Consider the following 57,671-nt stretch of genomic DNA (forward strand, 5'->3'; position numbering starts at 1 on the left):
AGACTTTAGCAGCTTTTTGGGAGAAAACCCACTTAGAGATGCTTACGTATTAAAAATTGCTTCTGAATTTCAAAAAACACAAAAGCTAGACTCTATTAAACAAGATATAGAAGGTGTAAGTGGAGTATTTGAGGTAGAGTACGAGAAAAATATGGTAGAATCCATTAATGAAAACCTGGCTACAATAAGCCTGTTGCTTATAGGGTTCTCTCTTATCTTACTAATAGCAGTAGTCATTTTAATTAATAACACCATTAAATTGGCTCTTTTCTCTCAGAGATTCCTGATAAGAAGCATGCAATTAGTAGGCGCTAAGGCCTCGTTTATCCAAAAACCATTTCTTTGGAGAGCTACACTTCATGGCATTATCAGCGGGATATTTGCCAGTGCCTTATTGTACCTCTTATTAAATTTCGCATATAGCAAGATTAATAATCTGGAAAAACTTTATGAGCCAGATAAGCTCTTGATATTATTTTTAGCTCTGTTTATATTAGGCGCTTTCATAGGTTTTATGAGTACCTATAGAGCTATTAAAAAGTATCTTAAAATGTCATTAGACGAATTATATTAAACCATGGAGAATAAAAGCAAACTTCCCTTTGGGAAAAAAAAATTATACCTTAATGCTAATAGGGTTGGCCGTTCTAGTTGTAGGATTTATCATTATGAGCATCGACTCTGAGCCTTTTGGCTTTGGTTTTTTAGGCCTTACATTAGGACCTTTAGTAGTGATGGCCGGCTTTCTTATTGAAATTGTAGCAATTCTTCATAACCCTAAAGAGAACAATGAGCCTAATTGAAGCCATTATTCTTGGCATTATTCAAGGATTAACAGAATTTTTACCTGTCAGCAGTAGTGGTCATATAGAGCTTGGAGCCTATTTACTTGACATACATACAAGCGACAACCTTCTTTTTACTATCATAGTGCATGCGGCCACTGCCTTAAGCACCATAGTTATTTTCAGAAAAGATATACTGGAAATAATAAAAGACTTATTTAAATTCCAATGGAATGAATCTACTCAATTTGTGGCTAAAATAGCTTTGAGTATGATTCCCGTCGGGATTATTGGCGTTCTTTTCGAAGATAAAATTGAAGCTCTGTTTGCCGGAAATGTAACATTTGTTGCTTTCATGCTTTTGATAACAGGCTTTTTGCTCACAGTTACTTATTACACCAACGATGGCACTAAGAAAGTAACGTTTGGCAGAGCCATCATAATCGGGCTAGCTCAGTCAATAGCTATTTTACCCGGAATTTCAAGATCAGGAACCACTATAGCCACCTCTCTATATTTAGGTGTAGAAAAATCAAGAGCTACTCGCTTTTCATTCTTAATGGTGCTCCCCCCCTATTTTAGGAGCTGCCTTATTAAAGACTATAGACTTTGTTAAAGCCCCTGAAGTAGCAGCAGACAGCATTTCAGGTGTTACCTTATTCGCTGGCTTTTTAGCTGCTTTTATCTCAGGCTTACTAGCTTGCCAGTGGATGATTAAAATAGTAAGACAAGGAAAACTAATTTATTTCGCCGTTTACTGTATTATAGTAGCGCTAGTTGTATTATCCGTAGTATATTTCTAATGAATAACACACCTCAGGAAGGCTCAGTACTACTTGTAGATAAGCCCTATGAATGGACTTCTTTTGATGTAGTAAAAAAACTGCGCTACGCTCTTAAAGTAAAAAAAATTGGTCATGCAGGCACGTTAGACCCACTTGCTACGGGTCTATTGATTTTGTGTACAGGTAAAATGACCAAGCAAATTGAAAAATTTCAAGCTCAGGAAAAAGAGTATACTGGCAAGTTCTATTTAGGCAAAACTACCCCCTCTTACGACTTAGAAACAGAAGTGGATAGCGAAACCCCGATTGACCATTTGCAGGAACAGCAGATACATGAGGCTACTGTTCCTTTTACCGGTCTAATAGAACAAACTCCTCCTATTTTTTCTGCTATTAAGGTTAATGGCAAAAGAGCTTATGAAGGAGCCAGAAAAGGCGAAGATGTTAAATTAAAATCAAGGCAAGTAGAAATAAAGGCATTTGAAATTACTTCAATTAATTTACCTGAAGTGAGTTTCAGAATTGTCTGTTCTAAAGGCACCTATATAAGAAGTATGGCTCATGATTTTGGCCAGGCACTTGGAGTAGGTGCATATTTATCAGAGCTACGTCGAACCCGAATAGGCGATTTTTCCGTTGATGATGCTAAAACAATAGAAGAAGCTATCAGTCAATGAAAATCTACCATGGCATAGATGATTTTAAAAAGCTCGGTTTTGCGGTAGTAACCAGCGGCACTTTTGACGGTGTACATATTGGGCATCAAAAAATCTTAGAGAGACTTAATGAAATAGCCAAAAAATGCGGTGGAGAAACCGTTTTGATCACCTTTTGGCCTCACCCCAGACTGGTCTTGTATCCTGATGACAGCAATTTAAAATTGCTCAATACTTTTGAAGAAAAGGCCGAATTACTTAAAAACCAGGGCATTGATCACCTGATAAGAATACCTTTTACCAAAGAATTTTCTAACCTTACTTCAGAAGAATTTATTAGACAAATTCTGATTGATACCATCGGCACTAAAAAATTGGTAATTGGCTACGACCATCGATTTGGAAAAAATAGAGAGGGCAGTTTTGAATACCTTAAAGCCAACTCTGCTGAATATGGTTTTGAAGTAGAAGAAATATCCAGGCAAGATATTGATAATGTAGGCGTTAGCTCTACAAAGGTCAGAAAAGCCCTATTAGAAGGCGATGCTACCACGGCTACTGAGCTTTTAGGCAGGCCGTATAGCATTAATGGCCGAGTAGTTAAAGGAGAAAAACTAGGTAGAATAATTGGTTTCCCTACAGCCAATATAGATGTTGACTTCCGCCACAAACTTATTCCGGCAGATGGTTCTTATGCAGTTAAAATTACTTGTAGTCACAATATTTATAACGGAATGTTGAACATTGGGTATCGCCCTACGGTTTCAGGTACTAGGCGAACCATAGAAGTAAATATTTTTGATTTTAATCAAGATATTTATGGAGAAAACATTTTAATTGACTTTATTGGTCGCATAAGAGATGAAATAAAGTTTGAGGATATTGAAGCACTTACTGCTCAACTCAAAAAAGATAAAATAACAGCCCAAAAGATATTATACACGTGATATAAATTGAGTTATTATGAATCCGCAGGACACTCCTAAACAGTTATGGTCACCCACAAAAGATTTTATTAACCATACTAACCTGTCGGACTATCTCAAATGGCTCAAATCCTATAAAAACCTCTCATTCAGCAATTATCATGAACTGTGGAACTGGTCTACAGAAAACATAGAACCGTTCTGGGAAAGTGCATGGCAATACTTCAATATCCAAGGGGGAGAATACTCTTCAGTGTTATCAGGAAGTAAAATGCCATTTTATAAATGGTTTGAAGGCGCCCAAGTCAATTATGCTGAACATATTTTTCTTTCCTATTCAGATGATATTCCTGCTATTATATCTAAGAAAGAAGGGCAGCCGACCATAGAAACCTCATGGAGCGAGTTAAAAACCCAAGTAATACAGGTACAACTATTGCTCAAGCAGTGGGGCGTTCAAGCTGGGGACAGAGTGGTCGCTTATTTACCCAATTGCTTAGAAGCTACAGTAGCATTTCTGGCTGTAAATAGTCTGGGAGCCATTTGGTCTAGCTGCTCTCCTGATTTTGGCCTTAGCTCTATTATTGATCGCTTTGAACAAGTAAAGCCTAAAGTGCTTATAGGTGTTGATGGTTATAATTATGGAGGTAAAAGCTTCGATAAAACATCGATCATATCATCTCTCCAAGAAGCCCTCCCTTCACTCGAGCATACCTTGCTTATACCTTATATTAATGCCGATATCTCTTCATTATCAAATTATCATTTGTGGAACGAACTGCCTCCTGCCCATGATAAAACACTAGACTTCAACAGAGTACCCTTTAATGATCCTATCTGGATACTATATTCTTCAGGCACCACAGGAGCTCCCAAAGCCATCACCCACAGCCAGGGAGGCATTTTATTGGAGCATTATAAATACATGAGCTTTCATCAGAATGTAAAGCCTGGTGACCGGTGTTTTTGGTACACCACCACCGGCTGGATGATGTGGAACTACATTCAGAGTGCCCTATTATGCCGCGGCACAGTAGTACTATATGATGGCAGCCCGGCCTGGCCAACAGTAGATGCCTTATGGAAAATGGCCGATGAACTAAAAGTAAATCATTTTGGCACCAGCGCCGGCTATATCGTTGCCAATATGAAAGCCGAAAAAAAACCGGGAAAAGAACACAACTTATCATCATTAATATCCATAGGCTCAACAGGATCACCATTACCTCCTGAGGGCTTTGATTATGTGTATAAAGACATAAAAAGTGATGTCTGGCTCACTTCTATGAGTGGCGGCACAGATGTATGCAGTGCTTTTGTAGGGGGAGTTCCTACCTTACCCGTCTATGAGGGCGAAATACAAGCAAGGGCTCTTGGCTGCCATTTATTAGCTTATAATGAAAATGGAGAGCCTGTAAATAATGAAGAAGGGGAAATGGTTATAACCAAGCCTATGCCCTCCATGCCTATATTTTTCTGGGATGATGAGCACTATGAAAGATACAAAACCAGCTACTTCGAAATGTACCCGGACATGTGGAGACATGGGGATTGGATAAAGATGACATCGCGCCAAGGCATAATTATATATGGCCGCTCTGATGCCACACTCAATAGAGGTGGTGTAAGAATTGGCACTAGTGAAATTTACAGGGCTGTAGATCAAATTACTGAAATACAGGATAGTCTTGTAGTTTGTATTGAAACACAAGCAGGTGACTTTTACATGCCATTATTCGTTGTAATGCAACCAGGTCAGCCACTGACTCCTGACCTCATTTCCAAAGTCAAAAAGGTAATTAGAGAAAGCTACTCCCCTCGTCACGTGCCTGATGACGTGATAGCTATTGAACAAGTTCCGTATACTATAAGTGGGAAAAAGACTGAAACACCTGTAAAAAAGGTACTTATGGGTAAAGATATTCAACAGGCTATGAATAAAGATGCCTTGAAAAATCCTGAGTCTATGAACTTTTTTATTAATCTGGCTAAAGAATTAGAGGCTGGTTAAGCAAAATCAACATACCTTTGCTGGTTTAAATAAAGAATGAGATAATGAGGAAATCAGAAATTAACTTCACCGTAGAATTAGATCAGGATAACATTCCTGAAAAAATCAGTTGGGATGCCACGGAAAAGCCAGAGGGTGAACTTTCAGAGACAAAAAGCATCAGTGTATCTCTTTGGGATGATATTCAAAAGAATACCATGCGTATAGACCTATGGACGAAAGACATGCCTGTAGATGAAATGAAAAGGTTCTATGTAGACTGCCTCGGAGGTATCGCACAAACCCTTCTTAACAGCACTGGAGATGAATTTATGGCATCGGAAATCAATAATATGTGCGAAAAACTAGCAGAACACTTAAGAAAAGAGACAGAAGGCTAATCTTAGGTTCTAAAAAAATCTTCGTAAACGATTCCGAAAAACTGACTAATTCTCTTAATTTTTAGAAGAATTTCTTGTACATTGAGTTAAAGACTGCCTTGCGCTTGCCTGGCAACATTCTCATGATAACTTATTCGTTAACTCAATGACTATGAAAAGAACCTTTTATCAGGGAGTACTTCTCATTTTCTTTTTCGTTGGAAGTATTCACTTAAGTCTTGCCCAAACTACTCTATCTGGTACTGTTACAGATGCAGACACAGGAGATCCTTTGGCAGGCGTAAACATAATTGTTAAAGGAAAAGTAATAGGTACCATCTCCGCACCAGATGGTACCTATTCCTTAACAGTACATGAAGACCCTCCTTTTACCTTAGTATTTTCCTTCATTGGTTATGCTCCACAAGAAAAGGAAGTGACAGGTGGCCTTTCTAAAATTGATATCGCCCTGCCGGCAGAGACCATGCTGGGTCAGGAAGTAGTGGTATCAGCATCGCGCGTAGAAGAAAACATACTCCAATCGCCTGTATCCATAGAAAAAATGGACATCAGAGCCATACAAGAGACTGCCTCACCCAGTTTTTATGACGCTATTGCCAATCTTAAAGGCATAGACGTCAGTACACAAAGTATGACCTTCAAATCTATTAACCCCAGAGGGTTCGGAGCTAACGGTAACAACCGAATAGTACAGCTCATTGATGGTATAGACAATCAGGCTCCAGGGCTCAACTTCCCGGTAGGAAATATTGTAGGTATCAGCGACCTGGACTTGGAAAGTGTAGAAATATTGCCTGGAGCAGCATCAGCATTATACGGACCTAATGCCATTCAAGGTATAATTCTTATGAATAGTAAAAGTCCATTCGAATACCAAGGACTCAGTGCCTCTGTAAAGGTCGGGGTTAACCATGTAGATGAAGAAGATGATGACATGTCAGCCTACACTGATTATTCAATACGATATGCAAAAGCTTTTAACAACAAATTTGCTTTTAAAGTAACCGCTTCATACCTCAAGGCTAATGACTTTAGAGGAGTTGATTACAGAGATCAGAGCAATTTGATTGAAACCAGCCCTGATTATGATCCCTCACAAGCTGGCTACAGAGATGGTAACCGTACCTATGATGGCGTAAATGTTTACGGAGAACCATTAGTAAACCTAGGACAAATTGCCGATGGTGTTATTGCTGGCGGCGGAGCCACAGGAGCTCAGATAGCAGCCATCAGACCTCTTATCCCTAATGGTGAGGCTGGCAACTTCACTCCTCTAGGTTTCACCGAAAGGGAGTTTGTAGATAACACTACGGAAAGCTTGAAAATGGGAGCCGCTTTGCATTATAGACTTAATGACGCCTTAGAGCTTATCGGTCAGTATAATATTGGTTTTGGTAGTACTGTATACACTGCTAATGACAGGTTTGTGCTAGATGATTTTTCTATCTGGACAGGAAAGTTAGAGCTTAAAGGGTCTGACTTTTTTTTAAGAGCCTACACTACACAGGAAGATGCCGGCGATAGCTATGCTGCTAATACGCTGGCCTCTCTCATGAATGCCAATTCATATATTCCTGCCTATTTTCAGAACTGGGTTGGAGCCAGAACCACAGGCCAGTCCGTAGAGGCTTCACACCAATTTGCAAGAGCTAACACTTCTCGATTACAAGTAGGCTCCGATGAATACAACACATCATTTGATCAGTTAAGGAGTACCCCCATTTCAGAAGGAGGTGCTAAGTTTTTAGATGAAACCAGCCTTTATCATATCGAAGGAATGTATAATCTTACGAAGCATATCAACTTTGCTGAGGTAATAGTAGGCGCTAATTTCAGAAGGTATAACTTAAGTTCAGGGGGAACTCTATTCGCTCTGGAAAACATAGATACAGGAGATGAATTTGATATTGATGAATTTGGAGGCTATCTGGAAATAAAAAAATCAGTGGCTGATGAAAGGCTGGATTTAACAGGCTCTATCCGTTATGATAAAAATGAGTATTTCAAAGGCCAGTTTTCCCCTCGCTTATCAGCTGTTTATTCCATGGGAGAAAACAAGATGCATAACATCCGGGCTTCTTACCAAAGAGGGTTCAGAATACCTACCACGCAGGATCAGTTTATCAATTTAGATGTGGTAAGCAGAAGATTAGTAGGTAGCAATGAAGCTTTAGTAGATCAGTTCAACTTCAGAACCAATGCCGTATACAATCTGGAAGACCTGCAAGCAGTAAGAAATGGAGAGATGTCAATTAATGACCTTACGCCTTGGACTGATTTTGATTTCGAAACAGAAAAAGTAAGTACTTATGAAATTGGTTATAAAAGCGTAATCAGTAATAAACTAATGATAGATGCCTATTATTATTACAGCAGCTATACTGACTTCATCTCGGAAGTAGATCTGATCCAAACTGCAGCTGGCAATAATAATTCCGGCCCCACACCTCTTTATGATGGGCCCGCTGCCTCTAGAGAAGAATTGGTTAACGGTACTGTACCTGTAGCCAGATATGGATTTGACATTAACTCAGATGAAACTGTTAACGCCCATGGATTTGCTGTAGGTGTTGATTACACACTCCCTAAAGGCTTTCAAGTTGGCGGCAATGTGGCTTACAATGAGTTGATCAATGAGGACGATCTTAAAGAAAAAGGTTTCAATTCATTCTTCAACACGCCAAAATGGAGATATAATCTCAAGTTTTCTAACCGTAAATTAACAGACCATCTCGGATTCTCTATCAATTACAGATGGCAGGATGCATTCTTCTGGGAATCATCATTTGGAGAAGGAGTAATCCCCGCGTTCGGCACTGTAGATGCCCAGGTCAGTTACAAACTGCCTAGCTTAAAGTCTACGCTCAAATTAGGTGGATCCAATATTTTGAACGAAAGGTATACCACCTCATTCGGTAACCCAAGAATAGGAGCCATTTATTATTTAAGCCTCACGTTTGATCAATTTTTCAACTAATAATATTTCAATGAAAAACTTTAAAAATATTACTTTTCTGATGATCATCTCGGGAGCTATTTTTAGTTGTGACACAGAAGATGAACTCATAGAAGATCGTATTGCAGATAATACAATCGAAATTTCTTATAATCAGGGAGAAGCCGATTTCAGTAATTATGTAGCTATTGGAAACTCTCTCACTGCAGGCTTAATGGACGCCGCTCTTTATAATGATGGGCAAGCCAGTGCTTTTCCTAATCTTATAGGCATGCAAATGGTAGAAGCAGGTTTTACCGCCTCTTTTAACCAACCAGACATCAATGCTACAAATGGTTACAATATAAGCCTCAACAGTAATCCTGCTGAAGCTACTTTTGGCAGGTATATTCTGGACACATCCATACCAGGACCAGTACCCACTACCCCCGGTGATGTGATCACCCCTTATAGCGGTGATAAATCTGCATTGAATAATTTTGGAGTACCCGGACTGAGAATAGCAGAACTTAACACTCCTGCTTTGGCTAATAATGGCTTTTATGCTCGTTTTGCCTCCAACCCAGGTACCTCTACCCTACTTGGTGACATACTAAATGCAGATCCTACTTTCTTTACCCTGTGGTTAGGTAACAATGAAATACTAAACTATGCCACCGCCGGCGGAGCTGGAGACACCCCACTTACCACTTATAGCCAGGCTCAATTTATGACTGACTACTCTACTATAATTGGTCAGCTGGTAAATGAAGGAGCCAATGGCGTTGTATTAAATATACCTCCGGTACTTTTAGTACCCTACTTCAGAGCCGTACCTTATAATCCCGTACCATTAGATGAAGCCACTGCCGCTCAGCTTAATGCCGGTTATGCAGATTATAATAATGGAATTCAATTTGCCTTAATGAATGATCTGATAGATGAAGAAGAAGCAGCCCGCAGAACTATACACTTTGCTGAGGGGCAGAATGCTTTTGTGATGGAAGATGAATATCTTACTGACTTGAATGAATTTGATATCCCTAATTACAGACAGACAGAAGCTACCGATCTGATACCGCTCCCTACCTCTACTGCATTAAGTACAGGAATAGGAACCTCCACTCCTGCAGCAGACCAATATGTACTCTCTTTAGAAGAGCAAACAGCTATAATCACCGCTCAGGCCACCTATAATACAGTGATCAGCGGTATTGCTGAGGCCACACCAGGAGTCGATATGTTTGATGTACAGCCTCTGTTCGCTGACCTGGCAGGGCTTACTCCAACACAGGCTGCTATGCTGGCACTCACTCCGGATGCTCAAGCTGCAGCTGACGGGGAGCAGGGTTTGGAATATGAAAGTGTAACCATAGCACCTGATTTTAGCCCTGCAGGTTTATTCTCAACTGATGGCATACACCCTAATCCTAGAGGACATGCTATCATAGCCAATGAGCTTATTTATTTTATTAATGATAAATATATGGCTAACATACCTAATTTGAATACTACCACTTACAGAACTGTTATATTCCAATAAACAGATCTTTTATAAGTCCAAAAGGCTCTCTTCATTAAAAAGAGAGCCTTTTTCATGGCCGTTCCATAACATTGCCATTAAGTGAGCGTTTATTTTTTTTAAAAGGAGGTTGAATAAATTTATTTAAGGTTAAATATTACATACCTCGCCATCTCTACCTTCAATTCTATATATTACCATAATGGCTGAGCGAATAAAAATATCCTCTTCCCCATCAAACTTTGAAGAAATTGTAGAATCGCTAGATGATATGATTTATGAGCTGGATAATAATGGCTGTTTTAAATATGCCAATGCCAGCTTAGTAAAATATTCTGGTTATTCTAAAGAGGAACTTCAGCATATACCTTATTATAAAATAGTAAAGCAAGAACAGCGAGATGAGCTGGTTCACTTCTATAAAGACCAACGCGACAAGAAACAGGCAGACTCCTACTTTGAATTTATAATGATTTCAAAAAATGGAGATGAGATATGGGTAGGGCAAAATGTGCATATGAGTTTCCATGAGGAAATTGTAACATCCATTAGGGCTGTAGCCAGGAATGTTAATCACTTTAAAAACACCAAAAAAAACCTCCTTAACAATGAGTCTCGGCTCGATGAGTTAATTGCTCATATCGATTTGTTTAACCAAATGACTCTTTCACTGCATTTAAGTGAACAGGAGCAAATACACCAGGCCATTGAAATATTATCGACTTACTTCGAACTGCCCTTGGGTATAGTGTGTAAGATTGAAAATGATCATTTTCAAATTATCGATTATTATAGTGGCAACACAGAAGTAACAATAAACTCAGAAGTCGCCCTCAAAAACACTTATTGCGTTCTTCCTTACGAAGAAAAGAAAATTATATCCATTGAAGACACGGCTAAATCAAGCTATAAAGAGCGTGATGGCTTTGCTAACTTCAAAATAAGAACCTTTATAGGTGTACCTATCTGGGTTAATGGAAACTGCTATGGTTCCTTTAACCTACTATCACCAACTCCGAAAAACACTCCTTTCAGTAAAAGAGAGATTGAGTTTATATGGCTAGTTTGTAACTGGCTGAGTAATGTTATAGAAAAGAGAGACTATGAATTACAGCTCAAACGTCAGTCTCAGCTGCTGAAGGATACCCAAAACATGGCTAATATTGGTCATTGGGAGGTAGACCTTCAGCAACAAAGCATCTTTTGGTCAGACATCACAAAAAAAATACATGAAGTAGAGCCCGATTTCTGCCCTAGCATGGAAGCGGCCTTTGAATTTTATAATGAAGATTCGAAGCCGGTAATAAGTGAATTGATAAATCATGCTATCAACACCGGTGAAGGATGGGAGTGCAAGCTGGGCATTATATCAGCAAAAGGAAACCATAAATGGGTAAGAACCATTGGTAGTGTAGAGTGGCAAAATGATAAAGTAAGTAAGCTGATTGGTGTTTTTCAGGATTTTACCCATGAAAAAAAACAGGAAGAAGAACTTATTCGCGCCAAGGAAGAAGCTGAAAATGCCTCACAGGCCAAAGCCGACTTTCTCTCTGTAATGAGCCATGAAATACGCACGCCACTCAACGCGGTAATTGGTCTTGCTCATATACTTTTAGAGGAATCACCTCAAGATCATCAGCTGGAAAATCTTAATACACTGAAATTCTCAGCCGAAAATTTACTTTCTCTCATAAATGACATACTAGATTTTAATAAGCTGGAAGCAGGTAGAGTAGATATGGAAGCCATTGACTTCAACCTGCTAGACACGCTGAAAGGAATAAAGCAATCTTTAGTATTGCGAGCAAAAAAACAGCCCATTGATATTCAGACCAGAATAGACATTAAGGTGCCGGAATATGTAAAGGGAGACTCCACCCGGCTAAGTCAGATACTGAATAATTTAACTGGGAATGCGCTGAAATTCACTAGTGAAGGCCACATCATTATCTCTGCCCATGTAGCAGAAGAGACAGAACATAATATATCTATCCAATTCTCCATAAAAGATAGTGGCATAGGCATAGCCAATGATAAGCATGAGCAAATTTTCAATAAGTTTAGTCAGGCAGAAAAAGAGACTACCAGAAAATTTGGAGGCACCGGTCTTGGCCTGGCTATTACTAAAAAGCTAATCAATCTCATGGGAGGCGAAATTCGGGTAGAGAGTATCTTGGGCAAAGGCTCCAACTTTTACTTTACCATCGCTTTCGAAAAAAGTAATAAAAAGGCCGCTGATGAGAACAAAACTAATCTCTCAGACATTGGCAATGAAAGCCTGAAAGGAATAACCATTCTCTTGGTAGAAGACAATGTGGTCAATCAGATGGTAGCCACTAAATTTCTGGATATGTGGGGAATAGAAGTAGAAAAAGCCGAAAATGGTGTAGAGGCCTTAACAAAAGTGACTAACAAAACCTATGATCTTATTTTGATGGATTTACAAATGCCTGAAATGGATGGGTATACTGCCAGCAGAGAAATAAGAGCTATGGGTGGTGATTTTGACAAAGTGCCAATTATAGCACTTACCGCCTCAGCCCTTTCTGATATAAGGTCTAATGTAATGGCGGCGGGCATGAATGATTTTGTATCCAAACCATTTAATCCTAAAGATTTATATGAAAAAATAAGCGCTAACCTCAATAAAGAAATTACTGCGCTGAAGGCTACTGAGCCAAAAGCAAAGCCCAAACCTCAGTTCATTAACCTTTCTAAGCTGGAAGCCCTTGCTGATAAGAATATTCCTCTTATGATTAAGCTGTTACAGACCTTTACCTTAGAAATGGGCAAGTTTAGAGATAGATATATTGAAGCCATAAAGCAAAAGGACATAGAATCTCTCAAGGCAGCTCACCACAAAATATTGCCCACTTTAAAAATGCTTGAAATAAGGCTTTTAGAAACTCAAATAGCCAAAGGAGAAGAGCTACTTAGCTCGGATGATCATGACAAAAGGGCAATGACCAATAATGTAATGAACGTAAAACAGCTCACTAATACCATCATTGACCTTTGTCATAAAAAGCTAAATACGCTCTAGCTCAAAATTTTCTTCAAAATGGCGGAAGTGATCAGATAAGTAGGCTTCACTCCTTCTAAACCTAAGCTTCCTGATGCCAGCGTGCTGCCTGTAACCAAAGGATTATCTGAAGCATAGTAAGCATATCTCACTTTGATATCCTCTTTTATGCTCTTTCTTATTCTCGCTGCGGATTGAATAGCTTTTTGGTAATGAGCTCCTTCCATTTCAAGACCTACCGCATTCCAGGTAGAAGTAAGAAAGTGATTGAGCACATCTCTGTTTTGCAATGAAGTACCCATAACAGTAATCATAGTACCTTCATAAGTAGATATTTTACCTTTAAACTCAGCAGGATCAAGATCATTATCAATTGGGTAATTATCAGCCGTACCTTCAAATACATGGGCAGTAGGTAACATTATATCACTTTTGTTACCTGTAAGAATTCCGGCCTTACCCATAATAGAAACAGATTGAATATTCATATCAAAAACATTCTTACTCTCTTCATAGGGCTTCAGCAGCTCATCCATACACTCAAAAGCTTGCTCACCAAAGGCATAGTCCATCACTATCAGTACCGGAGGCTCCAAATCATTGGTTGGCTTAAAATCTTCAGGCAAGCTATTGAAATCAACATGTGATAGATCAAAAATCTGCACTGATAAGTTAGTACCTGACTGATCCTGAATTTCATGCATTCCATGCTCCAGCGCATAGTCTTTTATTTGCTGACGCATTTCACTGTTTTCTTCTTTATTAGTTAAAGAAGCCAGCTCTTCTAAAGAAGAAAATTTCTCTCCTTTCAAGGCTCCTGGTCCGTATATAGCGTTAAGGAAACTGTGCAAATTAGCACTAATGATATGAATAGGCCGCTGGTGCAGCTCCTTACCATAAATGTATGATTTGATCTTTCTGGCCCATTTCTCACCATAAATATGATGACCTATTATCTCTCTCAGCTTAGAAGAAAAAGTAATCTCTCTCCCAGTTCCATCTATCGCTTCATTAATAGCCGTTTGACCAAGCCAGTACACTAAATGATAAAGGCTATTACTATTCTTACCTATACGGAATTTCTCTATTGCTACCTGAGTTTCTTTTATAGTTCTGCCTAAGAAGTTACTTAAATAAACAGCTGCTTTCTTTTCATCAAAGCTTTCGCCTTTTTCCTCCAGCTTTACTATTTCTTCCAGTCTATACCAGTCATCTATAATCCTGCCCTTTTGATCCAGGCAGTGATTTTTAATCTTTTCGCCTTCTATAAAAAGAAAAGTAAGGTGAGTAAGAATATCATAAATATCACTTCGCCCGCGAGTCATTTCTATGTACATGCGGTCTTCGTCTATTCGGTAGCAGTTTCGCCTTCTCTTTACAGGCACCATAGCCACGTGGCCTGCTTCTTCATACCCTTCTCTGGCTACTAACTTTATAAACCGGCACTCTTCTATACCCAAAGGCAAGCGCTCAATTACATAAAGAAGACCATCTAGCTCCACTTTACCAGGATCTGCCACAGTACCATAAATTTCAGGCTTTAGGGTAAGTAATGCCTCAATCAATGATTTACCAGAAACACCTAAAGGCTTATAGCTACCTCTTATGAATAAATGCCTCATGGTAATATACAAGCGCTCAATAGCAGCCCTTGATTCTCTCGTTCTCTCTTTCGATCCTGTCATGTTTATTTATAATATTCTGTAACTAAACTACTTAAATTTTTGCCTTTAAAAGAATAAAAATTCCCGTATAGCCTACAAAACTAATAAGGTCAGTGATTTTTGGCATTATTTTTCTAATTATTAATAATATGGAAACAATAATATCATACCCAACAGGCACCAAAAATGAGTTTGAGCATATTGAGAAAATTTCAAACCTACTAGATAGTAAATTCACCATTCCAGGAACTAATATTCGTTTTGGTTTAGATCCTATCTTCAGCCTCATCCCCGTACTGGGAGATGCCGCTACCTTCGTTATTAGTAGCCTATTAGTTTGGCATATGTCTAACCACGGAGCAAGTCAAAAAGTAGTGGTAAAAATGATGGGTAACGTGGCCATTGATACATTAATTGGCTCCATACCTTTAATAGGGACAGTTTTTGATGTTTTTTTCAGGTGTAACAATCGTAATGTGAAACTATTAAAAGAGCACTATCAGGAAGGAAAGCACCACGGGTCAGGCAAAGGAATAATTATTACCTGGATGATCATTGGTGGCGCTATAATTTTACTTTTATGCTATGCCGTAGTAAAATTATTGGTGGAGTTTTTTCAGTGGCTATTTTAAAATTGAATCTACACCCCAATTCTTATTTTTCAGGTGCTTTATCGCCTCTTTTGAATGATTCATCACTAAAAAATCAGCTGATATTTGCTGCCCCAGAGCATTAATTTCATCTAAACGGGCTTGGTCGCCCACATGCCTGATATATATAGCTTTGATCTGATTAGGGTATTTTTCACACAGACTTGTGTAAATTTCGGGATCTTTCTGCCCACTATCTCCTATTAAGATAAAGCTCAAGTCAGGATACATCTGCAAAATTTCTTCGATATAGGCCTTTTTATATTTGTCTGTGTTGAGCTTAAACCATTTTTCATTATCTAAACCCAGGTTTCTTAGTAAGAAAGGAGCCTTGGGTATATTATGATGCTGGCAAAACTTAGTGAGTAAATCATAAAGGTTAAAAGAGCTACCCGAAACAAAAAACAACGGATTTTTATTCTCATTTACTAACAAATGATATAACTCTTCTACCCCTTCAAATGGGGTTCGGCTTCTCCGAATTTTTGGTGAGCAGAGTATACATCTTTTTAATTGGGTTAGTAGCAAAACTCTGAATAATAGTATCGTCAACATCAGATATAACTCCAAAATCTGCCGACTGATCACATACCAGAATCTCGCCCTGAGCATATGATATATAATCTACATCATAAGGAATAGACTCAATTTCAATAGCCACTTTATGCCATCCGTTACTCAACTCTCCTGGCTGATGGTAAAATTCAAACTCAAAATACCCTTCTTCATTGGCATAAGTATTTACCTTTCGCCCTGCCAGAGAGGCACTGAGCTGAACGAAAGGAATTTCATCACTTTCATACCTTTTAAAAACCTTCCTAATATTATTCCAGACACTCCGGCCTTTATTGCCAGAAGTATGTATATCTGCTTCTTGCTCTAATACTCTGCCCGAGATTACACTTCTATGACTGTTACTATACCCTAAAAAAGGATAAACAATCACGGTATCAAAAAGGTGTAACTTCTCTTTGATCCTTAATTTGAGATGATCTAAAGATGACTCTATCCGACGTGCTTTTTCCTTTTGACTCATATTAGAAAAACACCATACCACATAAGATGTTTTTTAATTTATTCGTGTAGCAAAAAAGAGATAATGCAATAAAAATGAGGACGAGAAAAGGAATTTCAGGCATTCTGCTGCCTATAATCGAAGGAATATAAACTAAAATAAATAAAAATATTTTGAAATAAACACACGCACGCACACAATAATAAGTAAACAGCTGATAAACAGAGTTTTAAATAAAATTGATTCACTTGAGCTTAGGTAAAAATACCCATTGAATTAGGGGATTTTTACTATAAAACCGCCAACACGGGATATTAAAATATTAACTAATTTAAAGTGAGTAAAGTGAGGAAGTGCACTATGTATGGTCCATATAAATCAATTAAATTTCCTGAAGACGACGCAGAGTCTCCAAGATCCAACTCTATGCAATCAAACATTGTCAAGGACAAGATTATTTACATTTTAGAGAATACGCTTCAGCGTGAAGCCTATAAAAAGCTAAAGACTCAGGAGGAAAGGGTTCTGTTTTTTAAAGACCACTTTATCATGCGAGACCATGAATCCAGAAACCTCTTAAGTTACCTAAACTGTGAAAGCCCAGAAGATTTTGAAGAAAGAATAAATATACTCATCACTAAGATTGAACAGCAAATTGCTTAATTAGCATAGGGAAACAGAGGTTTCAAGACATAAAAAAACCACTTTAATGTAAGGGCTAAGGCCCAGCACTAAAGTGGTTTACTGATTTACAGAAATTATTTTTATTTTATGGTATGTGTACCCTCACTGATGTTCACATCATAAAAATCAAGATCGATATCAAATTTAGCTTTATATTGAGATGCTAATTCTTCTTTAAATGTAGGGATGTATTCATTTTTCACCAGGTTAATAGTGCAACCACCAAAGCCTCCGCCCATCATTCTAGAGCCTTTTACATCCTCTTTTGAGTTAGCAAAATCAGCCATAAAATCTATTTCAGGACAAGTGATTTCATACTCATTCTTCATTGCTTCCTGAGCACTAGCCAAGATTGAAGAAACCTCATCAAGATCATGTCTCTTTAAGGCATCACAGAAACGCTCTACCCTTTCATTTTCCTCTACCACGTACTTACATCTCAAATATACTACAGGATCAAGCTCAGCTTTGTAAGTTTGTAACATATCTTTAGTTACATCTCTCAAAGACTCTACTTGCGGGTGGTGAGATTTCAATACTGCTACACCTTCTTCACACTGCTTTCTTCTCACATTATATTCTGAGCTAGCCAAATTATGACTTACATGACTGTTGCATAACAAAAGGCTGTATTCTTTAAGCTCTAATGGAAAGTAATCATACTCTAATGATCTACAATCAAGTAAAATCACCTGATCTTCTTTACCCATTACACTGGCAAACTGATCCATAATACCGCACATTACACCTACATAATTGTGCTCCGCTTTTTGAGATGCTTTTATTATCTGCTCTTTTTCAAGACCTAAGCCAAACAGCTCATTAAGACCAAGGGCAGTACCACACTCTAATGCAGCAGATGATGACATACCCGCTCCCTGCGGCACATCTCCACTAAACACTACATTAAATCCTTCCAGCTCCTTACCTAAGCTTAATAGCTCACATGCGGCACCTAAGATATAGTTATACCATTTTTGCTCTACCTTGAAAGTAGGCTGGCTAATATCAAAAGTGAAATCCTCATTCTGATCTACAGATACTAAGCGGGATGTTTTGCTTCCGCTTTTACCAAGTGCCATATATATGCTCTTGTCTACTGCGGCGGGCAATACAAAGCCTAAATTGTAATCAGTATGCTCCCCAATCAAATTTATCCTTCCCGGAGATCTTACAATAATTTCTGGAGCAACACCAAACTCCTTAGAATAAGTCGATTTTATCTTTTCTAATATGGTTGTATTCATGAGTTTTACTTTAGAATGCAAATATATTCAATATTAACATTTTTAGAGTTAAATACAATTATTTTAAGCGTAAATCATACGTTTATTTCTATAAATCCGTTTACAGTTGTAGTTTAAAGAATAATCAAATTTAATTAGTATGTATATAGCTGACCAGATGTGGGTAGCAATCGACTGCCTTGTGTTTGGATATGATGTTCAGGAGGAAAAACTGAAGGTTCTTCTCTTTAAAAGGAAGGTAGAGCCCTTTTCAGGCCAATGGTCTCTGATTGGAGGCTTGGTAAATTATGATGAAGATTTATATGCCTCTGCAGAGCGTGTTTTAAAAGAATTCACCGGACTGAAAGGTGTATTTTTAGAACAATTACAAACTTATGGCAAGGCGGATCGAGATCCTGGAGGTAGGGTTATTTCTATTCTATTCTGGAGCCTTATAAAATTAGATCAGTTATTTAAGGACATAGCTAAAGCACATGGAGCTAAATGGTTTGACATAGACCAGCTGCCGGAAATGGTATTAGACCACTGCCAAATGGTAGAAAATGGAAAAGAAAAACTTCGATTCCAGGCTAAAAATGCTCCTTTAGGGTTTGAGCTATTGCCAGAAAATTTCACCATGCCGCAATTGCTACAGCTTTACCAGGCCATTTATGGACAACAGCTCGATGACCGGAACTTCAGAAAAAAAATACTATCTACCAAGCTGTTGATAAAGCAAGACTTTAAAGACAAGTCTACTTCTAAGAAAGGAGCCTATTTTTATCAATTTGACAAAGAGAAGTATCAGGAATTAAGAAAGAAGGGCTACCACATAGAGTTTACCCTAAAATAAAGCTGCTTATTTCTGCAACTCCTTATATGTTTCCATTTTACTTAAAGCAATGGCATATGCTCCTAAGGCTATGGCCTGGCTGGTCCCCAGTCTGGATACGCCCATAGGCAAACGCTTGTCTGCTATATACGAGACCTTTCTATCAGAAAATGGCACCACTACTTCCTTCACATCATGATTAAGGAAATGCTGCATACCGGCTTCATCATCTATATTATATACTTTAGAAGCTAAGCGAGGCATTTTCACCCCCTCAAAATTCTCTATAGTACCATTTAAATGATCTATAATTTTTGAAGCAATTAACTTATAAGCTCCCGCTATTCCCCCTCCTATTACAATAACACCATCAAGCAAAGTAGCGGCATTAGCCAGTGATTCTGCTACGGCTACGGCCATTTCATCAAAGGCAAATAAAGCAGCTTCCTTATTTCCTGCCATTCTACCTATAGCTATATCATAAATATCTTTCGGAGTTAACAACTCATCAATGCCCGCCTTTTGAGAATAGCTGCGCTGTACCGCCCTAATGCTCACTCCCTCTTCAGCAGTAAGCCTGGTATCCGTAAAATTACGCATGGCCCATATTTCCCCTCCAGCAGAGTTATCTCCTTCGCATAGTTGATTATTGATCACTATTCCTCCACCAAATCCTGTACCCAGGGTTATGCCTAAGAGATTTTTATACCTTTTATTTATGCCTGCTTCTGCCAAACAGTTATTCACTTCAGGCAGGAGACCCATCATCGCTTCGCCATAAGCAAAAAGATCTCCATCATTACCTATATATACCGGAATATGAAAATGATCTTCCAACATAGGGCCCAGTGCTACTCCTCCCCTAAAAGCAGGCAGGTTAGCTAAATCTCCTATAATTCCTGAACTATAATCTGATGGACCGGGAAAAGCAAAACTAATGGCTGAAGGCGCTACAGGCAACTGAGCTTTCACAGCCTCAAATCCTTCTAATATTGTGTTTAAACATAGCCTAAGGTCATGAGCTCCAGAAGGTAATGTTATATCACTTATAATCTGACTGCTGTGTTGTATGGCCGAAAAAACAAAATTAGTCCCTCCCGCATCCAGCGTCATCACAATTCTGTCATCGTCAGATATATTCATAAGTTTATATTAAATTCTAATCTATTGAGTAACGTTATGACTCAAATTTAATTAAAAAATCGATTTAGCAATATAAAAATCTGATAATATAGCGCCAATAGCAATCAATCGGGCAAATTGATTTTAATAATAGTATATTTGAATTACATTAAGACTAATATGAAAAAGCAGAAATTCTCAATTAAGGACATTGCTACCAGCCTCAATATTTCGAAAACTACTGTTTCCTTTATATTAAATGGTAAGGCCAAAGAAAAACGTATCAGTCAGCCATTAGTAGACAAGGTACTTAAATTTGTAGAAGAAGTAGGCTATACGCCAAATCAATTTGCCCAAAGTCTTCGCACAGGAAAGACCAAGATATTAGGCTTAATGGTAGAAGACATTAGCAACCCTTTTTTCGCTCAAATAGCTAGAAACATAGAAGATAGAGCGTATGAAGCAGGTTATAAAATCATTTACTGTAGCACAGAAAACGATAAAGAAAAGTCTAAAGAATTTCTGCAAATGTTCCAAAGACTTGGTGTAGACGGCTACATCATAACCCCTACTGTAGAACTAGAAGAGGATATAAAGCCCCTGGTGGAAAGCAATGAAAACATCATATTGCTAGATAGAAACTTAACCAGCCTTAACACCGATTATGTGATGGTTAATAATTCCGAAAGCGCATATGAAGGCACCAAGCACCTGATAATGAATGGGTTTAGAAAAATCTCATTTATCACTATTTCGTCGAACCAAAATCAAATGACTGAAAGAAAAAGGGGGTATGAAAAGGCTATGAATGATCACGCCCTGCAGCCACTAGTGCATGAGGTTTCTTTCAAAAAGAACTATAGTGATTCAGTAGCTGAATTAAAGGCCATTTTAAAAACAGAACCTGATATAGATGCCATTCTCTTTGGTGCCAACTACCTGGGAGTAGCCGGTTTAGAGGCCATTTCACAGTTAGATATGAAAATACCAGAAGACCTTGGGGTGGTCTCTTTTGATGATAATGACCTTTTCAGAATAAATAAACCTTCCATCACAGCCATAGCGCAACCTATTGAAGAAATATCCGAAACGGTAATTAACCGATTAATTGATCAGATTAATACTGATAAGAAAAATACTAATAAAGAAGGCCTGTTTTTACCTACTACTCTGATAGCCAGAGAGTCTTCTCAGAAGTAAACATAAATCTATAAAAAGAGGCCGTATCATTCCAACGTTGTAACAATCAACAGTGTCTATTAACTAAACGCTAAATCAACAAATCGAATGAATACACTAAAACCCTTTAAAACGCTTTTTTATATAACCACATTATTGATCAGTGGATTTTCTCTAACCAGCTGCCTTGACACGGATGATCCTACTGTAGAATACACTCCGGTTAGTTTTATAGCCATATATCAAGGTGTACCTGACTTAGAGGTAGAAATTGAATTAGACAGCCAAACTATTACCACTAATGCGCTGGACTATGAAGTATACACGAACTACTATTCTTATCCTGTAGGGCAAAGAAATTTTAAATTTGAATCTGAAAGCGGTGACTCACTAGCCTATATATCGTACCGATTTGAAGAAAATTATTATTATTCCATATTCTTATCTGGTACAGACTCTACAGTTCGCCCTGTATTAACAAGAGACACTCCGCTCAGCAGTCTGGAAAACGATGCTGCCGTAAGATTCGTTAACTTGTCTCCAGATGCTCAGCCGATTGGCCTAAGAGTGAGAGATGCTGAATCTAATTTATTTAGTTACAGTCCTTTTAGAACTGTTACTTCTTTTTCAGAGATAACTGCAGCCCCTACGGTATTTGAACTGGTAAATACTGAAGGTGAAGTGTTAGCTTACAGTACAAGTAAAAGATTAAATATGGGCCAATACTATACTATTATAGCCCAAGGTTATGCAGAGCCGGCAGACGGACAGCCAGATCTTAAGATCAAAATAATTTCGAATTCTAATTCCAACTAAATACGGTTTAAAAGGGGGTAGACCATTGGTTTATCCCTTTTTTCATGCCTTAAAAGTATTTACACTCCATTTTACTGTATAAAATTCTCATTTTTTATGCAGATTAGTATGTAATGGTCTTAATTACTTATACTTCTATTGCCTCCCCTATCAGCGAATCAATTTACTCAAAATATCAGCCTTTACTGAGCACTTATGACCAGCACAGGCTTAAAAGCTTTATCCGTAAAAAAAGTGCTGATGCCACCCTCGCCGGGAGAATACTTTTATTAGAAAACGCCCATTCACTTAACTATTCAATCAATCTTAGTGATATTAAAACCTCAACTGCAGGCAAGCCATACCTACCCAATGGTCCATTTTTCAGTATATCTCACTCTGCCGAATATGTAGTCTGCGCTATTTCTGCTGATGAGCAACCGGGGATTGACATAGAAAAAAAGCGGCCTTTCGCCATTAATGGCTTTCAAGATCAGTTTTCTGATAAAGAATGGGAAACGATTATTTCTGCTAAAGACCAAACTGGCCAGTTGCTAAAATATTGGTGTGTAAAAGAAGCCTTATTAAAAAAAATAGGAATGGGCCTGGAAGTGCCAATGAAAGAAGTCTTCATTAAAAATGATAAGGTGACTTATCAAGAAAGAGATTACTACTCTACCATTATCCCTATTTCAGATGAATATTCTACGACTTTAGTTACCAGCAACAAGCCTGAATATGAAATAAGGCCATTTAACTTACAGGAAGTAAGCATCGAAAATTAGGAAGGCTATAAATAAAAATTGTATCAAAAGGAGATTACTGATTGGCAAATCAATTGAGACACATAAATCAATCCCTCTCCTCCTGATACAATTATATTTTAACTACTTAAGCCGTTGCTTTAGCATAGTTTTCTTCAACTGCTTTCCAGTCTAGCACATTCCAGAATGCGTTGATATAATCAGGTCTCTTATTTTGATATTTCAAATAATAAGCGTGCTCCCATACATCTAATCCTAAAATAGGAGTTCCTTGCTGATCAGCAACATCCATTAAAGGATTGTCTTGGTTAGGAGTAGAAGTGATTTCTACTTCACCATCAGCTGTAACATAAAGCCATGCCCAACCTGATCCAAATCTGGTAGCAGCAGCCTGATCAAATGCTTCTTTGAAAGCATCAAGGCTACCCCATTTTTTATCAATAGCAGCTTTTAAGTCTCCAGAAGGAGCTGTAGCTGGTGATGGAGAAAGGATGCTCCAGAATAAAGAGTGGTTATAATGACCACCACCATTATTTCTAACACCTGTTCCGTATTTGCTTACACTTTTTAGAAGATCTTCTAATGATTTTCCTTCAGCATCTGTTCCTTCTACTGCAGCGTTTAATTTCGCTACATATCCACCGTGGTGTTTTGAGTGGTGGATTTCCATTGTTTGTGCATCTATATTTGCATCTAAAGCATCGTAGGCATAAGGTAATGCCGGTAATTCGAAAGCCATAATTGTAATTATTTTATGTTAAACATTGTTTTACTCTATACTAGTAAGCCTTTTTTGCTATTGATTTTGCTTACATGAGACAAAATTATTTAATTTGAATAATTAAACAAGAAATCACTTGGAAAAATATTTAAACTTAGACAACTACCACCTCAATCAGGCTCAAAGACAGATCATGATCTATCTTAAGCTTAATGGCGCCCAGCCGTCTAACGTGATGGCCAAGCACCTGAAAATAACCAATGAAGGCACTCGTCTGCATTTGGTAAAGCTGATAGAACAAGGATTGGTAAAGTCAGAGCAACAAACCAAAGGTGTAGGCCGCCCCACTTCTATATATGAAATTACTGAGCAGGGTTCAGATTTATTTCCTGACACGCATGCAGACCTGACAGTTCAACTTTTACATACTATCAAAGATGAATTGGGAGATGAAGCGTTAAACAAGTTAATAGCTGCACGCGAAAAGGATTTTTCTGCCAGATATAGTAATGCTATAAATGAAGAAGGCTCGTTAGAAAGTAAGCTGGAGACTTTGGTAAACATGCGTACTGATGAAGGCTATATGGCCACCTGGGATAAAGATGGCAATGAATATCTATTAGTAGAAAACCACTGCCCCATCTGCTCAGCAGCAAAAGAATGCCAGGGATTTTGTGGTGCCGAACTCAATAATTTCAAAAAAGTATTTGGTCCTGATGTAGAGGTAGAGCGCTCCGAACATATAGTAAAAGGTGATCGCAGATGTGCTTATAAAATCAAAAACAAAGAATAAAATCAACACTGATTGATTTTTACCATATCTGCTTTGCATTCTACTATCTTTTAAAACACTTCTCCTCTTAGCTTTGTCAAAGTAATAAAACTAAAAAATAATGCTATGACAAAAACAGCGATAGTAACAGGAGGAAGCAGGGGTCTAGGCAGAGATATGTCTATCAACCTGGCTAAAAAGGGGATTAATGTAATACTCACCTATAACAGTAATGAAGACAAAGCCAACGAAGTGGTGGCTGAAATAGAGGCTTTAGGCCAAAAAGCAATTGCTTATCAATTAGATACCAGCGATGTTTCTCAATTTGACGCTTTTCTTAAAAAGGCCACTGATCATTTACAGGAAAAGGAAGGCCAACCTAATTTTGATTTCCTCATTAACAATGCAGGAATAGGTTTACATACTCCCTTTGCTGAAACTTCCGAAGAGCAGTTTGATCAGCTCATGAACATCCACGTAAAAGGCGTATTTTTCCTTACTCAAAAGGCATTACCCTTTATGAATGACGGCGGTGCCATTATTAACATCTCCAGTGGTTTAGCCCGATTCTCTACTCCCGGATATTCAGCCTACGCTTCTATGAAAGGAGCCATTGAAGTACTCTCTAGATACCAGGCACAAGAACTGGGCAGCAGAGGCATTCGCTCTAATGTAGTGGCTCCTGGCGCCATTGAAACAGACTTTGGCGGCGGCTTGGTAAGAGACAACAAAGAGGTAAACAAGGTGATTTCTTCTTCCATAGCACTAGGCAGAGCTGGCTTACCTGAAGATATTGGTGCTGTAGTAGCCTTTTTATGTACTGATGAAGCGAAATGGATCAATGCGCAACGCATTGAAGTTTCTGGTGGACAATATATTTAAAGCAACAAAAACGGTTCTATTGAGTATATCTAATTACTCAATAGAGCCTATTAACTTTAACTGATATGGAAGAAACATTAACTTTTGAAGAATTTTACCGCAAAAAACATGGGCTCGATTCAGAGACACCTATTCCAAAACTTCAACCGTTTAATATTTACAGGCTTAACGAGGCAGGGAAAGATAAACCTATGCCATACAGTAGAAAAGACTATTATAAAATAAGCTTAATAAGTGGGAAGAACAAAGTCCATTTTGCCGATAAAGTACTGGAGGTAGAAGATAATATGCTGCTCTTCGCCAACCCACAGATACCTTATAACTGGGATCCGCTTAGCGATGACAAACATGGCGCATTCTGTGTATTCACCAAAGATTTCTTCAATGGATATGCGCATATTAAAGATTATCCGCTATTTAAACCCGGCGGCACTCCTATCTTATCCATCAGCGATCAAGAAATGGCCAATATCTATGCTATCTACGAAAAAATGTTTCAAGAAATAGTATCTGATTATGCTTACAAATATGATGTATTAAGAAACCTGACCTCTGAGCTAATACACGCTGCCATGAAACTTAGGCCTGCGAAATTCCAGACCACCTCCTCATCAGAGAGTAATGCCTCTGAGAGAATTACTAACTTCTTCCTTGAATTACTAGAAAGACAGTTTCCTATTGAATCTACACAACAGCAAATAGAAATAAAATCACCTTCTGAGTTTGCAGACAGACTTAATGTCCATATCAATCACCTCAACAAAGTTTTGAAAGAAACCACCGGCAAAACCACCTCTCAAATTATTGCCGACCGATTAGCTATGGAGGCCAGAGCAATGCTAAAGCATACCCATTGGAATATTGCCGAAATAGGCTGGTGTCTGGGCTTTGAAGATAGTTCTCATTTTATAAAATTCTTTAAAAAGAATACGCAAACTACCCCAACCTCCTACAGAGGATAATGTTCCAAAACTTAACCGAGCCAGTGTCGAAAGGAATTACATGACAAGTTAGTGTCACATTAAGTCAATGGAAAAGCCTTCCTCATCCTAATAAAGAAGACTTCGAAACCACTTTAGAGACAGCCCCTAGTTCTTGCTCTACAAGCTATAATCAACCTCCAGATTTTTTAGCACCATAACCGGCTGATTTTAAAATCTCCATCACTTTATCTCTAAAATCACCCTGAATAAGAATCTCTCCATCTTTAGCAGATCCTCCTACTCCACATTTAGATTTAAGCGTTTTGCCCAGATCTTTCAAATCATCTTGTGATCCTACAAAGCCTGTAATAAGCGTTACTTGCTTACCTCCTCTGGCCTTTTTATCGAGCTGTACTTTTAGATTCTGTGCTGATGGCTCAAGAGTTTCTTCTTCAGAATCTCCCTCATATTCGTATTCATAATCATTGTTAGTGCTATACACTACGCCATCTCTATTCTTCCAATTATTTTCTTAGCCATTTTATTTTGTTTTTAAAAGTCAGGACACGGTATCTGCATCACATTTTTCGGAGGTTTACGCGGATCACGGTTAGACCATGAGTACGAAATAGACACTTCATGCGCGCCTCCACTTCCTGCTCCTAACTTAGATATTGTATAATCGTAACTATATCCAATATTAAATAATTCTCCATTGGCTCCTTTTTTAGTAAACCCTACTAAGAGCACAATAGACTCGTTATTATTAAATCCTTCTAATGATTTAAAAGGCAGCCCTCTATACCACGTTCCTATTATAATAGGCTCCAGGGTGAGGTAAAGTCCCATATCTAATTGATCAAATTCTCCTTGTTTTTTATATTGGAAAGTAGGGGTTAAACTTCTTTCCTGAGGCCTGGAATAAAGGCCGCTACCCATAGTACCTGATTTAAAAGGTATCTTAATTCCACCATGAAATGAGAACTTCATTGGTAATTCATTAGGATCTGCATCTTCTTCAAAAGACTGACTCGGCGTATTAAGATGATGCGCTGCTACGCCCAACCAGGCATTTTTAGTATACAAAACACCACCGGCAGATATGTCTACAAAGTTTTTACTCAGGTCACCAAAACTTTCCCCTGAATCTCCACCAAGATATTCACCTGTATCCGGATCGAACTGGCTACCAAAGGTAAGGTCACTAAAATTAACATTCCTATTATAAAAAGCGGCCTGAAATCCTGGGCGGAAAGTGAGCCAATCAGTTAGGTATAGTTGATAAGCATACTGCAGCCCTACCATAGTAGAATTTAAACCTGCTGTACCTTCAGTATCTCGCATTAATAAAAGACCAAGTCCACTGTTTTTACTTTCTATAAAACCATCTACATAAGCAGAAATAGTCTGAAAATTAGCTTCTATGGAAGGCCATTGATTTCTATAATTAATACCCACTCTCATCTGCTGGGTAGCTCCTGCAAAAGCCGGGTTCAAATACAGCGGTGCCGCATAAAATTGAGAAAACTGAGGATCTTGAGCAGTTCCTACCAGCGGAGCCAACAGCATCAACAAAATAAAAAATAGTAAATTTCTGCGCATGTAATATCTACCTATGATTGCTTTAAGCAGTAAAGTAATAAATAAATCCTAAATTAATTGAAGAATCAAAAATAAAGAAAGTTAAGTTCTTAGCATAACGCCATTTTATCGTTATTTGTATAAATTAGTATTGTGTATTATAATATTTTCACCTTATTATACGCAATTAGGATTTACTTTTTGAAGTTAATAGTTAAACTAAATACACCAGGAATGTCGCACTCTCCTATCCGTAGTGTTTGTCTTTTTTTATTTTTATTACTTAGTAGTAGCTTTAATGTATTTGCCCAAAGTTACTCAGGGCTTAATTGGTATTTTGGCAACAATAATAATAGTTTTCGTTTTACAAGACCCAATTTCACACCCGAACGTCTTTCCAGCATACAACCTTTAGGCACCGGCATGTCAGCCGTAGCCACTGATCCCGTAACAGGTACTGTCCTTTTTTATACTGATGGACTTACGGTTTATGAAGCTACTGGCAACGTTATGTTTAATGGCAACATCGCTTCAGGAGCTGCTCTTAGTCAGGGCATAGCCATTTGTGCCGTTCCTGGTAATGCAGGACAATATTTCATCTTCAGTCAAGACCCTGCTGGCAACCTGCTGGCAACCACCGTAGATATGAATGCCACCGGAAATGCCACCTTTCCTGAGCCTTCCAGAGGAGAAGTAACTGGAACCGTTTCTGCCGCCGGGCTAACCAACCTTTCTCAGGGAATGATTATAATCCCTAATGATACTAAAGAAACTTTCTGGCTTATCACTCAGGTAGACGGCTCTGATGCTTATAATGTATCTGAAATAAACAGTGCCGGCCTTCAGCCACCAGTAACTTATAATATAGGCTCGGCCCTTTCTGCCGGAAACTTATCATTTAACCAGGCTACCAGAGCTATTGCCGTAGCCTCCCCAGCAACGGACTTGCAAATTATCAATATAGATCGCGCTACCGGAGCACTTACGGCCGGCATTACCATAGGCGGATTCAACAGTGCCTATGATACAGAATGGTCTAATAACGGGCAATTATTATATGTATCTGGTAATTTTGGAGGTGACGAAGTGTTAGCACAAGTAGACCTGAGTGCCATACCAACACCTACTATAGAATTAGTAAACACCGCCAACACACTCACTAACAGCTATGGTTTACAAATGGCTCCTGACAGTGCTATTTACCACCTATATGAAAACGGAGCTGGCAATTTTCTGGTAGGCAGAATTAATGCTCCGGATACTACTGCCAGCCAGGTTCTTTATGAAGCCAGAGCATTTCAAAACACTAATTTCAATGGACAGCAGTTTCCTACATTTTTAGCAGAAATTAACCCGACATTCAGCGCTGACTTTACTTACTCTGGCACTTGCCAAAATGAAGAAACCTTCTTCTATCCTACCATAGACCCTAGAGCGGATAGTGTTAGCTGGAGTTTTGGTGATGATGGAAGCTCATCTCAGTTAGCACCTACCCATACCTACCAGGAAGCCAACACCTTTGATGTAACACTTACCGCTTATCTTAATGGAGATTCTGCTACCGTAACTCACCCGATTACGATCATTGCCTTTGAAATACAAATCACACTAAGATCTGATACTACATTTTGTTTAATTGACTACCCCGCTAGCGATTACTCACCCAATGGAAATGGCACTGCCTCTGTAGAAGCTCAAATTAGTGGCTCACCCACTTCTATTATTTGGTCTAATGGCGACACGGGCAACACCTTAACACCAGACTCTAGTGGATATTATTATGTTATAGCTACTGATGGTTCTGGCTGCTCTACGCATGCTGGCATAACCGTAAACACTTATGGAGAAGACAAGCAACGCTCAAACGTATGGTATTTTGGCAATAATGCGGGCATAGACTTTAACAGTGGCACTGCTGAACCTATCCCATTTGGTGATCTTGCTGTTTTTGATGGCGGAAATCAGCTTACTACTCCTGAAGGCTGCACCATCTATTGTGATAGAAATGGCGAACCACTTTTTTATACTGATGGCGTCGATGTGTATGATCAGGAAGGCAACTTACTCACCCCTACTGATAAACTAGGTGGCGATCAAGGAAGTACGCAATCAGCCCTTATAGTTCCTTTTCCTGATGATGAAACACTTTTTTATATTTTCACTACTCAGGAAGTTTACGGAGACGGCACTTATGATCTACAATATGCCGTTTATGACCGCAAAGATGAAAGCAATAATACTCTGGGGGCCATGGTATACAATGCCAATAATGAATTAATCACCACACTAGCCACCAGCGTAACAGAAAGACTCACCGGTACAGAAAACTGGGTTATAGTACATGAATATGGCAATGACAACTTCAAAGCCTTCCCTATTCAAGGAGATGGAATAGGCAGTCCGGTTATCTCTAATGTAGGACCTACGCACAACTCAGAAAGAAAATCAAGAGGCTATATGACTTTAAGTGGCTCAGGACTATTAGCCGTAGCCTACTCTGAAGATGACAACAACAACTTTGTAGACCTACTACAATTTACAGATAGCACTGGTGTGATAGAAGAAAGAATTCTGCTAGAGATAAACAACCCTAAAGATGTTCTCAATCCTTCGTCTCCCAACGCTAGCGGACAAGTATATGGTGTATCCTTCAGCCCTGATGGCTCGAACCTTTTTGCTACCGTTCAGGGAAGCCCCAGCCACATTTTCAGATGGAAAAGTAGACACTACTACATTAGTGAACACCACCACTCCAATAGAGTATATTCGTGACTCAGTGAGACATGATATTGATGATGCCGGCACCATGTTAGGAGCCTTACAAATAGCCCCTGATGGTATGCTTTACGTAGCGGCACAGGGTCAACAAGTGGTGTCCAGAATTACTAACCCTAATATAGACTGGGATGATGAAATTAACATTGAAGACTTTGGCCTTGCAGCAGGAACGTCCAGCGAACAAGGCTTACCTAACTTCATCCAGAACATTAGCTCTCCTAGCCCGGGAGCCAGCATTAATGTAGCAGGAGGCTGTTTTGAAGAGTCCGTAGTGATCAGCGTAAGCAATCCTCTTTATCTGGAACATTATCTGGTTAATATTTTTGATGATGCTGGAAATAATCTGAGAGGCCCGGTAGAATTAAACCAAACCACAACCGAGTTTACTTTTACTCCTCCGGCACCAGGCGTTTATCAAGTCCTCACCACTATCACTAATGATTGTGACAATAATGAAGTGAATATGACTCCTCAAAACTTCATTATTAATCCACTGCCTTCATTTACATTAGCTGTACAAAACCCACCATCTTTATGTGGAATTGCTGATGGTAGTGTATTAGCCAACTTCCCTAACTTTAATGCGGCTACCAACCCATTAAGCTATACAGTAAACGGCCCGGTTTCTTATCCTGCCACAGAAGTTACTTCTAACAACATGGTTATTGAAAACCTTTCAGCAGGATTCTACACCGTAACTACTACCAATACATTAACCGGATGTATTGACACCAGAACCATTAGACTGAATGACCCTGCCGGATATTCTCCTAACGACATTAGTGTTAATACTGGCTGCAGCAATGATCAGGGAGTAATCAACGGCTTCACTTTTGCACCAGCTTCAGCTACACCAGCCACTTATAGCTGGCAAATATTTACTCAAGGCTCTAACAGGCTGGTAGCTTCAGGCACTGAAAGTACTAACTTGCCTTATCAACCTCTTGCTACCGGAGAGTATTATGTAGAAATTACTGATGCTGGAGGTTGTGTTACTACCGCATCCATAACAGGTACACCTCCTCCTGCCATTGACCTGAACTTGCCTTCAGAATTTGTGGTTTGTGGAGAGACTTTGGCCAGAGTTCCTTATTCTACCCCAAGTACATCTATTCCTATTGTTTCCCCCTCTATGACAGTAGAAGGCGACAGCATCATATTAATAACAGAGCCTGGCACTTACCAGGTTACAGCTGCAGGAGATGGAATCAATACTTGTGACACTACGCTGAGCGTTACCGTGATGTTCCCTCAGCCTAATGAAAATCCTTATGAAAGCAGATATGCTATTTGTCCTTTCGAAAATTCTTTAGATAGAAAGTATCTCATGCTAGAAAACCTGCCAGGTGGATTTATCTCCGTAATCTGGTATGACGAAGATGGCGTAGAAATAGCCCCTTCGGGTGCTGGCGGCGCCTCTACAGTAGATGGCTATCGTTTTTCCGCTGCAGGCGATAGCCTTATAGCGGAAGTAACAGGGCGCATTAACTTTGAGGCCACTAATGCCGAAGGCTGTATTACAGAAGGTGTAATAGAAGTAGTAGAAGACTGCGAAGGCAGGATCAATGCTCCTAATGCTTTTAATCCAAACAGTGGCAACCCTGATAATCAGTCATGGAAAATATTCCCCTTTTTAGTTGATGATACAGACTTTCAGATATACATCTTCAACCGCTGGGGAGAAATGATCTTCCAGTCAGGCAACCTTACAGAGATGCAAACTGAAGGCTGGAACGGCGGCTACGATAATGACCCTAGCAGACCGGTGCAAGGAGGAACGTATGCCTATAAAGTGGAATTCCGCAGCGAATTTGAACCTGAAAAAGGTATTATTGAACAGCGTGGCGGAATAACATTAATTCGATAATTTTGTTGAGCAAGATAAAACAGAAATAAAAAATATGAAAAGAATAAACATCTCACTCGTTGCTATAGTAATCATAGGACTTTGTTCTTTCTCATCAGCAGATGTGTTAAAGACTTCCCTAAAACTAAAAGTACTCAATGAACTTGGTAACATAGAGGAAGGTGCATCAGTGCAGCTTTATGGTTCTGAAGAAGACTATAGAGCAGAGACCAATCCTGCCACTGAAGTTCAGTATACTGACAAAAAAGGAGAAGTTAAATTCAAAGACCTGGAGCCTAAAACCTATTTCATTAACGCTGAAAAAGGTGATAAGAATAACATCGGCGCAGGCGTTCAAACTGATGTATTGGAAGAAGGTAAGATGAACAAAATAACCATTGTTATAGAATAGTGCACCGACAAGATTTAATCAATAAATTAAACGAATATCGCCCTGAATTTGAAGAAGAAGCCAAATTCAGGGCTTTGTTTTTAAGCTTTGTTGAAGCTAACGAAGACTGCTTTGAAAGATCATTACAAATAGGCCATGTTACCGGATCTGCCTGGATTCTTGATCTCAAAAGAGAAAAGACCTTGCTTACACACCATGCCAAGCTAGATCGGTGGTTGCAGCTGGGCGGCCATGCTGATGGTGATCCTGATGTAGAAGCTGTGGCTATGAAAGAAGCGCTTGAAGAATCAGGCCTCTCAGACATAAAACTGGTTAGCCATGCTATTTTTGACATAGATATACATACCATACCGGCCAGAAAGCAAGATCCGGAGCATTTACACTATGATGTCAGGTTTTTGTTTGAAGCGGATAGCAGCAAGCCCTTACAAATCAATCATGAGTCTAATGATTTACAGTGGGTGCCGATTTCTGACCTTCATCAATACACCACCGAAAGAAGTATATTGAGAATGGCCAAAAAAACACTTGCCTCAGCGGGCAGCGATAAATAGCAAGATAAAACTTAATATCACTATCCAGAACAGGTACGGCTGCAGGACAGGTATTATTATGTAAGACTGGGCCATCAATACCCACATTACAAATAAAACTACTGAGAGTACTTTCAGTGTTGATCTTGTTTTTGAGCTCATGTTTTATGTTTTGGTTGTTGGCTTAAAGATAGAATAATTTTCAAAGGCGCATACCATTGAAATATATCCGTCTTAACTAACATCATCACCTTCTCAGATGTTATTTGTAGCTAAACTTCATACAATGAGATCATTAATTAAAGTTTATATAATAGCTTTGCCATTTATAAAATTTATGTGATTGTATGGCAGAAATAGGAAAAGATATTGATCATGCTAAAAGCCTACTGCAGAGTGGTGCTCTAGTGGCTATCCCTACAGAAACTGTATACGGATTGGCTGGCAATGCCTTTAATCCCAATGCTGTGGCTCATATTTTCGAAGTAAAGCAGCGCCCTGCTTTTGACCCTTTAATCGCTCACACTCATTCTTTAGAAGCACTATCTGGGTTGGTTACTGAAATTCCAGACGCTGCGCATAAGCTCGCAGAAACCTGCTGGCCAGGACCGCTTACCCTCCTGCTGCCTCGCAAGTCTATTATTCCTGATCTGGTCACTTCCGGCCTGGATACCGTAGCGGTTAGAATTCCAAAGCAAGCACTGACTCTTGAACTTCTACGGCAGATAGAGTTTCCTCTGGTAGCGCCCAGTGCCAATCCGTTTGGGTATGTAAGCCCTACCACCGCCATGCACGTAAATGACCAGCTTGGGTCGAAAATTGATTATATACTCGATGGAGGCGCATGTCAAATAGGTATCGAATCTACCATAGTAGGTTTTAACGAAGCACATCAACCTACCATTTACCGGCTAGGCGGAACCAGTAAAGAAAGTATTGAAAAAGTGATTGGTCCGGTCAACGTAAATGATCATTCTTCTTCCAACCCCAAAGCTCCTGGTATGTTAGCTTCTCATTACTCACCAGGAAAAAAGATTATTCTGGGCTCTTTTGATGAGCTTAATGTCTACTCAAAAGACCGAACTACTGCTGCCATCACCTTCAACCAACCATTGCCAGGTATAGCCAATGAGCATTCTATAATATTAGCGCCCGATGGAGAAGTGACTACCGCAGCACAGCACCTTTTCGCTGCCCTGCGCCAACTAGATCAGCCTGATATTGAAGTTATTCTGGCGGAACAAGCACCTAACCACGGCTTAGGTTTAGCTATTAATGACCGACTAAAAAGAGCTGCGGTCAAATAAGAAAACAGCACATTTTCACTTATAATTTGAGGTTTTCCTGCATTATGAGCTAGCAAGCTTCAAGACGGTTATTAAATGACATATATCATCAAAAAACTGACCATCAACCATGCAGTTTAATATATATTTACAGATATTTAAAGCATCAAAAAAATCAGCTATATGAGAACAATAGACGATATTAATTTTAAAGGAAAAAAAGCCTTAGTAAGAGTGGACTTCAACGTTCCACTGAATGAAAAATATGAAATCACTGATGATACGCGTATAAAAGCAGCAGTACCTACCATCAAAAAAATACTTGATGACGGTGGTTCTGCCATACTTATGTCTCACCTGGGCAGACCAAAAGGAGGCCCTGAAGAGAAGTTCTCATTGAAACATTTAGTGGCAGAACTTTCTAAAAGATTTGGTACTGAAGTAAAATTTGCCTCTGACTGTGTTGGTTCTGAAGCTGAAACTAAAGCAGCAGAACTTAAAGAAGGAGAAATTTTAATATTAGAAAACCTTCGTTTCCACGGTGAAGAAACCAAAGGAGATGAAGCATTTGCTAAGCAATTATCTGTATTAGGAGATATTTATGTAAATGATGCTTTTGGAACTGCTCACCGCGCGCATGCTTCTACTAGTATTGTAGCTCAGTTTTTCGAGGAAAAAGTAAGTGGATATGTAATGTCTGCCGAATTAGAAAATGCTGAAAAAGTATTAAATAATCCTGAAAGACCTTTCACCGCTATTATGGGTGGAGCTAAAATCTCTGATAAGATCCTTATCATTGAAAAACTTCTTGATAAAGTAGATAACCTGATCATCGGTGGAGGCATGTCATATACATTCTCTAAAGCTCAAGGCGGAGAGATCGGTAAATCTTTATTAGAGGCCGATAAAATGGACTTAGCGCTAGAACTAATCGAAAAAGCCAAAGCTAAAGGTGTAAACCTTATTTTACCTGTTGATACTGTTGCTTCTGATGACTTCAGTAACGATGCTAACACTAAAATAGTGAAAGCTGGTGAAATAGATGGAGAATGGCAAGGACTAGACATCGGACCTGATACTATCAAATTATTCTCTGACACAGTAGCTCAATCTAAAACCGTACTTTGGAACGGACCAATGGGTGTGTTTGAATTCCCAACCTTTGCAGTAGGTACTGAAGGCATAGCTGAAGCTGTGGTTAAGGCTACTGAAAACGGTGGATTCTCATTAATTGGCGGTGGTGACTCAGCCTCTGCTATTAACAACCTGGGCTACGGAGACAAAGTATCTTACGTATCTACTGGTGGTGGTGCCCTTCTTGAATATATGGAAGGAAAAGAACTACCTGGCGTAAAAGCTCTGGAAGATTAATTTTTAATAAATCATTGTAAAGAGGTTGTTTCAAAAGTAGCCACTTCATTAGTGAAGTTCATAAAGTGTTCGAATTTCAACATCATTGAAATTTCGATGACCAAACGGACTTAAAAGTTGCTTTTGATATGACCTCTTTTTTTATACTAAAACCTATCTATGTCACTTTCTAAAGACGAAAAACTAAGCCATTTACTAGACCTGATGAACCTGGCCAAAGCAGATGAATCTATTCAGAAAATCGAATCTGTTTACATTTATAAGGTAGCCGAAAGAATGGGCATAGACCAACTAGAATTAGTAAAACTGGAAACCCTGGGTGTAGAAAAAAGATCATTACCTAGAACTGAGCATCAGATTATACCTCTCTTCCACAGGCTACTTATACTTATGTGTATAGATGCCAGCATAGATGACTTAGAAATTTCCTTCTGTAAAGATCTTGGCTTAAAAATGGGACTTAATCCGTTTGCCGTAAATGAAATTGTTACTCTAGCTTGCCAAAAGCAACCCGAGCACCTAAGCCCGGATGAAATCAATACTATATTCAGAAGATTCTACAACTAATCTAACTGAAGTTTTTGAGCCAAAGGAGCAGATGTTTTATATACCTGCTCTGCCGGCACAAGCAGCTGATCATGATTTTTGATCTCTTCCCGCTGGCGAGCCACGAAGTCAGTTACATCTTCAATACTTATAATAAAGTCTTCATTAAACTTCTTTAATATATCCCCTTTCATGCCCAGCTGAATAGCACGCCTTTCCAGCTTTTCTCCATTTGGTCCATGATCAGGATCCCACTGCAAGCGAACCTCAGTCTGCTCTAAAGCAGCTTTCCATGCTTCGTGACTATCATAAACCTTTCCATTGAAAGATGAATAAGTAGCCTCTTCTAATATCTGTTCAAAGCCTGCATGACTAATTTTTATGGCCAATATTTTTTCTTGACCGGCCTTAGTAGCCCAACCGGCACGGTACATCATCCATAAAAAGTTGGGCTTTATCCAGCTCATTCTTTCAAAACTATAATCAGCACCACCAAACCTCTGATGCTCCACCGCATAAGCCGCTATTGAAGGCCTGAAAGCCTGGTAAACGATAATACCCTCATCATCATAACTAGCAATAATATGCTGTCCTTGCTGAGGTATTCTTTCCTTATATAATTGATATGTTTCTGTCTTCATTATTTATTGTGATAAATGTAACCTCCTCTGTTCATCGTACATCAAGTCCCCTACATCTATCATTTCTCTTATCATTTCTAATATTACATCTTTACTGGCGGGAGGCATTTTAAAAATCAGCTCATCAAGTGTGTGAGGTTCACTGGTTAGCATCTTAATCACTTCTTCCTGGTATTGCTTGGCAGCATCATCTCCTCCCTCATTTTTATTGGCAACACAAATATCGCACACTCCACAATGATCATAATCCAGTTCACCAAAATATTCTAGCAGCAGCCGTGTTCTACAATCATTCGTGCTTTGTACATAATTGATCATAGCCCTCATTTTAGCCAGAGCATTATCTTCGCGCTCCTTCAGTCGCTTTTGGTTTAGCTTTAAGTTGGTAGCATCTTTACGAGGAGTACTAAAAAATACTTGTGGCTTATCCTTTCTCTCATCATAATCTATTACACCCAGTTCAGCCAACTTCCGCAGCATTTTCACTACCTCCTTATCATTAATCCCCATCAACCTGGCAATCTGCCCTTCAGAAATCTTCATGAAATTATTAAAAAGCTCCCCGCCATACATGCGCAAAAGTACTTTTATAAAGACATCATATTTCGCATTGGCTATCTGAAACTCATAAAGCCTTCTATTATCAACCGCTATGTGAATTAATGAAGGGTTATAAAAACTTTCATTGAATTGTATAAGCTCCTCTTCTTCCAGCTTCTTCAGAGCATAGTATACATCCATATGGTTGAGCTGATACATATCAGAAAATTCCTGAATATCGAAATTAAAGCTCTGCCCCAAACCACTACCAACGGCCAATTTATAATAATTAGCCAGGCATTGATACACCTTTTTCAAGAAGTCAACTGATGGATACTGTTGCTTTATTCTTTGCTCCAGATCCTCCACATCAGACTGGTTATGAATAATTACCGCATAGGCTTTTTTCTCATCTCTACCTGCCCTACCTGCTTCCTGATAGTAAGACTCTATATCTTGTGGCAGCTCCATGTGCACCACCACACGAACATCCGGCTTATCGATACCCATACCAAAGGCATTGGTAGCCACCATCACCCGCCTTTTATCATTGATCCACTCATCTTGCTTTCTCACTCGCTCTTCATGAGAAAGGCCTGCATTATAATAATCAGCTGATATGCCATTTTTATACAGAAACTGAGCTATCTCCTTGGTGCCCTTTCTACTGCGGGCATAAACTATAGCTGTTCCTCGCACATTTCTCAGCACCTCCAGCAGCTTCCGATCCTTATCTTCTACCGCCCTTACGGAATATGACAAATTGCTTCTGGAAAAGCTCTTTTGAAATACCTTCCCGTTTTTAAACTGAAGTTTTTCCTGAATATCAGCTTTCACTTCGGGTGTAGCCGTAGCAGTAAGCGCTATCACATTTACCTCGGGTATCAGCTCTCTTATTTCAGCTATGTGCAGATAGGCAGGTCTAAAATCATAGCCCCACTGAGAAATACAGTGTGATTCATCTACTGCTAACAGCCCCACTTTCATTTTTTGCACGCGCTCTTGAAAAAGCTCCGTTTGTAACCGCTCTGGTGACAGGTATAAAAATTTCACTTCGCCATAGACACAGTTATCCAGCTTGATGTCAATCTCCCGCTTACCCATGCCTGAGTAAATAGCCTCAGCCTTAATTCCTCGTTTTTTGAGCTGCTCTACCTGATCTTTCATAAGAGCAATGAGTGGCGTTATTACAATACACACACCATCTTTTATCATGGCGGGTACCTGAAAGCACACAGATTTACCTCCTCCTGTAGGCAGTAATGCCAGGGTATCATGCCCTGAAAGCACAGAATCAACAATTTCTTCCTGTACCGCTCTGAAGCTATCATAGCCCCAGTATTTCTTTAGCACCTCCAAAGTTGGTTTCATAGGGGCAAAATATACGTAGAGATTACAAAACAACCACCTTAATTGGCACAAAAAAAGAGGTAACAGTATCACTGCTACCTCTTAATCGTTTGTTTGTTTTGTTTAGGTAATGTAGTCTTTATTGCACTGCGGCTAAAAGTTTAACCCCGGTATCTCCTAAATGTTTTGTGAGAATCTTTTTATAGGAAACACTATTAGTATAACCACCGTTAGCTGCGAAAAACTCTTCCATTAAAGGTCCCCAGTCACTATTCTTTGGCATAATAAAGCCAAATCTTTCTGAAGACTTATCTCCAACAGGGTGTCTCTTTAAAGGTTTACCCTGGGCTAGTGCATCCAGATAGAATGCCAGATCAAGATACGAAAAAGATTTGGGATCTGCCAAAACTTTATCCTCAGCTTCGAGGCTAGATGACACATAGGCTATTTTCATGGCAGGAAAATAGTTTTTCTTTATAGCCAATAATCTTTGCTCATTAAGCGTTCCTTTGGCGGCGTAAGCAGTTAATCCTGCAAAGGTGCTACCAATATTGCTTAAGTTACTCAGTGTAGGCACACCTGACTGAGTAATGAGAATAGCATTATTAGTGATAAATGGAGGACTGAATTTTAAAATTTTCTTTCTGGCATCTGTAATAGTTATATTACCCAAACCAAAAACACCTCCACTACTGGCTTTCACCTTATCAAACATGCCACTAAAACTGGTGCCATCTCCCACAAACTTGGTAGACAATGATACGCCTTTAGTTTTTTCAACATATTCAACAAAGTCATTCATAATATCTATACAGATGCCTGTTAATTGACCAGACTGATCTTTATAGACAAATCCCGGAGTTTCCACATAAGCGAGAGAAATAGTCCCTCCTCCAGAAGCTTGTACCTGTTTCCAGGTATCTCCCCGGTACTGCGCATAGACCGAGGTACACACTAAAACAATTAAGGTTGACAAACAAATTTTACGTAGGTTCAGAAATACTTGCATAGGTTAATTAGTATTAAAGTAAGCTACTATGTTACCAAATTAATATCACTAATCCTATATTAACTATCAGAAAACGATACCAGAAAAAGCCTACTCTATTCACCAATTAATAGGCTCCTTATTTAAGAATGAACTAATACCTTTTTTGCAATCATCAGTGGCTCTGGCTTCTGCATTTTTTTCAGCGGCATAGTCTAAAGCCTGCTCCAAAGACATTTCCTGCACTTTGGCTATCATTTGCTTAGTAAAAGCCATAGATTGACCACTATTATTTTTTATTAACATTTCGGCAAAATTCCTCACTTCAATTTTCAATTGCTTCAGATTGACAATTTTATTAATTAATCCATAATTACTTGCATCTGACGCCGTAATCAACTCTCCTGTTAGCAGAAGCTGTTTACTTTTCATCTCCCCTATCTTTCTAAGCAGAAAAACCTTAACTATGGCCGGAATAAAACCGATTCTCACCTCAGTATACCCGAATTTTGCTTCAGGCACTGTAAATACAAAATCACATACCGTAGCTAAACCACAGCCACCAGCAATAGCATGCCCCTGAACTTGTGCTATTACTACTTTATTGAGCGTATAAATCTGATAAAAGAGCTCTTTCAAATGATTTGAATCTTCCAGATTTTCTTCAAAGGTATTACTCTGCAACTGTTGTATATAAGCCAAGTCTGCGCCAGCGCAAAATGCTTTGCCTTCAGCGGCTAGCACAATTACCTTCACCTCGTCATCAGCAGAAGCTCTACTAAAGGCCTCTTTTAACTCAGACACCACCTCATAGCTGAGGGCATTCCTCTTTTCAGGCCTATTTAAAGTGATATACCCTATTTTATCTTCAATATCATATTTTACAAATTGCATATAGCTTCATTTAAATATCTATAATAATAGCACCGGAATCTACAGGCCTACATTCTATTTGTAATTGCTGTGCTTCTTTTTGCATATTTTGCTGCTTCCAATGATTAACAGAGCTATCAATAATCAGTTGATCATAGTCAAAATTATCATTCATCCAGGTAAGAGATTTTTGAAAGCCTTTGCTAACCACCAGCACATCTGCGGAGACAGGCTCCAGAAACTTCAGTTGATCCGGAATGGAATCTGAAAGAATAACGAAGAGCTTTTCTTTCCATACAATAAACTCTATTCCGTGCTGCTTTCTGTAACCGTTATAATCAGCACAAGTTACTTTGGAGGTGACATGCTTGCTTAACCGATTCCCTTCCACATGAAAGCCTGCTGCAGCGCTAGTGGAGTCAGATTCATAGGCAACTAAATGATGATTAGAGAAAAAATCAATTACGCTTTGCCCTTGTATATAATAAAAGACCACCTTACTTTCTGCGCTTTCCACCATTCCCCATAGTCTAACCAAACTAAACAGTGAAGCCAATATAAGAGACGTATAAGCCCAACGAATACTTTTCAATTGAAATAACAACAAAAAGGACACAATAGCAGCAATGATGAGTCCCATTTCTGAAGCAGTTAAATGTATTTCAGTAATTTGAGAAAAAGGCAATTCTTTAAAGTAAAATAAAATAGTATTAATAATCCAGACAATCCCCTCTACTACCAAGCCTAAATAATGCGCTCCAGCTTCCCATACGCCAATAAAAATAACTCCCAAACCTCCGAACAGCACCAAAAACGCCCCTGGAATTACAATAATATTTGACAAGAAAAAGTAGGTCGGGAACTGATGAAAATAAAAAAGCCCCAAAGGAAAGGTTGCCAGTTGAGCAGCTACAGACACTGTCGTTAGACTCCATGCCCAATCTGCTGCCTTACTATCAAAAACATAAAGCCCATAAAGTTTAGGCTGTACGTACACAATCCCTAGCACAGCCAGGTAAGACAGCTGAAAACCTACTGACATAATCAGATATGGATCAAAAAGCAGGAGCATAAAGGCGGATACAGCCAAGGTGTTATAAATATTAGTTTGTCTGCCAGTAGCCTTAGCAATAACGATAGCCGAGAACATAGTAGTAGCTCGCAAAACTGAAGCAGAGAACCCCGTAAGCATGGCATAAGCCCAAAGCATCAGCAATGAGATTAGCGCTAACAGCCAGGAGCCATACTTCACCTGTTTCAGCCCACCAAAAGCTACTGTAATAATCATGTATATTATGCCTACATGTAACCCAGATACTGCCAGCACGTGCATAGCTCCCGAGGCAGCATATGCTTTTTGCACTTCATCATCTAAGTCATCTTTAAGCCCTAGCACCAGCGCTTTTACAATACCTAACTCTCGCTGGCCTGTAATATTTCTTTCCAGCTGATGAGCTGCCCACTGTCTTAACTCATAAGACCATTTGAAAAATGAATTCGCCTCCTGCCCCAACAGCAAATACTCTCCTGCCCTTACAAAACTCTGGTGGTAAATATTCTTATAACTCAGAAACTGCTTATAATCAAACTCATGCGGATTTTTAGGCGCCTCCACTTCATTTGGACTGCCTTTTATCAAAAGCTGATCTCCATAATGAAACAGCGTATCTTTCCTTAAATAAAGATACATTCTGGCCTTTGCTGTATTCCAAATGCCTGCGGCCTGATATTGCATCAGCTCCGTTTCGTATTGAAAGGTGTTCTCTTTTTCAACCGGAGGTTTATTAATAAGAACAGTGTAGTATTCCACCTCACCGCTAGCATTTAGCAAATGATCTTTATCTAAAGACTGATTATGCCATAAAACACATAAATACCCTAAAGAAAAAATGGCACCAAACCCAGCAACCGCCAGCCAATAATGAAAGTAAAATAGCTTCTTCCTTAAAAGAATAAAAAGGATTAAATAGCCTAAACAGAAAAGTACAGCTATGATTACCGCCTCTCGCCTTGGTAGAAAAGGATAGTTCAAGGCCATCAAGATACCCGCTATAAAACTAATAGCTATTCTTACAAAAGCATAAGGTATCCACTGAAGCATACCTTAATTTAATAAAAATAACGCAGTACTCTTCTATGACTCCTTTCGCGAATGTGCCTTTAATGCTCTTAGCTACTTGATCAGATATGAAATTAAAGGAAGACTATGTCATTTCACCATTTGCTGGTGTTCGATATCGCATTCCATAAAACGCTCGCCTTCGGGCTTAAAATCAAATTTAGCATAAAGAGGCATAGCAGAAATCTGAGCATTGAGATAAAGTTTCTTTCCTTCTGTTTCTGGTAATGAAGCAATATGCTCCAGTACGGTTTTCACCAAAAGGCTACCTACTCCTTTTCCTCTATAGGGCTCTCTTACCGCAAAGCGTTCAAGCTTCACCCCATCCTTTGTTTCTCGCCATCTGGCAGCTCCACAAGGTTCCAGATCATCCCAGGCCACGAAGTGATAACTGACTTCTTCGTATTCATCATATTCCTCTTCTTCAGGCACATTTTGCTCCTCTATGAACACTTCTCGCCTTATCTCATATACCTTTTGGAGTACTTCTTTATCTTTGACCAGCTCCGCCTTTAGCATCTTCTTCTTTCTTTTCGTAATCATCATAAGCTGAAATAATGCTCTTCACTATTTTGTGTCTCACCACATCTTTACCGGTGAGCTCTACAAAGCCTATTCCATTCACATCTTTCAATATCCTCACTGACTCTATCAGTCCAGATTTTTGCTTTTTAGGCAAATCTATCTGAGAGCTATCCCCTGTGATGATCACCTTAGAGTTAGGCCCCATTCTGGTCAGGAACATTTTAATTTGCATAGGAGTGGTATTCTGCGCTTCATCTAATAAGATAAAGGCATTATTCAAGGTTCTACCACGCATATAAGCCAAAGGAGCTATTTCTATCACATTATTTTCCATGTAATACTTTAGCTTCTCAGAAGGCACCATATCAAACAAGGCATCATAAATAGGCCTCAAGTATGGATCTAATTTTTCCTTCAGGTCACCGGGTAAGAAACCGAGTGTTTCTCCGGCTTCCACAGCAGGCCTGGTAATGATGATTTTCTTTACCTCCTTATTTTTCAGGGCTTTCACCGCCAAGGCTACAGATATATAGGTTTTACCTGTACCGGCAGGCCCTAAAGCAAATACCAGGTCGTTATTTCTCACCGCATATACCAGCTTCTGCTGATTTATGGTTTTCGGCTTTATAACAAAACCTCTGGTACCGTATATCAATACCTCATCCTCATCAGGCAGCTTATCTTCTGCCTCTTTAGTAAGGTAATTTTGAACATTCTCTTCCGTTACCTTGCCATACTTATGATAATGTGCGATGAGTGAGTTGAGGATATCGTTGATCTTAAGAATTTCGGTAGTACTACCTTTTATTCTTATCTCATTGCCTCTCGAAACAATCTTGCTTTTTGGAAAAGCTGAAGCTACTTCTGATATGTTTCTGTTTTGCACTCCCAGGAAATCAATGAGGGAGATGTTTTCCAGCGTAATGACTTTTTCTACCAAATGCTAATTAATTTTAAATCGGATTTTTAATGGTTAATTTTTGGTTAATTTTGCCTTATACAAAAATACATAATAACAATTGCCGTTCAAAACGGGTAGTTTACTATTAACAATTGTTATAGAATAAATATTAACCCTTCACTACTAAAATCCTTTATGCTTATATGGCCATAATCACCTTTTTGTCTGACTTCGGGGAAAGTGATCACTATGTGTCAGCCGTTAAAGCGAAAATATTATCTTCTAATTCAGGGATCAATATAGTAGACATCAGTCACCAGATTAACACTTGTGACATAGCCCATGCTGCCTATGTGCTCAAAGCCGTATTTCAGGATTTCCCCAAAGGCACCATTCACATTGTAGCTGTAAATTCTATAGGCCAATCAGGAGATAAATATATTGCTGCGGAGCTGGAAGGTCATTATTTCATTACTACAGACAATGGCTTACTAGGCCTTATCAGTGATCAGGAACCTCGTGAGCAGGTAGATCTTAATACTGCTGACCTACAGACCACCTTCCCCGCTAAGCAGGTGTTTGCTCCTGCTGCCGCCAAACTGGCCGGAGGTAGCAAGCTACAGAGCCTGGGCACTCCGCTCACTCGCATTAAAAGAATGCTGGGCAGGCACCTTAAAGCCAATAAGAGGCAGATTAGCGGAAATATCATCAGGGTAGATCATTATGGTAATCTGATTACTAATATTGACAAAACCACTTTTGATATACTTAGTAAAGAGAAAAAATTCACCATACATTTTAGCAGAGAGACTGTAAACAGAGTAAACAACAGCCTCAATCAGGTAGAAGCGGGAGATGTGTTTTCCATTTTCAATGATCAGGGCTTGCTAGAGATAGGCATTAACCAGGGCATAGCCTCAGAACTGCTGGGCCTTGGCTATGATAGCCCCGTGACTATTAACTTTGAAGAATAAAATCATGCTGATAAGAATAGTAAGAATGACTTTTAAACCTGAAGCTGTTGATACTTTTTTATCACTCTTTAATGAAAACAAAGATAAAATAAGGGCTTTCCCTGGCTGCACCCACCTGGAACTACAGCAAGATTATCAGCAGCCGAATATACTAGCCACCTATAGTTATTGGGAAAACGATGAAGCTTTGGAAAATTACAGGCATTCGGATTTATTTAAAAGCGTGTGGGCAAAGACCAAAATCCATTTCAGCGACAAACCTATAGCCTTTTCACATAAAAGACTGCAGACGCTCTGATCAATTATTTTCTATTTTCCGGTGGCTGATGATCCTCTCCCGGAAAGAATTTGATAAACAGAATAATGCCGATAGTGGAAACTATGATACCAATAAGCACGAGCTCCACGACCCTGAAATGATAGCCCATGAGAACTATTGTTCCAACCACAATGATGGAAGTAAGTAAAATCGCTATAATACTCAGAACGTCCTTCATTTTAATTGCTAACAGGCAAGATTAATATTTGTTAAGTAATTCTTGCCTAAATATTGGGGAAATATAAAATCTTTAAACATCTTTGCATCCCAATTCCGAAAGCCGTTTAAGACAGCTTTTACAAAAAATGCCCAGATGGCGGAATTGGTAGACGCGTTGGTCTCAAACACCAATGTCTTCGGACGTGCCGGTTCGACTCCGGCTCTGGGTACAGAAAAGCCTTCAAATGAAAATTTGAAGGCTTTTTGTTTTTAATGGAATTAATCCCTCCCCTACTATTTATTGACGATGATATGTTAATTCATTTTTTCGTTCACTAAAAAAAACAGGTCATTCACTCAATAATTCAGGTCATTCACTCATCTTATTTTCATTTAGCCCCACCATAAGGCATATTTAGGTTAACAGAGGCTTCTCTAACTAAACTCACAACTATGTATACTAAACCCTAAGTAAATAATACCAATGTAAGCTATGTGAAACTATTTTCTGACGAACCACCTGAACCTTTCAATAATGATTTCTACCCAACCTAAGTCCCTAAACATCAATATTACAAATACAATAGCACAAACTATCTATATCTTATTACCTCTAATAAGATTTCTAAAGCATAAGCTACATATTCATTAAACATCCAATAAAGTATCATGCTAAATGTTGGCCGCATACCTCATGCGACTACTTATAGCTTATTTATGATAGATTATGACCAATCTATTAGCACAGCTTTATAGCTACACATTTTCCCAATCTTTATTTAATTACTCCTTTCACTTGTGAAATTAGGAATAACCCTCGTCTCCTATCCTCATGAGCAGGATGTAATGACCACTATAGTAGGCAATAAACGAAAAGTCATGTCCTGGCCAAGCATTTTTACATTGCAAAGCACACCTGTCGAAGGACCGGCTACTATTATATGGTTCATGTTATTAATAAAGGTATGTTACTACAAATACATAATAAGTCAAATTAAGATCAGTTTTAGAGACGAAAACGAAAAACTACAACTACACATAACTCAGTTAACCACTAAAACACGGTATTTAAAAGACTTACAAAAAATACGATCTGAAAGCATTAAATACCTCGCACACGACCTTACGGGCATGCTCGATGGGTTCTCTTCAATTACTAAGGCCAGCAACATAGTGATAGCTCCCATGCTACACATGATTCAGCGCATAGTTTGGGTGCAAGATGAAAGCAAAGACGAAGTAACACCTCAATCTAGTTGGTATAAATTACCTGCCATCATAAATGAGACCATTACTCTCCTTAATTATAAGGCATGCAATAATAACATCTGCATTCACAGTGAAATTCATGACGTATTCATATATGGTGATCAGCACCATATAAAGAGAGTTTGCTTTAATCTTATTAATAATGCGCTGAAATTTTCACCACAGGGAGCATACATTAAAATCTCTTCGCATCAAGTATCTGACACTTCCATAATCATACAATTTCAGGATGAAGGCCCTGGAATAGAGCAGGAACATCTACCTCATATTTTTGACCTCAACTACCAGGCTCCATCTGCACCACGGGGAATATCCAAAGGAATTGGACTTGCTTACTGTAAGAGAGTAATGGAAGCCCATCATTCATACATCACTGTAGAATCAGAAGTGGGCATTGGCACTACATTTTCCATACAGTTAAAAACTTCTCCAACAGTAAAAAACCAAAGGCTCATGCCCGTAAAAGTTCTTTCTACTTCCAAAAAAGAAATGAGTTCCTATTACACCGACCCGAAAATATCTGCCTGGGCACAGAAAATCAGACATTTAAAAGTGTACCAGACCTCTAAGGTGAAAAGGGTGCTCGAAGAAATAAGTGAAGATAACAAGCAAGTAATGGCATGGAAAGAAGCTGTATTAAAAGCAATATCATATTGCGACCATTCTGCCTATGAAAAATTAACCCAAATAAATGATGAGTAACATGAATGAAAAATCAATCTTGGTTATAGACGATGACCACACCTCACGCGTAGCCATAGAACAATGTCTCTATGCCGAAGGCTATGACATTTTAATGGCCGGAAGTTCCACCTCAGCCTTAGAAATTTTAAAAGAAGTGCCAGTAGATGCGGTCATATCTGACTGGCATCTGGGTAATACGCAAGGAACAGAAATTCTTCAACGAGTGAGACATGGAGCCTCCCCCGTTAAAAGTAATCTTCCGTTTCTAATCATTACTGGTGTATACACCCAACCTGAAGACCTGGAGCATGCCTTTAAGCTAGGAGCTACTGATTATATAGAAAAGCCCATTACCCTAAACCGACTATCACTAATTAATCGTTTAAAAAAAGCTTTAATAGCTTATGATCAGTTTCTAAAAGTGGAAGAAAGCCTTGAGAAAGAAGAAAACCTCCGTATAAGTAAAGTGAATATCTATGAAGAAATGATCCGGAACTTTAAAGCCAACATAGAGGAAATGATTGCCACTACCCCGCTGCATAAAAACAAACTTACAGGCTTACTTTATGACTATGAGAGTGAACTCTCTAAGTTACATGGAAGAGACAGTGTAAAGGATGAAACAGAGCATGTATTTCCTGGTTTTGCACATAAGTTACAGGACAAATACCCAAAATTATCAGAAGACGATATACTCATTTGCTGTTGCCTGTTATTAAAAGAAGGGAACCAAACCATTGCCAGCCGACTAAATATGAGCGATGAATCTTTCCGAAAAAGAAAAACCAGACTTAAGGATAAGTTAGGAATTGATAAAGGAGGAGATTTTTATGTTTTTTTTAAAAAAAAGTCTATCATAACTAAGTTTCACATTAGTATTTTCTCTGTTAAAACTAGGCTGTTAATTATCATTCTAACAGCCTTTGTACAATCATAACTCAACATAAAATTATTTACTATATCTATACCCTGCTATCCCTCAATTGCCTCCTCCATAGCAAAAAATGTCCATAAGAAGTCCATGTTTTGACACCGGTTAGTATCCGCCTTTCAGTAAGATTGATAAGCATATTTGTAACATGAAATCATTCAAACTTTAAAAGTAAGAAAAGCATGACTACAAAAGTTAAAACTGATCACCTTAAACATCTATCTAAGTTTTTAAGACAAAACAAAAACCTAGATTGGGCAAAAACTAATCTTACAAATCCACAACAGATACAAACCCTTAACTGGAAAGGCCTTGAAGAAAGTCAGGAAAAAACACTGAAAGAGATAAAGGCCTATCAGCGCTTAGTCAGAGTATTAGGAGAAAACGATCCAAAAACCATCAAGGCATTACTGATGGCCAATATACATTCAGCAATACAGATAGCAGCCATGCCTAAAAAAGCTTTTAAAAAGAAATGCTTTGCAATCTTTAAAAAGAATGACGCCCGGATGGAGGAAGTATACAAAAAAGCAACTAGCATCAGAAGCCAGCTTTTACTGCTGTACATGAACAAACTACAACAAGCAGAACCTCACGCAAACCAAGTAAAATCTCTAGAAGGAAAATAGGTCTGCCGACGCCTTGTTCCATTCACATCGAATTCTAGAAAGCTGTAAAGGGAATATTGCCCCAAGAATAAGATCAGCTTGTACACCATAGCCATCCTATCACAATTTCAAAATTACAGACCCTACATAATGTAAAGGTCTACTACCAGCGGGTTATTGCCATTGGTCTGCCCGCCTACGTTCTGATTTTGAGATGGTCATCAAATAATTATTTAAAAGAATTACCAATACTAACCGAATAAGCATATGGATAACTTTCCTGATTACGCGGAGCTTTTTGGAGCTCTTGACTTTAAAAAAGGTGATGAGGCACGCACCGTGTACTCACCAGCGGCTTACCTGGCCGATTTATTACAACTCATGGATGATGAGTTTGCAGATGATGAACTCAATGAAAGAAGGTCCGATATTAGAGGCATCCTTCTTGACTCTGAAAACACATATACGCTAATTCCTTACCTCGGAATTGTTAATGAAATACTGGAGAATAAATTACTTAACGGTAATAACAGTATCAGTAATCTAGAAGAGGTCTATTCAGAACTTTTACCTAATACTAAATACCCCTTCAACATGCCCTTTAACCTGGCTGAAGAAGAAATAAAGCTGTATTTACAATATTTAGGTATATCAACGGAAGAGTTGCATAAGCTATTTGCTACAAAAGAGCAACTTGATGATGAAACTGTCGCCCGAGAGTACTTAGGACTGTCTCTTGAGGATTGGGCCATAATTACAAGAGCAAATGGCATCACCGATGAGCAAATGAAAGAATACTTCGGATACGGCAGCAACATCAGCAACGATGATTTTAAAAATGACTTGTCACAAGTAAACAAATTTATAGAGTCAACTGGCGTAACAAGTCAAGAACGCCGAGAACTCATAAAACAAAAATTAAGTGAAGCTGAAATTCAAGAAAAACTCGCTATTCAATTTTATATTAATAATGTTAATCAAGACTATGCCCTATTTAATGAAAGTGAAGACGTTATAAAAAGTAGTAGTAATAGTAAATTATTGACCATCTGGTTTGACAGGGTCAATAAATTTATCCGTTTAGCTAAGAAAGCTGAAATAAACTTCACTCATTTAGACACTATTCTCAGGTTATGTAACAAAGCATTGCTCAATACAGAGGCTCTTAAAGTAATCGCGTCTATAAAAAAACTTCATGAAACCACAGAACTACCCATTGACGAAATAGTAGCATTAATAGCTAGCATCAACGAAGTAGGTCACACTGAAGGTGAAATGCCCGAAGACCTATTTAACAGGGTGTTCAATAACAAGTATGCGGAGCAGGACAATCAATATATTGCATCTGGAAATGGCATAGTACCTCATCAATTTCTTAAAGAGGGCTATACTAATATGGAATATGAGAACGACCTCTTTTCTGAAGCCAATTATTACTTCAGAAAAAGACTGATTCATGCCTTAGCCATATCAGAACTGGCACTGGAAAAGATCATTCAGCGATTGGATGACAAAGAAGTAAATAGTGAATTGTGGTTATCTTCTGACAAGAAAATTGAACTGCTCAATTTACTGTATCGCTTTGTAAAACTAAGTGAAGTACTTGATCTTACTCACGAAGAAGTATTTACACTTTTTGACTTGCTGGAGCAGGACTCTAGCATCCTCGAATTTAACCAGCATAGCACCTTTCTCAATGAAAGGCCTTCCAGTCAGGATTGCCTGAATATATTTATTGAAGGCAGTGCAGAAGATAGGCTTTGGTTAGTACAAAGCATGCATGCACTGGCCAAGTGGATGATTACTTATGACCTCCATACAGATACATTATGGCACATAACTACCGGCATGTACACAAACGCAAAAGCAGAAATGGCAGCTAAAGACCTAACAGTCGCTCAGCTCAATGCCATGCTCAAAGCTTTTGAAGAAGTTACGTTACATCCTAAAGCATTTGAGCAAGGAGCCATTGATGAAAGAACAGCAAAGATAATTTATGCTCACCTCAATCATGTAAGTAATAACACTTGTAAACATAAAATAAAGCTTCTGGATACTAAAGAAGAAGAGGCACATTCTATTGCCAATAATATTATCCCCTCTCTATCAAAAGTAAGTACGTTAGATTTTAAAGGCTTAGGCATAGAAGAGGCTCTATTAGAAAAAATCAGTAGAAACCTAATTTACAAAGGCTACACCTCCCCTTCCGGTATAGTTATAAGCGAAAAATTACCTGAAGACATAGAAGAATTCCAGCTGGAAACGGACTTTGACTTTTGTCTTAAAGAAGTATTTGACATTATTCATAGCCTGTACATCGACACCGAGTCAAAAACACCTGAAAATGAAGAAGTTATATTTAATGTATACCCCTCTGATTTTAGAACTTTACCCCTAGCTGAAGAAAAAATACAAGAGATTTACGACAACCTGATTTTCAATCACTATATAGATGAAGAAGGCATGGTTATCTTTAGTAATTTTTTCAGCTATCCAGCAAACTGGCAGCATTTTGACGTCAACACCCACATCCAAGAGCATGCCTCTGAGATATATCGTCTACTGAATAATCAACTAGATGAATTCCAAACTAAGAAGGTAAAACTTACCACTAGCACCTTTAACGAACTTCCTCTCACTGAAGTAGAAATACAGGATTTGCTTAAAAACCTTACTTTCAACGAATACATAGACGAAAGTGGCATAATAAAAAATAAGGAGAGGTTATTGGCCGAAGACTTCGAAAGCCTACGCTTAGCTATACAGTTTTATCCTTATCGCCATAAAATTTTAAAACTGATAAATGGAACTATTGAAAGTGTCCGCAAGCAATACCTGATGCTAAATAAAGCAAAGCTGGCAACAATTACGGATAGCATCATTGCTCAGTGGGCTTATGAAGATCTACAAGGCAATTACTTGAATGGTGATGAATTAATGCCTGAAGCGAAAACCTTCTTTAATGATGATGATAATAAAGATAAACTAATCCTAGGGTATTACTTTGAAGCAAATACTGGAGTGGTAATTTTTAACCGCATGCAGCAAATCATAAAGAATTCAGAAAAATACCAACTGACGGATAAGCCATTACTAGATTTAAAATTTTATCAAAATGAAATTGACGAAATCTGGTCAATACTTATGGATCTCAATTTAATAACATGGTCAGGACATATTCCTTTTAACAAAATAGATTATTTCCTTAACTCTGATCATGCCATAAGCTTTAGTGTGAATGGGTTTGAAGACTTCAACAAGGAAATATTCTTCATGCTTCAGAATGTTGCAAAAGCTACCAGAGCATTACATCAAGAAATCGTCAAGGTGATCATAAGCCTCGCAGAAGCCCAAGACAATTTACTTTGGGAAAACCTAAAAGCTATTTTTGGAATTGACATAGGCAGTCTCAAAGTAATTTCTGATGTTATCTTCGAAGGGCAGGACAAAAAGAAAGCCTGGCTACTACCTGCTATGGAAAGCACCAATGGTCTTGGCGAAATTACAGGCTTACCGAACAACAAAGCTTATAATAAAGCTTTCCAAAGGGTGAGACAATACGCGTTACTGGCCAAAAAACTGCAAATGGGAGAAAAAGAGACCGCCATAGCCTTCCATGATCAGGATCTGGCAGCTAAATTTCCTGAAGCGCTGGAGTTGCCAGAAGGTATAGAAGAATTCAACCTTTTGCTTGAAGGGGAAGAACTCCTTTATCTTTTTGCAGATGATAACAATGATCATAAATACTGGACATACCGCCGCTCAGACTATGAATTGGTTGATCGCTACGGTTTGCAAATAGATGACCCTAAATCAGACAACCTCCTGGGAAAGGAAGAAAAAGAAATCATAGACCGGTTAAGAAAAGATGATGATTTGAGAAAAACCATCAAAGAAGACCCTATCCGTCACCTTTTTGAAAAAGAAGGTATGGTGCAGGTAGATGCAGCTTTTTACGATAAAATGGGTAACCTGTATGTTATCAGTGGCGGAAATTACTTTGTGAAGATGAAAGTCAAAAACTACTGGGAGGAAAAAGAGAACCCATTTGGCCTTGTAGATAATGATTTTGAAAAAATCAGCACTATTGATGCCGCTTATGTAGACAGTAACAACAGGTTATATCTTTTTGCTGATAGCATGTACGTCAGATATTCAGATTTCAGTGATACTGCTTATATTGATGAAGGCTATCCTAAATACATACAGGAAGGCTGGGCTGAAGAAAATGCAGAGGTCAACTGGCCGGAAATTTTTACAGAAAAAGTGGATGCTGCTTTTGAAGGCAAAGATGGGAATACGTACTTCTTTCATAGAAACCAGTTTGTAAGCTCAGAAGACAAAACAATCAGAGACATTAAAAACCACTGGGGAAAACTAAAATATGACTTTAAAGATATTGATAAAATTGACGGTGCATTTACACATGAAGGTGTTACCTATATTTTTGCTGGCGAAGCAATTTTCAAATATACAGATTCACTGGAAAATGAGGACACTCATGTTGCAGATGGTTTTCCTATGTCAATTAAAGATTATATCCCTGATCTACCTCTGGAATTCGCTAACGGCGTGGACGCAGCGTTTAAAGGAGCGGACGACATAATTTATCTGGTAAAAGGTGAATACAATGTGCAGCTTACTTCTACTGATGAAGGTAACTTCTCTGTAATGCCGCTTTTTGAGAAGAACTGGGGGGCTCTTCACAATCCTCTACAGGAGAGTACAGACAATGCGCAAGTAGATGCTGCGATGATTGGCCTGGATGGATATACTTACCTTTTTAGCGGAGATATGTATTACCGCTATAAGACTAGTGATTATACTATGGTAGATCCGGGATACCCAAGATTGATTGCCGATGACTGGGAAGGCCTGACTCAGATAGATGCAGCTTTCGTGCTAGATGGCAAAACCTATATATTTGGAGAAAAAAGCATCAACGGTTCTTCCGAATATGTATACATCCGCTACTCAACCAAAGACTATACGCAAATTGATGAAGCGGATGAAGAAAAAGATTCATATATCACTCCCATTGGCAATTTACTGGATGTAGAAGAGATAGAAGTATACCCTACCCTGCAGGAAAGCTTGAAATGGTGGAGCTTGCCGCAAAGCGCTATTGATGCAGGATTTCAAAAAGCAGATGCTATACTCAATGCCCATGATGGTTCAACATATATGTTCTTTAGTAAGAGTGATCCTGAAATCATTGAAGGATATGTAATAGAGTTTAATCATACCCATCGCTGGTGGTCTGAGCCGGTTAAAATCAGCGAAAAGTGGAATGACTTGCCCTTTAATACTATTGATGCAGCAGTAGCAGGAAAAGACGGAAAGACCTACCTTTTCTCAGGAGATGAATACGTGAGGCTTTCAGACAAAGAAGCCTGCCATATCGATAACGGCTATCCCCGTAAAATCAGTAAATACTGGGGTAAAGTAAAAAATAATATTCTCGAGAATGGACACATTGATGCAGCCGTAGTAGTGGAGTCACGCGAAATGGATGAAGATGCTGATGGAGATGACATCCGTAAGGTGGAAAGCCATACATACCTCTTCAGTGGAAATCAATTCTTCAGGTATGAAGGAAATGAATATTCTACCGTAGAGCCAGGCTATCCAAAACCTTTAAGCCACTTAAGGTATGAACCCCGGTTTATGAATCTTTCCTCAAAAGTAGAACAAGTAGATGCTACATTAGCTGATTTCAGGAATGTATACATCTTTGAAGGAAAGAAATGCCATGTTATTTCTGATGTAAAAAGTATTGCATACAAAAGCGAAAATCCTCCAGAAGATTATAGTAAAACTAATGTTTCTTATAAATATCCTGAAACTGCATTTAACAGGGAATCTTTCGTAAACACCAGAGCCCTTTTTACAGAGAGGGGTTCAGCATTTGGTTTGAAAGATCAAGCCTGGGTGAAATTTTCTGCATTGGAAGGTAATGATATTTTCGAAACAGTCGATACTCCATTGGTGATCAACGATGCTCCGAACGCATACAAGCAAGACCTTGACGCCATACTGCAAGGCACGGATGGTAACACCTATTTCTTTAAAGGCGAAAAGTGCTATAACAGCTTATTGGAAACCGAATACAATATAGATGTACAATGGGGCAAACCCGAGAATAACATTAAAGAAACAGATCGGATTGATGCAGGTTTTGTAGGTCGTGATGGCAAGACCTACGTCTTTAGCGGCACACAATACTATACCTATGAAGGGCAAAATTATTTAGGTGTAGCCTTAGAAAACCATCCAGAGCTAATTGCTTCACACTGGGGAGGGATCAATCAGGTGACATATGCCTATGTAATCAATGGAAAAACCTACCTGTTTGAAAAAGCAGACCTTCATGGCAACTTCAGAATGGTAGTTTATAAAACCGATGATTACAGACTGGAAACGCCAGAAACACAATATGTCGATCTCAGCTATTGGGCAATACCTGCTGCTCAACAACGTGCCGGTTTTGATCAGTTCGATGCTATTCTTTGCCTGGATGATAATCTCATATTCATCAAAGGCCGCCACTTTATCAGATATCATGTAGAGGAAAAAAACTGGTCACACCCAAAAGAACTCAGTTTATTATTCCCGGATCTGCATTTCAATAATACAACTTTTAAAAAAATAGAAACTGCATTCTGGGGAGCTGATAACAATGTATATTTCTTTGATGAATGCTACTTTATTGTAGGCACACACCATAGCGACGGCAGCTATTCATACACCAACCTGGAAGAAATTAATCATCATTGGGGACTATTCGCCAACCCATTTAGCAACGGAGTAGATACTGCCTTTGTATATGAAGGTGTTACTTATCTCATTGCCGGCAATTATTTTGTAAGGTACTCAGACAATGATTATGAATCAGTGGATATGGGCTACCCAAAAAAGGTCTCTGAAAGTCTTATGAACGAAGAGCCATTCCTACATATAGGCGAAGTTCTTCAGTGTAGGCTAAAACACATGAAACATGATGATACCATAAAGATTAATGCCGTTATCGCAAATAAAAGAAATACCTATGTCTTAATAAATGACGATCTTCATGTAAGCTCAAAAACTATTGAAAATGACTTCTGGTTCTCGAGGCTCAGCCATACGCGAAATAATATAAGTGAAACCGGGGTTATAGATGCCACCTTTACTACAGATGAACATACTTACCTTTTCTCTGGTGACCAGTATATCCGCTATACAGGAAACCGCTATGACTATGTAGATATTGGCTATCCAAAATTAATCATGGAAAGTTTGAAAAGTGACTTGGGATTAGGCCAAAACGTCGAATTACCATCTGAGTTTAAGTATGGTATTGATGCAGCGTTCTATACCAACTCCATGCTTACTATTTTCAAAGATGAAAACAACTGGATTTCTTCAGACGGTGCAGTAGAAGCTATACAGGGAAAATGGGGTCAGATTAAAAATAATTTCAGTAAAGCTACACCTATTGACACTGCCTATACCGATGAAGCTGGAAAACTGTTTGTTTTTAAAGAAGATCAGTTCATTTGCTATAGTGACACAAGCATCCTGTTTAGTGCTGATGAAGATCTGCCTAAATTCGTAGATGCCGGCTACCCCATGCTTATAGAAGAGCATAAAGCACATTTGCCTGTAGCTTTTACGAGCAATCTGGACAGTACTTTCTGGTTCGAAAACAGACTGTTTTTCGCGCAAGGGTCTCAGTACCTTATGTACAAGCCAGGCATGAAAGCTTGTGACAACCGTTTCTACCCTCAGGAATTCAAATACCGCTGGGGCAACTGGTCAGACTACCTGCTGATGGATATCTATCTACTTGCCAAGTTCATGAAGCTCAGTGAGCAGTTTTCCAGCTCAGAAGAGACACTTTCCAGTCTGCTATATGACAGGGACGGCTATACTAAAGAGCCATACTGGGCACTGGCAGAGATCTTCGGGTTTGACAAAGAAGAAATACGCTGGGTACTGAGAAACAATGCTTTTCTTTCCAGAACCAACGAAATGGAGCAGGATTTTCAGTTAGAGGCTATCATCCGTTTATATGACATACTTTCTACAGCAGAGCGCTTGAAGGTAGACGCCAGCATGTTGTATAACGCCGTATGGATGGAACTTTACAGTAAACAGAGAACCTATGATACGGCAGCTCAAGCAGCAAACAACATTTACAGAAT

General features: G+C 38.8%; 48 protein-coding genes and 1 tRNA gene (2 of these 49 cut by a window edge). 34 read left to right on the top strand and 15 right to left on the bottom strand.

The genetic code is table 11. The features are described 5' to 3' along the window. The 11 genes from LVD15_RS00600 to LVD15_RS00645 form a co-directional block, all read left to right on the top strand. A protein-coding gene (locus LVD15_RS00600) for a cell division protein FtsX (protein WP_233778369.1) crosses the window boundary here: on the top strand, window positions 1-574 show its 3' portion. Its footprint begins 323 nt before the window's first position; only the last 574 of its 897 coding nucleotides appear in the window; its start codon lies off the left edge, out of view; it ends in the stop codon at window positions 572-574. Between the two features lie 52 nt (window positions 575-626). Further along, window positions 627-803: a DUF3098 domain-containing protein gene (locus tag LVD15_RS00605; protein ID WP_233778370.1), complete on the top strand. Its 177-nt coding sequence runs from the start codon at window positions 627-629 to the stop codon at window positions 801-803. Then, window positions 790-1,401 carry an undecaprenyl-diphosphate phosphatase gene (locus LVD15_RS00610; protein ID WP_306416814.1) on the top strand — a complete coding sequence of 204 codons (612 nt, stop codon included), beginning with the start codon at window positions 790-792 and terminating at the stop codon, window positions 1,399-1,401. The genes LVD15_RS00605 and LVD15_RS00610 overlap by 14 nt, the downstream gene beginning before the upstream one ends. Continuing rightward, window positions 1,388-1,588: an undecaprenyl-diphosphate phosphatase gene (locus LVD15_RS27045; protein ID WP_306416963.1), complete on the top strand. Its 201-nt coding sequence runs from the start codon at window positions 1,388-1,390 to the stop codon at window positions 1,586-1,588. Before LVD15_RS00610 ends, LVD15_RS27045 begins: the two co-directional genes overlap by 14 nt. Beyond that, entirely contained in the window at window positions 1,588-2,247 is a 660-nt protein-coding gene (gene truB / locus LVD15_RS00615; RefSeq protein ID WP_233778371.1) for a tRNA pseudouridine(55) synthase TruB, read from the top strand. The genes LVD15_RS27045 and truB overlap by 1 nt, the downstream gene beginning before the upstream one ends. Further along, window positions 2,244-3,173 (top strand): bifunctional riboflavin kinase/FAD synthetase, encoded by a 930-nt coding sequence (locus LVD15_RS00620; protein ID WP_233778372.1) that lies wholly within the window; start codon window positions 2,244-2,246, stop codon window positions 3,171-3,173. Before truB ends, LVD15_RS00620 begins: the two co-directional genes overlap by 4 nt. Window positions 3,174-3,189: 16 nt before the next feature. After that, window positions 3,190-5,163 (top strand): acetoacetate--CoA ligase, encoded by a 1,974-nt coding sequence (locus tag LVD15_RS00625; protein WP_233778373.1) that lies wholly within the window; start codon window positions 3,190-3,192, stop codon window positions 5,161-5,163. Between the two features lie 44 nt (window positions 5,164-5,207). Further along, window positions 5,208-5,543, top strand: coding sequence for a gliding motility protein GldC (gene gldC / locus LVD15_RS00630; RefSeq protein WP_233778374.1), 336 nt, complete (start codon window positions 5,208-5,210; stop codon window positions 5,541-5,543). Window positions 5,544-5,694: 151 nt separating this feature from the next. Beyond that, window positions 5,695-8,520: a TonB-dependent receptor gene (locus LVD15_RS00635; protein ID WP_233778375.1), complete on the top strand. Its 2,826-nt coding sequence runs from the start codon at window positions 5,695-5,697 to the stop codon at window positions 8,518-8,520. A gap of 10 nt (window positions 8,521-8,530) precedes the next feature. Next, window positions 8,531-10,021, top strand: coding sequence for an SGNH/GDSL hydrolase family protein (locus LVD15_RS00640; protein WP_233778376.1), 1,491 nt, complete (start codon window positions 8,531-8,533; stop codon window positions 10,019-10,021). A 181-nt stretch (window positions 10,022-10,202) separates the two neighbouring features. Then, window positions 10,203-13,043, top strand: coding sequence for a response regulator (locus LVD15_RS00645; RefSeq protein WP_233778377.1), 2,841 nt, complete (start codon window positions 10,203-10,205; stop codon window positions 13,041-13,043). Here the strand turns inward: LVD15_RS00645 and LVD15_RS00650 are convergent. After that, window positions 13,040-14,707, bottom strand: coding sequence for a DUF6909 family protein (locus LVD15_RS00650; RefSeq protein ID WP_233778378.1), 1,668 nt, complete (start codon window positions 14,705-14,707; stop codon window positions 13,040-13,042). The genes LVD15_RS00645 and LVD15_RS00650 overlap by 4 nt on opposite strands. 128 nt (window positions 14,708-14,835) lie before the next feature. Between LVD15_RS00650 and LVD15_RS00655 the strand changes: the two genes are divergently transcribed. Then, complete coding sequence (locus tag LVD15_RS00655) at window positions 14,836-15,318, top strand: DUF4112 domain-containing protein (RefSeq protein WP_233778379.1); 483 nt, start codon at window positions 14,836-14,838, stop codon at window positions 15,316-15,318. Here LVD15_RS00655 and LVD15_RS00660 read toward each other — a convergent pair. Beyond that, window positions 15,310-15,771 carry a phosphatase domain-containing protein gene (locus tag LVD15_RS00660; RefSeq protein WP_233778380.1) on the bottom strand — a complete coding sequence of 154 codons (462 nt, stop codon included), beginning with the start codon at window positions 15,769-15,771 and terminating at the stop codon, window positions 15,310-15,312. The two genes, LVD15_RS00655 and LVD15_RS00660, sit on opposite strands and share 9 nt — an antisense overlap. 22 nt (window positions 15,772-15,793) lie before the next feature. Beyond that, window positions 15,794-16,372 (bottom strand): hypothetical protein, encoded by a 579-nt coding sequence (locus LVD15_RS00665; protein WP_233778381.1) that lies wholly within the window; start codon window positions 16,370-16,372, stop codon window positions 15,794-15,796. A 324-nt stretch (window positions 16,373-16,696) separates the two neighbouring features. Here LVD15_RS00665 and LVD15_RS00670 point away from each other — a divergent pair, with 324 nt between their 5' ends. Beyond that, a complete protein-coding gene (locus LVD15_RS00670) occupies window positions 16,697-17,014 on the top strand; it encodes a hypothetical protein (protein ID WP_233778382.1) in 318 nt (105 codons plus the stop codon). Between the two features lie 101 nt (window positions 17,015-17,115). Here the strand turns inward: LVD15_RS00670 and galK are convergent, their stop codons facing one another. Next, the gene (gene galK / locus LVD15_RS00675; RefSeq protein ID WP_233778383.1) at window positions 17,116-18,282 is read right to left on the bottom strand and encodes a galactokinase; all 1,167 of its coding nucleotides are present in this window, start codon (window positions 18,280-18,282) and stop codon (window positions 17,116-17,118) included. 139 nt (window positions 18,283-18,421) lie between these two features. Here galK and LVD15_RS00680 point away from each other — a divergent pair, with 139 nt between their 5' ends. Then, window positions 18,422-19,114 carry an NUDIX hydrolase gene (locus LVD15_RS00680; protein WP_233778384.1) on the top strand — a complete coding sequence of 231 codons (693 nt, stop codon included), beginning with the start codon at window positions 18,422-18,424 and terminating at the stop codon, window positions 19,112-19,114. Between the two features lie 6 nt (window positions 19,115-19,120). On the opposite strand, the gene LVD15_RS00685 is transcribed toward LVD15_RS00680, so the two are convergent. After that, window positions 19,121-20,236 (bottom strand): ROK family protein, encoded by a 1,116-nt coding sequence (locus LVD15_RS00685; protein WP_233778385.1) that lies wholly within the window; start codon window positions 20,234-20,236, stop codon window positions 19,121-19,123. A gap of 159 nt (window positions 20,237-20,395) precedes the next feature. On the opposite strand from LVD15_RS00685, the gene LVD15_RS00690 reads away from it, so the two are divergent. From LVD15_RS00690 to LVD15_RS00700, 3 genes are all read left to right on the top strand, one after another. Further along, complete coding sequence (locus LVD15_RS00690; protein ID WP_233778386.1) at window positions 20,396-21,415, top strand: LacI family DNA-binding transcriptional regulator; 1,020 nt, start codon at window positions 20,396-20,398, stop codon at window positions 21,413-21,415. Window positions 21,416-21,502: 87 nt separating this feature from the next. After that, on the top strand, window positions 21,503-22,210 hold the full coding sequence (locus tag LVD15_RS00695; RefSeq protein WP_233778387.1) for a DUF4397 domain-containing protein: 708 nt from the start codon (window positions 21,503-21,505) through the stop codon (window positions 22,208-22,210). 113 nt (window positions 22,211-22,323) lie between these two features. Further along, a complete protein-coding gene (locus LVD15_RS00700) occupies window positions 22,324-22,974 on the top strand; it encodes a 4'-phosphopantetheinyl transferase family protein (RefSeq protein ID WP_233778388.1) in 651 nt (216 codons plus the stop codon). A 106-nt stretch (window positions 22,975-23,080) separates the two neighbouring features. On the opposite strand, the gene LVD15_RS00705 is transcribed toward LVD15_RS00700, so the two are convergent. Next, window positions 23,081-23,692 carry a superoxide dismutase gene (locus tag LVD15_RS00705; protein WP_233778389.1) on the bottom strand — a complete coding sequence of 204 codons (612 nt, stop codon included), beginning with the start codon at window positions 23,690-23,692 and terminating at the stop codon, window positions 23,081-23,083. Window positions 23,693-23,810: 118 nt separating this feature from the next. Between LVD15_RS00705 and LVD15_RS00710 the strand changes: the two genes are divergently transcribed. The 3 genes from LVD15_RS00710 (at window position 23,811) to LVD15_RS00720 (ending at window position 26,290) form a co-directional block, all read left to right on the top strand. Next, window positions 23,811-24,467, top strand: a complete 657-nt coding sequence (locus LVD15_RS00710) for a helix-turn-helix transcriptional regulator (protein WP_233778390.1) — start codon at window positions 23,811-23,813, stop codon at window positions 24,465-24,467. Window positions 24,468-24,572: 105 nt separating this feature from the next. Next, entirely contained in the window at window positions 24,573-25,328 is a 756-nt protein-coding gene (locus tag LVD15_RS00715; protein WP_233778391.1) for an SDR family NAD(P)-dependent oxidoreductase, read from the top strand. 65 nt (window positions 25,329-25,393) lie between these two features. After that, a complete protein-coding gene (locus LVD15_RS00720; RefSeq protein WP_233778392.1) occupies window positions 25,394-26,290 on the top strand; it encodes an AraC family transcriptional regulator in 897 nt (298 codons plus the stop codon). A 151-nt stretch (window positions 26,291-26,441) separates the two neighbouring features. Here LVD15_RS00720 and LVD15_RS00725 read toward each other — a convergent pair whose 3' ends face one another. After that, window positions 26,442-26,753 carry a translation initiation factor gene (locus LVD15_RS00725; RefSeq protein WP_233778393.1) on the bottom strand — a complete coding sequence of 104 codons (312 nt, stop codon included), beginning with the start codon at window positions 26,751-26,753 and terminating at the stop codon, window positions 26,442-26,444. Window positions 26,754-26,803: 50 nt separating this feature from the next. After that, complete coding sequence (locus LVD15_RS00730) at window positions 26,804-27,853, bottom strand: PorP/SprF family type IX secretion system membrane protein (RefSeq protein ID WP_233778394.1); 1,050 nt, start codon at window positions 27,851-27,853, stop codon at window positions 26,804-26,806. A gap of 213 nt (window positions 27,854-28,066) precedes the next feature. Here LVD15_RS00730 and LVD15_RS00735 point away from each other — a divergent pair, with 213 nt between their 5' ends. The 7 genes from LVD15_RS00735 to LVD15_RS00765 all read left to right on the top strand — a co-directional run bounded on the left by LVD15_RS00735 (window position 28,067) and on the right by LVD15_RS00765 (window position 36,625). Continuing rightward, entirely contained in the window at window positions 28,067-30,604 is a 2,538-nt protein-coding gene (locus LVD15_RS00735; protein ID WP_233778395.1) for a PKD domain-containing protein, read from the top strand. Next, window positions 30,492-32,477, top strand: a complete 1,986-nt coding sequence (locus LVD15_RS00740; RefSeq protein ID WP_233778396.1) for a T9SS type B sorting domain-containing protein — start codon at window positions 30,492-30,494, stop codon at window positions 32,475-32,477. The genes LVD15_RS00735 and LVD15_RS00740 overlap by 113 nt, the downstream gene beginning before the upstream one ends. A 34-nt stretch (window positions 32,478-32,511) precedes the next feature. Next, window positions 32,512-32,868, top strand: a complete 357-nt coding sequence (locus LVD15_RS00745; RefSeq protein ID WP_233778397.1) for a carboxypeptidase regulatory-like domain-containing protein — start codon at window positions 32,512-32,514, stop codon at window positions 32,866-32,868. Continuing rightward, a complete protein-coding gene (locus tag LVD15_RS00750) occupies window positions 32,868-33,422 on the top strand; it encodes an NUDIX hydrolase (protein ID WP_233778398.1) in 555 nt (184 codons plus the stop codon). The genes LVD15_RS00745 and LVD15_RS00750 overlap by 1 nt, the downstream gene beginning before the upstream one ends. Before the next feature lie 326 nt (window positions 33,423-33,748). Beyond that, window positions 33,749-34,708, top strand: a complete 960-nt coding sequence (locus LVD15_RS00755) for an L-threonylcarbamoyladenylate synthase (protein ID WP_233778399.1) — start codon at window positions 33,749-33,751, stop codon at window positions 34,706-34,708. A gap of 162 nt (window positions 34,709-34,870) precedes the next feature. Continuing rightward, window positions 34,871-36,058, top strand: a complete 1,188-nt coding sequence (locus tag LVD15_RS00760; protein ID WP_233778400.1) for a phosphoglycerate kinase — start codon at window positions 34,871-34,873, stop codon at window positions 36,056-36,058. Between the two features lie 159 nt (window positions 36,059-36,217). Next, entirely contained in the window at window positions 36,218-36,625 is a 408-nt protein-coding gene (locus tag LVD15_RS00765; RefSeq protein ID WP_233778401.1) for a hypothetical protein, read from the top strand. On the opposite strand, the gene LVD15_RS00770 is transcribed toward LVD15_RS00765, so the two are convergent. From LVD15_RS00770 to LVD15_RS00800, 7 genes are all read right to left on the bottom strand, one after another. Then, on the bottom strand, window positions 36,622-37,245 hold the full coding sequence (locus tag LVD15_RS00770) for a DUF4291 domain-containing protein (RefSeq protein ID WP_233778402.1): 624 nt from the start codon (window positions 37,243-37,245) through the stop codon (window positions 36,622-36,624). The genes LVD15_RS00765 and LVD15_RS00770 overlap by 4 nt on opposite strands. Window positions 37,246-37,248: 3 nt before the next feature. Further along, on the bottom strand, window positions 37,249-39,156 hold the full coding sequence (locus LVD15_RS00775) for a RecQ family ATP-dependent DNA helicase (protein ID WP_233778403.1): 1,908 nt from the start codon (window positions 39,154-39,156) through the stop codon (window positions 37,249-37,251). Window positions 39,157-39,274: 118 nt separating this feature from the next. Continuing rightward, complete coding sequence (locus LVD15_RS00780; protein WP_233778404.1) at window positions 39,275-40,111, bottom strand: substrate-binding periplasmic protein; 837 nt, start codon at window positions 40,109-40,111, stop codon at window positions 39,275-39,277. A 132-nt stretch (window positions 40,112-40,243) separates the two neighbouring features. Beyond that, window positions 40,244-41,017: an enoyl-CoA hydratase/isomerase family protein gene (locus LVD15_RS00785; protein WP_233778405.1), complete on the bottom strand. Its 774-nt coding sequence runs from the start codon at window positions 41,015-41,017 to the stop codon at window positions 40,244-40,246. Window positions 41,018-41,027: 10 nt separating this feature from the next. After that, window positions 41,028-43,097, bottom strand: coding sequence for a ComEC/Rec2 family competence protein (locus LVD15_RS00790; RefSeq protein ID WP_233778406.1), 2,070 nt, complete (start codon window positions 43,095-43,097; stop codon window positions 41,028-41,030). 108 nt (window positions 43,098-43,205) lie between these two features. Continuing rightward, complete coding sequence (locus LVD15_RS00795) at window positions 43,206-43,634, bottom strand: GNAT family N-acetyltransferase (protein ID WP_233778407.1); 429 nt, start codon at window positions 43,632-43,634, stop codon at window positions 43,206-43,208. Beyond that, the gene (locus LVD15_RS00800; protein WP_233778408.1) at window positions 43,606-44,580 is read right to left on the bottom strand and encodes a PhoH family protein; all 975 of its coding nucleotides are present in this window, start codon (window positions 44,578-44,580) and stop codon (window positions 43,606-43,608) included. Before LVD15_RS00800 ends, LVD15_RS00795 begins: the two co-directional genes overlap by 29 nt. 164 nt (window positions 44,581-44,744) lie before the next feature. On the opposite strand from LVD15_RS00800, the gene LVD15_RS00805 reads away from it, so the two are divergent. The 7 genes from LVD15_RS00805 to LVD15_RS00835 form a co-directional block, all read left to right on the top strand. Beyond that, complete coding sequence (locus LVD15_RS00805; RefSeq protein WP_233778409.1) at window positions 44,745-45,515, top strand: SAM hydrolase/SAM-dependent halogenase family protein; 771 nt, start codon at window positions 44,745-44,747, stop codon at window positions 45,513-45,515. A 4-nt stretch (window positions 45,516-45,519) separates the two neighbouring features. Beyond that, window positions 45,520-45,813, top strand: a complete 294-nt coding sequence (locus LVD15_RS00810; RefSeq protein WP_233778410.1) for a putative quinol monooxygenase — start codon at window positions 45,520-45,522, stop codon at window positions 45,811-45,813. A gap of 328 nt (window positions 45,814-46,141) precedes the next feature. Continuing rightward, window positions 46,142-46,223, top strand: a tRNA-Leu gene (locus LVD15_RS00815). A 568-nt stretch (window positions 46,224-46,791) separates the two neighbouring features. Beyond that, the gene (locus tag LVD15_RS00820; protein ID WP_233778411.1) at window positions 46,792-47,964 is read left to right on the top strand and encodes a sensor histidine kinase; all 1,173 of its coding nucleotides are present in this window, start codon (window positions 46,792-46,794) and stop codon (window positions 47,962-47,964) included. Further along, complete coding sequence (locus tag LVD15_RS00825; protein ID WP_233778412.1) at window positions 47,954-48,883, top strand: response regulator; 930 nt, start codon at window positions 47,954-47,956, stop codon at window positions 48,881-48,883. The genes LVD15_RS00820 and LVD15_RS00825 overlap by 11 nt, the downstream gene beginning before the upstream one ends. Before the next feature lie 176 nt (window positions 48,884-49,059). Next, entirely contained in the window at window positions 49,060-49,506 is a 447-nt protein-coding gene (locus LVD15_RS00830; protein WP_233778413.1) for a hypothetical protein, read from the top strand. A 246-nt stretch (window positions 49,507-49,752) separates the two neighbouring features. Further along, a protein-coding gene (locus LVD15_RS00835) for a Tc toxin subunit A-related protein (RefSeq protein WP_233778414.1) crosses the window boundary here: on the top strand, window positions 49,753-57,671 show its 5' portion. 6,313 nt of this gene lie beyond the right edge of the window; the window shows 7,919 of its 14,232 coding nt (coding positions 1-7,919); its start codon is at window positions 49,753-49,755; the stop codon falls past the right edge of the window.

This window comes from Fulvivirga maritima, from assembly GCF_021389955.1.
In the GTDB taxonomy this organism is placed as follows: Bacteria; Bacteroidota; Bacteroidia; order Cytophagales; family Cyclobacteriaceae; genus Fulvivirga; species Fulvivirga maritima.

Excerpts from the sequence above, each read along its gene's own strand:
- LVD15_RS00605 (WP_233778370.1), top strand. The coding sequence starts at position 627 with ATGCTAATAGGGTTGGCCGTTCTAGTTGTAGGATTTATCATTATGAGC.
- LVD15_RS00610 (WP_306416814.1), top strand. The coding sequence starts at position 790 with ATGAGCCTAATTGAAGCCATTATTCTTGGCATTATTCAAGGATTAACA.
- truB (WP_233778371.1), top strand. The coding sequence starts at position 1,588 with ATGAATAACACACCTCAGGAAGGCTCAGTACTACTTGTAGATAAGCCC.
- LVD15_RS00620 (WP_233778372.1), top strand. The coding sequence starts at position 2,244 with ATGAAAATCTACCATGGCATAGATGATTTTAAAAAGCTCGGTTTTGCG.
- LVD15_RS00625 (WP_233778373.1), top strand. The coding sequence starts at position 3,190 with ATGAATCCGCAGGACACTCCTAAACAGTTATGGTCACCCACAAAAGAT.
- gldC (WP_233778374.1), top strand. The coding sequence starts at position 5,208 with ATGAGGAAATCAGAAATTAACTTCACCGTAGAATTAGATCAGGATAAC.
- LVD15_RS00635 (WP_233778375.1), top strand. The coding sequence starts at position 5,695 with ATGAAAAGAACCTTTTATCAGGGAGTACTTCTCATTTTCTTTTTCGTT.
- LVD15_RS00640 (WP_233778376.1), top strand. The coding sequence starts at position 8,531 with ATGAAAAACTTTAAAAATATTACTTTTCTGATGATCATCTCGGGAGCT.
- LVD15_RS00645 (WP_233778377.1), top strand. The coding sequence starts at position 10,203 with ATGGCTGAGCGAATAAAAATATCCTCTTCCCCATCAAACTTTGAAGAA.
- LVD15_RS00650 (WP_233778378.1), bottom strand. The coding sequence starts at position 14,707 with ATGACAGGATCGAAAGAGAGAACGAGAGAATCAAGGGCTGCTATTGAG.
- LVD15_RS00655 (WP_233778379.1), top strand. The coding sequence starts at position 14,836 with ATGGAAACAATAATATCATACCCAACAGGCACCAAAAATGAGTTTGAG.
- LVD15_RS00665 (WP_233778381.1), bottom strand. The coding sequence starts at position 16,372 with ATGAGTCAAAAGGAAAAAGCACGTCGGATAGAGTCATCTTTAGATCAT.
- galK (WP_233778383.1), bottom strand. The coding sequence starts at position 18,282 with ATGAATACAACCATATTAGAAAAGATAAAATCGACTTATTCTAAGGAG.
- LVD15_RS00680 (WP_233778384.1), top strand. The coding sequence starts at position 18,422 with ATGTATATAGCTGACCAGATGTGGGTAGCAATCGACTGCCTTGTGTTT.
- LVD15_RS00685 (WP_233778385.1), bottom strand. The coding sequence starts at position 20,236 with ATGAATATATCTGACGATGACAGAATTGTGATGACGCTGGATGCGGGA.
- LVD15_RS00690 (WP_233778386.1), top strand. The coding sequence starts at position 20,396 with ATGAAAAAGCAGAAATTCTCAATTAAGGACATTGCTACCAGCCTCAAT.
- LVD15_RS00695 (WP_233778387.1), top strand. The coding sequence starts at position 21,503 with ATGAATACACTAAAACCCTTTAAAACGCTTTTTTATATAACCACATTA.
- LVD15_RS00700 (WP_233778388.1), top strand. The coding sequence starts at position 22,324 with ATGGTCTTAATTACTTATACTTCTATTGCCTCCCCTATCAGCGAATCA.
- LVD15_RS00705 (WP_233778389.1), bottom strand. The coding sequence starts at position 23,692 with ATGGCTTTCGAATTACCGGCATTACCTTATGCCTACGATGCTTTAGAT.
- LVD15_RS00715 (WP_233778391.1), top strand. The coding sequence starts at position 24,573 with ATGACAAAAACAGCGATAGTAACAGGAGGAAGCAGGGGTCTAGGCAGA.
- LVD15_RS00720 (WP_233778392.1), top strand. The coding sequence starts at position 25,394 with ATGGAAGAAACATTAACTTTTGAAGAATTTTACCGCAAAAAACATGGG.
- LVD15_RS00730 (WP_233778394.1), bottom strand. The coding sequence starts at position 27,853 with ATGCGCAGAAATTTACTATTTTTTATTTTGTTGATGCTGTTGGCTCCG.
- LVD15_RS00735 (WP_233778395.1), top strand. The coding sequence starts at position 28,067 with ATGTCGCACTCTCCTATCCGTAGTGTTTGTCTTTTTTTATTTTTATTA.
- LVD15_RS00740 (WP_233778396.1), top strand. The coding sequence starts at position 30,492 with ATGGCTCGAACCTTTTTGCTACCGTTCAGGGAAGCCCCAGCCACATTT.
- LVD15_RS00745 (WP_233778397.1), top strand. The coding sequence starts at position 32,512 with ATGAAAAGAATAAACATCTCACTCGTTGCTATAGTAATCATAGGACTT.
- LVD15_RS00755 (WP_233778399.1), top strand. The coding sequence starts at position 33,749 with ATGGCAGAAATAGGAAAAGATATTGATCATGCTAAAAGCCTACTGCAG.
- LVD15_RS00760 (WP_233778400.1), top strand. The coding sequence starts at position 34,871 with ATGAGAACAATAGACGATATTAATTTTAAAGGAAAAAAAGCCTTAGTA.
- LVD15_RS00765 (WP_233778401.1), top strand. The coding sequence starts at position 36,218 with ATGTCACTTTCTAAAGACGAAAAACTAAGCCATTTACTAGACCTGATG.
- LVD15_RS00770 (WP_233778402.1), bottom strand. The coding sequence starts at position 37,245 with ATGAAGACAGAAACATATCAATTATATAAGGAAAGAATACCTCAGCAA.
- LVD15_RS00775 (WP_233778403.1), bottom strand. The coding sequence starts at position 39,156 with ATGAAACCAACTTTGGAGGTGCTAAAGAAATACTGGGGCTATGATAGC.
- LVD15_RS00785 (WP_233778405.1), bottom strand. The coding sequence starts at position 41,017 with ATGCAATTTGTAAAATATGATATTGAAGATAAAATAGGGTATATCACT.
- LVD15_RS00790 (WP_233778406.1), bottom strand. The coding sequence starts at position 43,097 with ATGCTTCAGTGGATACCTTATGCTTTTGTAAGAATAGCTATTAGTTTT.
- LVD15_RS00795 (WP_233778407.1), bottom strand. The coding sequence starts at position 43,634 with ATGCTAAAGGCGGAGCTGGTCAAAGATAAAGAAGTACTCCAAAAGGTA.
- LVD15_RS00805 (WP_233778409.1), top strand. The coding sequence starts at position 44,745 with ATGGCCATAATCACCTTTTTGTCTGACTTCGGGGAAAGTGATCACTAT.
- LVD15_RS00810 (WP_233778410.1), top strand. The coding sequence starts at position 45,520 with ATGCTGATAAGAATAGTAAGAATGACTTTTAAACCTGAAGCTGTTGAT.
- LVD15_RS00825 (WP_233778412.1), top strand. The coding sequence starts at position 47,954 with ATGATGAGTAACATGAATGAAAAATCAATCTTGGTTATAGACGATGAC.
- LVD15_RS00830 (WP_233778413.1), top strand. The coding sequence starts at position 49,060 with ATGACTACAAAAGTTAAAACTGATCACCTTAAACATCTATCTAAGTTT.